This is a genomic window from Pseudomonas sp. rhizo25, from assembly GCF_031931935.1.
GTDB classification, from domain to species: domain Bacteria; phylum Pseudomonadota; class Gammaproteobacteria; order Pseudomonadales; family Pseudomonadaceae; genus Aquipseudomonas; species Aquipseudomonas synxantha.
Window position 1 is genome coordinate 283,036 of record NZ_JAUJXA010000005.1, and the last position, 57,671, is coordinate 340,706.

Here is a 57,671-nt window from a genome sequence, read left to right on the forward strand (position 1 = left end):
CTGGATCTCGACATGCCGCGGCTTGAGCAGGTATTTCTCCACCAGCATCTGCCCATTGCCGAAGGATGACAGCGCTTCACGCTGGGCAGAGGCCAGGGCTTCGGCCAATTGGCTGACATCCTCGACCACCTTCATGCCCTTGCCGCCGCCGCCGGCCGTGGCCTTGAGCAGCACCGGGTAGCCGATCCGCTCACAGGCGGCGCGGAAGGTTTCCAGGTCCTGGGCCTCGCCGTGGTAACCCGGCACCAGCGGTACGCCAGCGGTTTCCATCAGGGCCTTGGCCGCCGATTTGCTGCCCATGGCGTCGATGGCCGAGGCGGGCGGGCCGAGGAAGATCAACCCGGCGTCTTCGATGGCGCGGGCGAAGCCAGCGTTTTCCGAGAGGAAACCGTAGCCTGGGTGAATCGCCTGGGCGCCGCTGGCGTGGGCGGCGGCGATCAGTTTGTCGATTTGCAGGTAGCTGTCGGTGGCTTTGCTGCCACCCAGGTCGACGCGGATGTCTGCCTCGCGACTATGGCGTGCATCGCGGTCGATGGCGCTGTGCACGGCCACGGTGGTCAGGCCCATGGCCTTGGCGGTGCGCATGACCCGGCAGGCGATCTCGCCACGGTTGGCCACCAGTACGGTGGTGAGTGTGCTCATGAACGCGGCTCCTGGGCTTGCCAGCTCGGTGCACGTTTTTGCAGGAACGCACGCAAACCTTCCTGGCCCTCGGCGCTCACCCGAATGCGCGCGATGGCGTTTTCACAATAACGTCGCAGCGCAGGCGTGAGGGCACCGTTGCCCACTTCGCGCAGTAAATCTTTACTGGCGCGCATCGCCGCCGGGCTGTTTTGCAGCAGGTTTTCGACCCATTGGTCTACCTGCTGATCCAGGGTTTCGGCCGGATAACTCTCGGCCAGCAAGCCGATTTCCCGTGCTCGCTGGCCGCCGAACCGCTCGGCCGTGAGGGCATAACGACGGGCAGCGCGTTGGCCGATGGCCTGCACCACGAAGGGGCTGATCACCGCTGGCGCCAGGCCGATGCGCACTTCCGACAAACAGAACTGCGCGTCGTCGGTGCCAATGGCCATGTCACAGCAACTGATCAGGCCCAACGCGCCACCGTAGGCCGCGCCTTGCACCACGGCCAGCGTGGGGATTTTCAGCTTGGACAGGTTGTACATCAGCTCCGCCAGTTCACGGGCGTCGTCCAGGTTGGTGTGGTAGTCCAGCTCGGCCGATTGCTGCATCCAGGCCAGGTCGGCGCCGGCGCTGAAATGCTTGCCGCGCCCGCGCAATATCAAAAAACGCACGGAAGGGTCGCCTTGCACCCGGTCCAGGGCAATGATCAGTTCGCGGATCATCTCGGCGTTGAACGCGTTGTTCTTGGCTTCACGACTGAGCCACAGCGTGGCAAAGCCACGGCTGTCAGTGATCAGTTCGAGGGTGTTGAAGTCGTTCATGCAAGGAGCTCCATGATAATGAGAGGCCTCCTGTAGGAGCGAGCTTGCTCGCGAAGCTCGTCAACGATAACGCGGGTATTCTGGAGGTTCGCGTTGCCCTGACGTTCTTCGCGAGCAAGCTCGCTCCTGCAGGTTACATGCGGAACACGCCGAAGCGGCTCGGCTCGATGGGGGCGTTCAGCGAAGCGGACAAGGCCAGGGCCAGCACGTCGCGGGTCTGCAACGGGTCAATGACGCCGTCATCCCACAAGCGCGCGCTGGAGTAGTAGGGGTGGCCCTGGGTTTCATACTGGTCGAGTATCGGTTGCTTGATTGCCGCTTCCTCATCGGCGCTGAACGCGTCGCCTGCGCGCTCGGCCTGCTCCCGCTTGACCTGCACCAGCACCCCGGCGGCCTGTTCGGCACCCATCACGCCGATGCGTGCGTTGGGCCACATCCACAAGAAGCGTGGGTCGTAGGCGCGGCCGCACATGCCATAGTTACCGGCACCAAAGCTGCCACCGATGATCACGGTAAACTTCGGCACCTTCGCGCACGCTACGGCGGTCACCAGCTTGGCGCCATGCTTGGCAATGCCGCCGGCTTCGTACTTCTGGCCGACCATGAAGCCGGTGATGTTTTGCAGGAACAGCAGGGGAATCCCGCGCTGGCAGGCCAGTTCGATAAAGTGCGCGCCTTTCTGCGCGGCTTCGGCGAACAGGATGCCGTTGTTGGCCAGGATCGCAATCGGGTAACCATGCAAATGCGCGAAGCCGCAGACCAGGGTGGTACCGAACAACGCCTTGAACTCATCGAACACCGAGCCGTCCACCAGCCGTGCGATCACTTCACGTACATCGAAGGGCTGCTTGGCATCCGCCGGGATCACACCGTACAGCTCTTCGCTGCTGTACAGCGGCGCCACTGGCGGCCGTTGCACCAATTGGCCTTGCTTGCGCCAATTGAGGTTGGCCACGCTGCGCCGAGCCAGGGCCAGGGCATGTTCATCGCTGTCGGCATAGTGGTCGGCCACGCCGGAGATCTTGCAGTGCACATCGGCGCCGCCGAGGTCTTCGGCGCTGACCACCGCACCGGTGGCGGCCTTCACCAGCGGTGGCCCGGCCAGGAAGATCGTGGCTTGCTGGCGCACCATGATCGCTTCGTCGGCCATGGCCGGCACGTAGGCGCCGCCGGCGGTGCATGAACCCATCACCACGGCGATCTGCGGGATGCCCTGGGCGCTCATGTTGGCCTGGTTGAAGAAGATCCGCCCGAAGTGCTCGCGGTCCGGGAACACCTCGTCCTGGCGCGGCAGGTTGGCGCCGCCGGAGTCCACCAGGTAGATGCACGGCAGGCGGTTCTGCTCGGCGATGGTCTGGGCGCGCAGGTGTTTTTTCACGGTCAGCGGGTAGTAGGAGCCGCCTTTGACCGTGGCATCGTTGGCGACGATCATGCATTCGACGCCTTCCACGCGACCGATGCCGGCAATGACTCCGGCCGCCGGCACGTCTTCGCCATACACCTGATAAGCCGCCAACTGGCTGAGTTCGAGAAACGGCGAGCCCGGGTCGAGCAGGCGATTGATACGCTCACGGGGCAGCAACTTGCCCCGCGAGGTGTGGCGCTCCTGGGCCTTGGTGCCGCCGCCTTGTTGCACATGGGCGAGCAGGCTGTGCAGGGCGTCGACCTGTTCGCGCATCGCCATACTGTTGGCGGCGAACTCCGCCGAGCGTGGGTTGAGCTGGGTATGCAGGGTGGCCATGACGCGCTCCTTCAGCGGGTTTCGTTGAAGAGTTCGCGGCCAATCAACATCCGCCGAATCTCACTGGTACCGGCGCCGATTTCATACAGCTTGGCGTCGCGCAGCAGGCGGCCGGCGGGGAATTCGTTGATATAGCCATTGCCGCCGAGAATCTGGATCGCATCGAGGGCCATCTGCGTGGCGCGCTCGGCGCTGTAGAGGATCACCCCGGCGGCGTCCTTGCGCGTGGTCTCGCCGCGCTCGCAAGCCTGGGCCACCGCGTAGAGATAGGCGCGGCTGGCGTTGAGCTGGGTGTACATGTCGGCGACCTTGCCCTGGATCAGCTGGAATTCACCGATGCTCTGGCCGAACTGCTTGCGGTCGTGGATGTAGGGCACGATCAGATCCATGCACGCCTGCATGATCCCGGTGGGGCCGCCGGACAGCACCACGCGTTCGTAGTCCAGGCCGCTCATCAGCACTTTCACGCCGCCATTGAGCACGCCGAGAATGTTCTCTTCGGGCACTTCTACGTCATCGAAAAACAACTCGCAGGTGTTGGAGCCACGCATGCCCAGCTTGTCGAACTTGTTGCTGCGGCTGAAGCCTTTCCAGTCGCGCTCGACGATAAAGGCGGTGATGCCGTGGGCGCCTTTTTCCAGGTCGGTCTTGGCATAGATCACGTAGGTGTTGGCGTCGGGGCCGTTAGTGATCCAGGTCTTGCTGCCATTGAGGACGTAGCAGTCGCCGCGTTTATCGGCGCGCAGTTTCATCGAGACCACGTCAGAGCCGGCATTCGGCTCGCTCATGGCCAGGGCGCCGACGTGCTCGCCGCTGATCAGCTTGGGCAGGTACTTGAGTTTTTGCTCGTGGTTACCGTTGCGGTTGATCTGGTTCACGCACAGGTTGGAGTGCGCGCCGTAGGACAGCGCCACCGAAGCCGAACCGCGACTGATTTCTTCCATGCTCACCACGTGGGCCAGGTAACCCAGGCCGGCACCGCCGTATTCTTCTGGCACGGTGATGCCCAGCAGGCCCATGTCCCCGAACTTGCGCCACAGGTCGGCGGGGAACAGGTTGTCGATGTCGATCTGGGCCGCGCGCGGTGCGATCTCCTTGGCCACGAAGGCCTGCACCTGGTCGCGCAGCATGTCGATGGTCTCGCCGAGGGCGAAGTTCAGGGACGGGTAATTCATGGACAGGCACCTTAATGTGAGCTTTGTTGTTGTGTAGGTTGGGCACCAGGGGAGGGCGCTCACCTTTACGTTAACGTAAGCTTGCGTTACGGCGCTGTCAATCGTAGTTTACGTATACGTCAACCTACAAAAAAGACAACAGGGGTCGTTATGGATCAACCGAATCAGAGCTACAGCCGTGGCTCCCAGGACAAGGCCTTGCTGGCCATGACCATTGGCCAGGCCTTTGATCGCACCGCCGCGCAATATCCCGATGGCGAAGCCTTGGTGGTCCGCCACCAACAGCAGCGCTTCACCTGGCGGCAACTGGCCGAGACGGTTGATCTGCATGCGCGGGCATTCCTGGCCTTGGGCATGCAAACCGGCGACCGCCTGGGCATCTGGGCACCCAATTGCGCCGAGTGGCTGATCTGTCAGGTGGCTAGCGCGAAGCTCGGGGTGATCCTGGTCAATATCAACCCGGCGTACCGCAGCAGTGAGTTGGACTATGTGCTCAAGCAATCCGGCTGCCAGTGGCTGGTGTGCGCCGGAGCGTTCAAGACCTCCGATTACCACGCCATGCTCCAGGCGCTGAAGCCCGATTTGCGTGGCCTCATCAGCCTCGATCCCAGCCCGCCGCCGGGCTTCATGCCCTGGTCGCAGCTGTCGGGCCTGGGCGCCGGTGTCCCGCCCGAGCAACTGCACCACCACCAGGCCAGCCTGCACTTTGACCAACCCGTGAATATCCAGTACACCTCCGGCACCACCGGCTTCCCCAAGGGCGCCACCCTCAGTCACCACAACATCCTCAATAACGGCTACATGGTCGGCGAAAGCCTTGGCCTGACTGCGCAGGACCGTCTGGTGGTCCCGGTGCCGCTGTATCACTGCTTTGGCATGGTGATGGGCAACCTCGGCTGCATCACCCACGGCACCACCCTGATCTATCCCAATGATGGCTTCGACCCACTGCTGACGTTGAGTGCCGTCGCCGAAGAAAAAGCCACCGGCTTATATGGTGTGCCGACCATGTTCATCGCCATGCTCGATCACCCACGCCGCGCCGAGTTCGACTTGTCCAGCCTGCGTACCGGGATCATGGCCGGGGCGACATGCCCTATCGAAGTGATGCGCCGAGTCATCAACGAAATGCACATGAGTGAAGTGCAGATTGCCTACGGCATGACGGAAACCAGCCCGGTCTCACTGCAAACTGGCGCGGATGACGATATAGAGCGGCGCGTCACCACGGTGGGCCGCACCCAACCGCAACTGGAAACCAAGATTATCGATGAGGCCGGCAACACCGCCGCGCGCGGCGTGATAGGCGAACTGTGCACCCGTGGCTACAGTGTAATGCTCGGTTACTGGAACAACCCCGAAGGCACCCGCGAGGCCATCGATGACGCCGGCTGGATGCACACCGGCGACCTGGCGACCATGGATGAGCACGGCTATGTGTGCATCGCCGGGCGTAATAAGGACATGATCATCCGCGGTGGCGAAAACGTGTACCCACGGGAGTTGGAAGAGTTCTTCTTCACCCATCCGGCGGTCGCCGACGTGCAGATCATCGGCATCCCCGATGAGCGTTATGGCGAAGAAATCGTCGCGTGGATCAAGTTCCATCCGGGTCATGTCGCCAACGAGCTTGAACTGTTGAGCTGGTGCAAGGACCGTATCGCCCATTTCAAGACGCCCAGGCACTTCAAGTTTGTGGACGAGTTTCCGATGACGGTGACGGGCAAGATCCAGAAATTTCGCATGCGTGAGATCAGTATCCAGGAGTTGGAGGCTGCCCGCGACGACCTGGGGTAGGTGAATACCGCTGTTTGAAGGGCAAATGATCGCAGATTGATCTTTTGTTCTATCAAATGGATGCGGTAAATGAGTGAGCTTAATCAACCTTCCAGCCAACAATCAGTAGCGCCGCAGAGCGTGCATGCGCGGGTTATACAGGACCGGCAGCCCTCCTGGTATGACGCCGCCGCCCTGAAACGCAAGAAGGCCTTTTCACAGACGCAGTTCGAAATGCCGCCATGGTACGCAGCGCTTTCGCCGGACAGACAACCGGCACTGAGTGCCGCTTATGCACGCAGCTTTAATTCGCTGAACAGGCTCGATGTTATTTTCAACGGGTTACAAGGCGTGGTCGCGTTTGCCGAGCCGCTCCTGGTGGCGGCGATGAAGGCGAAGTTTGCCGCAGACTATGACGTAAAACGGCTGTTTTATGCCCGTGAGGCGTTCATGCCCGCCGATCGTTCAAAGGTCGGGGGCTTGGAAGCTTCCGGGTATTGCTACTACCAGGGAGAGAGCCTGCTCGAAGCGGCGCTGGGTAACTTTGCCTTGGAAGACACGATTGAGACCGACGACCAGAACGCCAGCCTCGTCACGCGCTACGATTTCCACCAGCAGCCGCCTGGCAGCCCATTCAATCAGTCGCAAGTGCTTAGCCGTAAAGTCACCATAGCGCCTCATGCATTCGCCAGCCTGTGTCGGGAGTTGGACCTGGGTGCGCAGTACCTGGCCCATGTCGAGTCGTTCATCAGTCCACTGGACCCCCCTCGAACCCCCACGGGGAGCAGGGCCAGGGCCGTGCGTAATCTTATGGTCAGTGCGACCCGGCATCAGCTGCAATTCGCCGCCGAAGTCGCGGTGGCGCGTGGGGATATCCAGCCGGATGCGTATCAACTGATACAACAGTTGATGAGCAATCAGCAGGATCTGGAATGGCGCGATAAAACAGTTACCTTTTCGAGTTTGAACGTCCTTGGGCAGTCGCTTAAACAAATTATCGTCATCGGGCATGTGAGTATTCACTACCCCATACGTGGCAATGTGGTGTTCTTGAGCGAGCCCTGCCTGGCGTTTATACCCGGCGACCCTGTTTGCATGTTGAAGGAATACGCCAACCTGGAGGCGCTCAAGTTTGATTTGGTCGAGCGACTGTGCGTGGCCAGCTACCGGCAGTTTTTCAGCCAGTTCATCCCCTATGAGCGGCAAGGGGCGTTTTTTTCCAGGCTCAAGCAGCATCTCGACCCCGCTGAGCAGTCGACAGAGTCTCAAGACTTTGACTCAAGCAAGAAAAATATCAGGACCCTCACCGCAAGTTACGGAACGCGCTACGCCTTGTTGTGGCAGGACCATACCCGGCAAAACATCGACCTGATGCGCAGCAACGCCCGGGCCATGGCCGTCTCCACCGACGCGGCGGATGCACGTGCGCGTAACGCCTGGCTGGTCAAGCTGGGCAGCACGGCGCTGAATGTCCTGAATGCGGCTGTGCTGGTCTTTCCAGAGCTGGCGCCGGTCATGTTGATGATTGGCGCGGCGCAAATACTGAAGGAGGTCGCATCGGGTATTGAGGCGTGGGAGGCGGGGGATAAGCAAGCGGTGTGGGCTCACGTTTCAGCCGTTGCTTTCAATGCGGCGACGGCCGTTGTAGGCGCCAGGTTATTGCCCTTGGTCAAGAGCGCCTTTGTCGAGAGCCTGGCCCATGTGCGTTGCCCCGATGGCAACATACGCCTGCATGCTCCTGACCTGAGGCCATACCAGCAATCCGTGTCGATGCCCGCGCAGCTTACGGTGAATGTTGACGGGCTGATTGAACATGAAGGGGGCCTGTACCTGCGCGAAGACAATGCCTATTACCGGGTGGAGCAAGTTGGGGCGGGCAATGACTACAAGATCCTGCATCCGCATGATCCTTTGGCCTTCACCCCAAGGGTAAGCCGCACGCGCACCGGGGCCTGGGCTCATGAGCACGAGATCCCGCTGACCCTGACCGAGTCACAGTTGATGCGCCGCTTGGGGCCGATGGCAGAGGGGTTTTCAGACCAGCCGCTCAAGCTCAAACGCATCATGCAAATGTCTGGCGTTGAGGTGGATGCGCTGCGCCGGATACATGTGCATCAGGCAGCACTGCCGGGGCTATTGGCCGATACCTTGAAGCGGTTCGAGATTGACCGTGTGGTGGCTGAAGAAGGCTCCAGCGTACGCCCCTCATTGCGTGCTGCGGATCAACTCGAACGCTTTACCCAGCGCTATGCCGCTGCCGAGCGCGCAGAAAGCGCGGCCGCATGGCCGATCAGGCGCTTATTCCCGTCATTACCCAAGGCGATTGTCGAAGAGCTGTTGGACGAAACCAGCGCCGCCGAAATGCAGGTGCTCACCGAGCAGGATCGCGTGCCACTGCGCCTGGCTGAAGAGGCCCGCCATTATCAACAGCAGGTGCGCCTGGCGCGGGCGTATGAGGGCTTGTACCGCAATACCCTGGGCAATGACGACACGCAACACTTGGTGCTGCACAGCCTGGACAAGCTGCCCGGCTGGCCATCGGGCTTGCGCATCGACGTCATCGAACGGTTGCCTGCGGGGGAGCGCCTGCTGGACTCATCGGGGCCGGAGGACGCGGCGATCAAGCGGCGTCTTATCAAGTTTGGTCCCATGAACCTTTATGAAGTACAGGATAACAAGCTGGCGGTATTCAATGCCCAGGCGGATATCTATGGGGCGGTACAGTCAGCGGTCCCGCCTGAGGACTGGACTGCAATGAAACTGACCGCGCTGGATGGAGGCGCGAGCCTGAAACAGGCGCTGGAGCAGATGCCTTTGATGCCTCGTGAACAATTGCGCAGGTTGTTGCGCATGCAGCCGATCAAGCCTGGGTATAAACCGCCCATGCGCCTTGCGGAGGGACGTATCGGCTATCCGTTGAGTCCTGTGGGCATTCGATCCGCTCCCTGCGAACAGGCAGCCTCAGCGCTCTATCCGTCACAATCCATCGAAGAGGTGGAGTGGACGCTGAAGCTGCAAGACGCCAGCGATGATGTGTTTTTGGCCCGCATGGACCAACTCGAAGAGGAGTTCACGCAACTGAAGGCGACACTGGACGCCTGGCATGACGAAGACACGACTTATCGCCGATCAAGGGGCCGGGTCGTCAATACTCTCAAGAATGCCTGGCAGCGTTCACCTCCACACTTGCCCATGAGTCCTGAGCAAATGCGCTCTGAGCTACGAGAAGAGGAGGGTGGGCTGTATGTCGTGCGCTTGGCCGACGAGCAAGTCGGTGATTTGCCGCCGATCACCGCGAACATGAGCCATGTGGAATGTCTGGATTTAGCGAGAATGTCACTTTCGGACGCCTCTTTACCTTTCTTGCAGTCATTCAGCGGCTTGCGTTGGCTGGATATCAGCCACAGTAACCTCACGCGCTTGCCGGAGTTCGTCGATGGGGGCGCGCAAATCACCTGGCTCGACCTGAGCAGCAATGACATTCGTCTGACCGCGCCGAGTCGTGAACGCCTGCAGAATATGCAGGGCCTCAAGACCCTCAACCTCTCCCATAACCGGCAGTTGGGTTGGGCCGCCGACCTGAGCAACCTGCGTGATCTGCAGCGGCTCTATCTGGAAAATACCGGCACCAGGGTATTCCCGGCAGGTGTCGAGGTGCCTGGCAACCTGGCCTGGATCGATCTGCGTACGAATGGGATCACGACCTTGCCCGGCTATGCCATACAGCACCCGGATCGAGTCAATCTACAGGGCAATCCCGTCGCGCCGCTTTGAGGGTACGGGTAACAAACCGCACGTGCAGACAGCACAAAGGGGACCCGAAGGTCCCCTTTTAATTTGTCGTTGCCTGCTCTTTTCTTATTATTGAGGGGCGGCCTGTTGTTGTTTTTGGTAGCCGTGGCCCGTACCGCTGTTTTTGGCGACCCCCATCCGGGGTCAAGAGCAAACGTATTTTTTTGAACGCTGACCTGCTTCTTCGTAAACGATCCAACCAGTGGGTAGCTACCTGAGGTAGTTTTATTTTTCTCTATCCGGTTGCGGGTTGCGGCATGCCGTACCCTGGGAAGCCATCTTCTCCAAAAAAATCTGTTAGCTGCGTCTCTGCCGTGTTGTTTTTGTTATGTCAGAGTCGTTTCGTCTTATTTTTATTAGGTTTGGTGCTTTTTATTCTTGTTATGCCATAGAGATAGCAGAAGCCGTGCCAACTTTTTAAAAGTCTTTAAAATCAAAAGGTTAGTTTTTTCGTGGGAAATGTCTTTACGTATGTGCGCTAAATTCTGTTCCCGCGTTACCCGCCGAACAGGCGCGCGGTAACACATTGTCACAGCTGTGCTACTTCATCCGGCGCTACGGGCCTTGGCCACACGCGAACCGCTCGGCCGCCCCAGCACTCTGCTGATCTGCTGGCCCGCGCCAATCAAGCGCTCCAGGTCGATACCCGTGTCGATACCCAGGCCGTTGAGCAGGTACAGCACGTCCTCGGTAGCGACGTTACCGCTGGCGCCCTTGGCATAAGGGCAACCACCGAGACCAGCGATAGAGCTGTCGAACACCTGGATGCCTTCCAGCAGACCGGCGTAGACATTGGCGATGGCTTGGCCGTAGGTGTCATGGAAATGCCCGGCCAGTTTGTCCCGCGGTACCTGGGCGCCGACCACTTCGAACAGCCGCCGGGTTGCCCCCGCCGTGCCGGTGCCGATGGTGTCGCCCAGGGACACTTCATAGCAGCCCATGGCATACAGTTCACGCGCGACGGCTGCCACTTGCTCTGGGGCGATAGCGCCTTCGTACGGGCAACCCAACACGCACGACACATACCCCCGCACGCTGATGCCATGCTGCCTGGCCGCGGCCATGATCGGCGCGAACCGCGCCAGGCTCTCGCTGATGGAGCAGTTGATATTGCGCTGGGAAAACGCTTCGGATGCTGCGGCAAATACCGCAACTTCCTTGACCCCGGCCGCCAGCGCATCCTCAAACCCGCGCAGGTTCGGCGCCAGCGCGCCATAGGTTACGCCGGGCTTGCGCTGGATCTGTGCAAACACCTCGGCTGAGCCGGCCATCTGCGGCACCCATTTGGGCGAGACAAAACTGCCGACTTCGATATAGCTCAACCCGGCTTCGCTCAAGGCGTTCACCAGTTGGACCTTATCCGCCACGCTGATGGGCTGGGCTTCATTCTGCAAACCGTCGCGCGGGCCGACTTCCACCAGGCGTACGTGTGAGGGGAGGGACATGGCAGTTACCTTCTGGTCAATGGCCGGCTTGGCTGATGGTATGCGCGAGGGCTTGGGTGCATCGCTCCTCGGCGGTGTCCAGCTCGAGTTTCATTTGTTCGATATCCAGCAACTGTTGCTCAAGCTGTTCACGGCGTTCGGCGATCTTGGCCAGCATGCTGTTGAGTTGGATCTGGTTGCCGCCGGTGGGGTCGTAGAGTTCGATCAGCTCGCGGCATTCGGCCAGGGAAAAGCCGATGCGCTTGCCGCGCAGGATCAGCTTGAGGCTGACTTTGTCCCGCGCCGAGTAGATGCGCTCCTGGCCACGGCGTTCCGGGGCCAGCAGGCCTTGTTCTTCATAGAAGCGAATGGCGCGGGTGGTGATGTCGAGCTCGCGGGCGAGGTCGGAGATGCTGTAGGTGGTGCTCATGGCGGTGCTCAAGAAGGTCTTGGCACTAAGCTAATTGGAGGTTGACGTAAACGTCAAGGGGCGCTGCGCGCCCCATCGGGGGCAAGCCCCCTCCCACAGGGGGACTTCTGCAACTTTAGGCTTGTTGTTTATCGAGTTTCTTTTCATGGGCCGTCACCTGCTGGCATAGCTCGATCATCTGCTCGCGCATCCAGCGGTTCGCCGGGTCCTGGTCAGTGCTTTCATGCCAATACAGGTGGGTTTCTACCAGCGGTACGTCGTTGACCGGCAAATTGAACCAGTGCAGTTCATGGCGGCGGGCGAAGCGTTCGGGCACGGTCATCACCATGTCGGTCTGCTGCAACACCTGGGAGGCCATCAGGTAATGCTGGGAGCGCAGGGCGATCTTGCGCTGGATGCCCATCTTGCCCAGGGCCAGGTCCACATGGCCCAAACCGTTACGGCGGCTGGAGATATGGATATGGGTCAGCGACAGGTAGTCATCCAGGCTGAATTTGTCCTTGCCCGCCATCGGGTGGCCCTTGCGCATGGCGCACACGTAGCGGTCTTCCATCAGCTTGACGTGGCGCACCTGCGGGTCGGTGTTGAGCGGCGCGTCCACGGCAAAATCCAGGCGCCCGGCCGCCAGTTCCTTGGTGGTTTCGCGGCGCTTGGACAGGAAACTCTCGATCACCACGGTCGGCGCCAGGCGGCGCAGGCGCTGGAACAGCTGCGGCAGGATCACCGCCTCGGTGAGGTCGGTCATGCTGATACGGTAGGTCTTGGCCGCCTGCTGCGGGTTGAAGATGCGGCTTTCCTGCACCGACACCCGTAGCAACGACAGCGCATTGCGCACCGGGCCGATGATGTTCTGCGCCATGGGCGTGGGCACCATGCCTTGGGCGGTGCGCACGAACAACGGGTCGTTGAAGGTCTCGCGCAGGCGTGCCAGGGCGTTCGACACCGCCGGTTGGGTGATGCCGACGATTTGCCCGGCGCGGGTCAGGTTGGCTTCGGTGTAGATCGCATCAAAGACGATGAAAAGGTTGAGGTCGACCTTGCTCAGATTCATTTCGTTGCGCTCTTATTGTTAGGTGTCCATACGCCGATCATATATCGGTGATGAATGTTAATACACGCCGAGAATAGGCTAGGTAAATTATCAACGCTGTTCTAGCATCGATTGCATGACCTAAACAACCTCTCAGAGAAGGGAGCTGCCCATGGATTTCGCCTATTCGCCCAAGGTTCAGGAACTGCGTGAACGTGTCACCGCGTTCATGGACGCTTACGTCTACCCGGCCGAGCCGGTGTTCGAGCGCCAGGTCAGCGAAGGTGATCGCTGGCAGCCCACCGCCATCATGGAAGAACTCAAGGCCAAGGCTAAGGCCGAGGGCTTGTGGAACCTGTTCCTGCCCGAATCCGAACTGGGCGCAGGGCTCACCAATCTTGAATACGCACCGCTGGCGGAAATCATGGGCAGGTCCTTGCTCGGCCCGGAGCCGTTCAACTGCTCCGCGCCCGACACCGGCAATATGGAAGTGCTGGTGCGCTACGCCAACGAAGAGCAGAAACAGCGCTGGCTCGAACCGCTGCTGCGCGGTGAGATTCGCTCTGCCTTCGCCATGACCGAACCGGACGTGGCTTCCTCGGACGCCACCAACATGGCTGCCCGCGCCGAACGCCAGGGCGACGAGTGGGTAATCAACGGCAAGAAATGGTGGACTTCAGGTGCTTGCGACCCGCGCTGCAAAATCCTGATCTTCATGGGTCTGAGCAACCCGGATGCACCGCGCCACCAGCAGCACTCGATGATCCTCGTCCCTGTGGACACCCCCGGGGTGAAAATCCTGCGTCCGCTGCCGGTGTTCGGCTACGACGACGCGCCCCACGGCCACGCCGAAGTGCTGTTCGACAACGTGCGCGTGCCCTACGAAAACGTGCTGCTTGGGGAGGGGCGTGGCTTCGAGATTGCCCAGGGCCGCCTTGGCCCGGGCCGTATCCACCACTGCATGCGCTCCGTCGGCATGGCCGAACGCGCCTTGGAATTGATGTGCAAACGTTCGGTCAGCCGCACCGCGTTCGGCAAGCCTTTGGCGCGTCTGGGGGGCAATATCGACAAGATCGCCGACTCGCGCATGGAGATCGACATGGCGCGCCTGCTGACCTTGAAAGCGGCGTACATGATGGACACCGTGGGCAATAAAGTGGCGAAAAGCGAAATCGCCCAGATCAAGGTGGTGGCGCCGAATGTAGCCTTGAAGGTGATCGACCGTGCGATCCAGATCCATGGCGGCGCCGGGGTTTCCAATGATTTCCCGCTGGCCTATATGTACGCCATGCAACGCACCCTGCGCCTGGCCGACGGCCCGGACGAGGTGCATCGTGCGGCGATTGGCAAGTTTGAGATTGGCAAGTATGTGCCTCGGGAATTGATGCGCGGCGGGCAGTAGCACCGCGTCGCCTGCAATCGGGGGCAAGCCCCCTCCCACATTTTGACTGTATTCACGAATCCAAGTGTGGGAGGGGGCTTGCCCCCGATGAGGCCAGTCCAAACACCTCAAACTCCAAGGCTCAGTACACCCAAACCTCCACCCGTCGATTCTTGATCCGCCCCTCATCCGCCGTATTCGCCGCTACCGGCATCTGCGCGCCAAACCCACGGATATCCCTGGGCACCACGCCGCTCTTGACCAGCTCCCGGCGTACTGCCATAGCCCGCAGCTTCGACAGCAACGCCGCACGTTGCGGATCATTCTTGGCATCGCCAAACCCCACCAGGGTTACCTGTTTATCGAGCTTGCCGTGGCTTCTTATATAAGCCACCACCCGCTGCAAATCCTGGCGCGCCTTGTTGTCGAGGCTGGCGCTACCTTCCTCGAAACGAAAATTCACAGTCAAGCGCTGGGCGTCACGGGCGAGGGCCTGGTAGTCGTCGGGCATTGAAGGGCGTGGCGCCACGCCAATCGCCTGCACTTGTTGGGCGATAAAGCCATTGGCGGCGACTATTGCCTGGCCCTTGCTGCCTTGGGTGAAGTCCACCAGCGCCCTGGCCCAGGGGTTGCGGGAGGAGGGCGGCAGGTAAAAGAACAGTCGCCGTGACAGCGGGTAATCCTCGGTGGCAATCAAGCTGGTCAAGGGCAACATCGGTTGTGAGTCGCCGTCGACAATCGCCACTGCCTTGGCCTGGCGTACATAGGGCAAGCCGATAAAACCGATGCCCTGGGGGTCATGACTGACCGCATCGGACAGCGCCTCGCTGGACTCGAAACGCTGTGCGGTCCCGGCAAGCGGTTTGCCGCGTCGGCTCAACACCAATTCCTTGAAGGTGTCGTAGGTGCCGGACTGATCATCCCGGGCGTAGACATGAATGGCCCCGCCAATGCCGCCCAGCGCTTCCCAGGTGCTGACCTCGCCGTTGAAGATCTGCGCCAGTTGCTCGGTGTTCAGCGTATTGAGTGGGTTGCGCGGGTTGAGGATGATTGCCAGGCCATCGATGGCGATCACCTGTTCGGCTTCGGGGCTTTTCAGGTCACCCAGGGATTCGAGGTCTACCAGTTCGCTGTCCTTGATCGGGCGGGACGCCGCGGTGAGGTCGGCGCGGTTGTTTTTCAGCGCGGCAAAACCGGTGCTGGAACCATGGGCAGCCACTGCGATGGTCACGGTCTTGCCTTGGCGCGTCTTGCCAACCACCCGTTGTTCGTTTGCCCCGTCACCCGGTTCGCTGTGTACACCCTGCAGGCCTTGATGCTCCATCAGACCCTTGACCAACGCCGGGCCGAGTGCCGCCCCGATGGTATTGGAACCCTGGATGCGCAGCGCTGGGCCTTGGTCGGGGACGGCAAGGGGTGCGGCCACGGCGGGCAGGGAGATCGCAAAGCACAGGAACAGAACGCGCAGCCTCATGCCGGCACCTTCTCAAGCCAAAGGGAGTGCCGCGAGATTAAGTCAGTTGGATTGCAGCAATGTGACTGACACTCAGCCGGTCAAAATGTGGGAGGGGGCTTGCCCCCGATAGCGGTGTATCAGCGACAGATGAGCTGGCTGACACACTGTCATCGGGGGCAAGTCGAATCGTCGCACCGCCCCTCCCACATTTGACCGAGTACAATCGGGGAGTCAGCTCAGTTCCAACCAGATCGGCGCATGGTCCGACGGCTTCTCCAAGCCACGCAAATCGTAATCCACCCCGGCATCCTTGACCCGCGGTACCAAGCCGGTGGACGCCATGATCACGTCAATGCGCAGCCCACGCTTGGGCTCGTCTTCAAACCCACGGCTGCGGTAGTCGAACCAGCTGAAGCGGTCGGCCACGTCCGGGTTGAGGTGGCGGAAGCTGTCCACCAGGCCCCAGTTCTTCAGGCGTGCCATCCACTCGCGTTCTTCCGGCAGGAAGCTGCACTTGCCGGTTTTCAGCCAGCGCTTGGCGTTGTCGGCGCCGATGCCGATGTCACAGTCCTCCGGGGAAATGTTCACGTCGCCCATCACCACTAGCGCCTGATCATTGCTGAACTGGCTTTCCAGCAGGTGCTGCAAGTCTGCGTAGAAGCGCTGCTTGGCTGGGAACTTGGTCGGATGGTCGCGGCTTTCACCCTGGGGGAAGTAGCCGTTCATGATGGTCACCGGGTGGCCGTTTTCATCGGCGAAGGTGCCCCAGATAAAACGCCGCTGGGCGTCCTCTTCATCGCTGGCAAAACCTTTGTGCACGCTCAGGGCTTCTTTGCGCGAGAGCAGGGCCACACCGTAGTGGCCTTTCTGCCCGTGGTAATACACGTGATACCCCAGGGCCTGCACTTCGGCCAGGGGGAACTGGTCATCGTGGACCTTGGTTTCCTGCAGGCCGATCACGTCCGGTTGATGCTTTTCAATCAGCGCCGCCAGCTGATGAGGGCGAGCACGCAGCCCGTTGATATTGAAGGAGACGATTTTCATGGTCGGCAGTCCAGTCTGGCAAAAGGGCGATGCTAGCCGACAAGTCCGGCGGGGGCCAGCGTGGCGGTCGGGTGAATGCGCTGCTAATGTCTGGGAACGACTGGAGCTGTACAGGTTCGTACCCATAAGAACGCCATGTTTGAGTGGCGCCCAGGAGATTGACTGTTATGCCAGACACTTCGACGGCCATTGCCGACATCCGCCTGCTCAATAGCGGTTACTCCCGCGAGGCGCGATCCCTGCTTTACCAGGCGTATCGCCACGAGCCGACCTTCGCCTACATCTTCGAAGCCGAGCGGCCGGGTTATGAGCAACGGGTACGCGCCACCGTGCGCGAACTGGTCAAGCAGCACTTCTTCCAGAAGCTTCCCGCCATCGGCCTGTTCGTCAACGACCGGCTGATCGGCATCGCCCTGATTGCACCGCCCCAGCGGCGCCTTGGCATTACCGAGAGTTGGGCGTGGCAGATCCGCATGTGGCTGAGTACCGGCGTGCGCGGCACGCGGCGTTACCTGGAATACCATCAGGCGGTCCTGGCATGCCTGCCCAGCGAGTCGGTGCATGTATTGCCGCTGTTGGGTATTCACCCACAGTTCCAGGGCAAGCACTTCGGTGAGCAACTATTGGAAGCCGTACACAATTGGTGCGCCGATGACCCGCATTCCTCAGGGGTGGTGCTCGACACTGGCAACTCCCGCTACCTGGATTTCTACAAGCGCCAAGGCTATGAAGAGATCGGCGAAGTCGCCGTAGGCCCGGTGCTGGAACATGTGTTTTTCCATCCCAATCCCCAGGCGTTACATGCTGCAACGGCTTAGACAGAATTATTCAGACAAATCCGGGTTCAAAGACTCTCCCCAGCTCGTGTAGCATCCGCGCCTATGAAGTTTCCAGGAAGATTTACCAGCGGCTTGATTCTGCTGTTCACAAGCTGCGGCGCATTCGCGCAAAGCGAATTGGACGTGCGGGTCAAACCCTCAAACGACGCGTTGAAAGCCAACATCGAAGGCTATATCGGCGGGGTGGGCGATCGTGATGAAGAAGCCTTGCTGCGGTTCAGCCGCGGCGCCGAGGAGCAGGCGCGTAAAGCGGCCCAGGCCCTGGGCTACTATCAGCCACGGATCGCCAGTGATGTAAGGGGCGGGAAGAACCCGCGCCTGACGCTCACCATCGACTCCGGCGAACCGGTGCATCTGCGCGACGTGACCATTCGGGTCGATGGCCAGGCCGCGAGCCTCAAGGCTTTTCGCGTGCCTGCCAGCGACGACCTCAAATCCGGCGCGGTGCTCAACCACGGCCATTACGAAGACGCCAAGCGCCTGATCCAGAACCAGGCTTCGCGCTACGGTTTTTTCAGCGGGCGCTTTACCAGCCAGAAGCTGGCGGTGGACCCCCAGGCCGGCGTGGCCGATATCGAACTCATTTACGACAGCGGCCCGCGCTACAGCATGGGCAAGGTCAGCTTCAGCGGCGACACGCCTTTTGATGAAGAACTGCTGCAACGCATGGTGCCGTTCAACAGCGGCACGCCGTACGACTCTGAACTGATCGCCGAACTTAACCAGAACCTGCAAGCCAGCGGCTTCTTCGAAGGCGTGAGGGTGGATGCCAGCCCCACCGCCGCGACCAATGATGTAATCCCGGTCGCCGTGCAGCTGGAAACCCGCAAGCCGCGCACCATGGGCCTGGGCCTGGGTTACTCCACCGACGTCGGCCCACGGGGCAAAGCCAACTGGACACGCCATTGGGTCAACCCCCAGGGCCATAGTTATGGTTGGGAAGCCGAGTTGTCGGCGCCCCGGCAGAACGTCGGCCTGTGGTACGACATCCCCCTGGACCCACCGCTCACCGACAAATTGCGCTTTGCCGGCGGCTATCAGAATGAAGAGATCGCCAACACCGACACTTTGAGCAAGCTGCTCACCATCGGCCCGGAATGGCACAGCAAATTGCCCAGCGGTTGGACGCGGGTGATTTCCCTCAAGTACCAGCGCGAAGAATACCGCCTGGGCAACGACTCGGGTTTGAGTAACCTGGTGATGCCGGGGGTCAGTTATTCTTACCTGCGCAGCGACAACCGCATCGACCCGCACCATGGCTACCGGCTGATGTTTGACACCAAGGTCGCGAAGGAGGGCCTGGGGTCCGACACCAACCTGCTTTACGGCACGGCCACGATCAAGGGCCTGACCACCTTGTGGGACAACCATCGTTTCCTGGGGCGTGCGCAATTGGGTGGCAGTGCCACCAACGGCTACAAGTCCGTGCCGCCGTCGTTGCGCTTCTTTGCCGGTGGCGACCAGAGCGTGCGCGGCTACGAGTACCAGACCCTGTCGCCCGAGAACGACCGCGACGACCGCATCGGCGGCCGCTATATGGTGGCCTTGAGCGCCGAGTATCAATATTCCATCACCGACAAATGGCGCATCGCGACCTTTGTCGACCAGGGCAACTCCTTCAATAACCTGGACTTCCCCAGCCTGAAAACCGGTGTGGGCGTTGGCGTGCGCTGGGTCTCGCCGGTCGGGCCGATTCGCCTTGACCTTGCCCATGCCCTCGAAGATCCGGGCGGCGTTCGATTGCACTTTTCCATGGGGCCTGAGCTTTGATGCGTGGTTTGAAAATAGCCGGGCTGGCGCTGGTCGCCATCCTCGCTTTGCTGTTGTTGGCGCTCTGGTCGGTACTGGGTACCCAGTCGGGCAGTCGCTGGGCCATGGGCCAGGTGCCGGGCTTGAGTGTGGAGCATTTCCAGGGCCGCCTGGGCGGGCAGTGGAGCGCCGATCATGTGTTGTGGCAGCAGGACGGCAGCCGCGTCGAGTTGAAGGCGCCGACTTTTGACTGGTCGCCCGGCTGCCTGCTACGCATGACCCTGTGCATCAACAGGCTGGACGTGGAGCAAGTCAGCCTGGAATTTGCATCCAGTGCCGAAGAGAGCAGCAGCGGGCCGATTCAACTGCCCGAACTAACATTACCGGTTGCCGTACAGTTAGGCGACGTTCGCATCGGCAGCCTGGTTTTCAACGGCAGTGAAGAACTCAAGGGCCTGCAACTGGCGGCGCACTGGACTGCCATGGGCCTGCGTATCGACTCGGTGCACTTGCAGCGCGACGACCTGGTGCTGGACCTTGCCGGCCTGCTGCAACCCAGTGGCGATTGGCCGCTGAAGGCCAGCGGCAACCTGAGCCTGCCCTACGCCCCGGGCGGTGCACCCTGGACGGTAGCGCTCAAGATCGACGGCGACCTGCTCAAGACCCTCAAGCTCGACGCTGACAGCAGCGGCTACCTGCCGGCCAAGCTCAGCGGCGAATTGCAACCCCTGGTGGAAAACCTGCCGGCGCAGTTGCACATCACCTCCGAGGCGTTCAAGCCCGACGCGGATCTGCCTGACACTCTGCAACTCAACCAACTGGACCTGAGTGCCAAGGGTGACCTGAAAAGCGGCTACCAATTAGTGGGCAAAGCTGTACTGCCGGCGGAAAAAGGCCCGGTGGACTTGCTGCTGCAAGGCAAGGTCGACGCCAAGGGCGCGCAGATCGCCGGCGTGGACTTGAATGCCGGCGACAAGCAAAGCCTCAAGCTCAGTGCCAACCTCGACTGGCAACAAGGCTTCAGTGCTGACGCAAAAATCGACTGGCTGGACTTCCCCTGGCATCGCCTGTACCCGGTAATCGACGAGCCGCAGGTTGTATTGCGCACCTTCAACGGTGAAATCTCTTATAAGGACGGCAATTACTTTGGCAACCTCAAGGCCGATCTCGACGGCCCGGCGGGTAAATTCAATCTGGTCACGCCTTTCAGTGGCGATCTCAAGCAAGTCTTCTTGCCCGAGTTGAAGCTGACCGCCGGCCAAGGCAAGGCCGAAGGCCACCTGAACCTGCAATTTGCCGACGGTATTGCCTGGGATATGGCGCTGGACCTGTCGGCCCTGAACCCGGCGTACTGGGTCGCCGAGTTACCCGGCACCCTCGCCGGGCCGCTGCGCAGCAAGGGCGAGTTCAAGAATGAACAGCTCAAGCTCAACGCCGACCTCGACCTCAAGGGTCGCCTGCGTGGGCAGACGGCGGTGCTGGCGGCCAAGGCCGAAGGCGCCGGCGAACAATGGACCCTGGCCAACCTGGATATCCGCCTCGGTGACAACCGCATCAACGGCAGCGGCAGCCTGCAACAACGCCTGGCCGGGCAGATCGACATCAAGCTGACGCGCCTGGCCCAGCTCTGGCCGCAACTGCGCGGGCAAATCAATGGCCGCGTCGATGTGGCCGGCACCTTGAAAGCCCCCCAAGGCAAGCTCGACCTCAAGGGCCAGCAGTTGGCATTTGCCGACAACCGCCTGCAAACCCTCAACCTCGACGCCAACCTCGATAACGCCCAGCGCGCCAGGCTCGACCTCAAGGCCAGTGGCATTCAGGCCGGCGAAACCCAGGTCGGCAACCTCATTGCCAGCGCCCAGGGCGATATCAAGAACCAGAAGGTCCAGTTGGGCCTCGCCGGCCCACTGCTCAAGCTGGCCCTGGCGTTGGATGGCAACCTCGACAAAGACAACTGGCGCGGACGTCTGGCCAGCGGTGATGTACAAGCCGGCGGCCAGGACTGGCGCCTGCAAGCCCCGGCGAAGATCGAGCGCCTGGCCGATGGCAAGCTGACCTTCGGCGCGCACTGCTGGGTCTCCGGCCCCGCCAGCCTGTGTGGCGAAGACCAGCGCCTGATGCCCGAGCCGAAGCTGCGCTACCACCTCAAGCAATTCCCCATCGACAGCCTCGCGGCATTCTTGCCCAAAGACTTCGCCTGGCAGGGCAAGCTCAACGCTGACGTACAACTCGATTTGCCGCAGAGCGGCCCCAAAGGCGTGGTGTCGGTGGATGCCAGCGGCGGCACCCTGCGCGTGCGCGACAAGGGCCAGTGGTTGGATTTTCCCTACAACACCCTGAAGCTGGAAACCACCCTCAACCCCAAGCGCATCGACACCCAGCTCAACTTCCATGGCGGCAAGCTCGGCGAGTTGCTGTTGCAGGCGCAGATCAACCCGCTGCCGAGCAACAAGCCGATTACCGGCAATTTCAGCCTCACGGGCCTGGACCTCGCCGTGGCGCGGCCCTTTGTGCCGATGGTGGAAACGCTCAACGGCAAGCTCAACGGCAGTGGTCGCATTTCTGGCGGTTTGCTCGCGCCCCTGGTCAACGGCAACCTCACCCTGGTGGGCGGTGAGGTTTCCGGGCCAGAACTGCCCATCAGCCTTGAGGGCCTGAACCTGCAGGCGCAGATCGCCGGCGAAAGCGTGCAGCTCAACGGTGGCTGGCACAGCGGCAAGGCCGGGCAGGGCAGTCTCCAGGGCCAGATCGACTGGGGCCGCGCGCTGGTGGTTGATCTCAACCTCAAGGGCTCGCAACTGCCGGTGACGGTGGAACCCTATGCCAAGCTGGAAGTGGCGCCCGACCTGAAGATCAGCCTCAAGGACGACAAGCTGGCGATTGCCGGCAAGGTCCATATCCCCCGTGGCGATATCACCGTGCGGGAACTGCCGCCGTCGACGGTCAAGGTCTCCGATGACACCGTGATCATCGGCAGCCAGACCGAAGAGGGCAAGCCGCCGATGGCCATGGCCATGGATATCGACGTGGAGGTGGGTGAAGACCAGCTCAACTTCGCCGGCTTCGGCCTCACCGCCAAGGTCCAGGGCCATGTGCATATCGGCGACAACATGGACACCCGTGGCGAACTGTGGCTCAACGACGGTCGCTACCGCGCCTACGGCCAGCGCCTCAACGTGCGCCGTGCGCGGCTGCTGTTCGCCGGGCCGCTGGACCAACCGTTCCTGGATATCGAGGCGGTACGCATTGTCACCGAATCCAGCCGCACGGTCACCGCAGGTATTCGCCTCAGTGGCAGCGCCGAACAACCGACCACGCAGATCTTCTCCGAACCGGCCATGGCCCAGGAAGACGCGCTGTCGTACCTGGTACTGGGGCGCTCGCGCACCAACACCGGCGAAGACAACAACATGCTCGCCGAAGCCGCCCTGGGCCTGGGTTTGATGGGCAGCGCCGGCGTGACCACGGATATTGCCAAAAAACTGGGTATCCAGGACTTCGACCTCGACACCCAGGGCACCGGCAACAGCACCGCCGTGGTAGCCAGCGGCAAGATCAACGAGAAGCTCAGCCTGCGTTATGGGGTCGGGGTGTTTGAACCGGCTAACACCATTGCGTTGCGCTACCTGCTGAGCAAGAAGGTGTACCTGGAAGTCGCTACGGGCGTAGCCAGTTCCCTGGATATCTTTTACAAACGCGATTTCTGATCGGTACGCGGTAAAAAATGTGGGAGGGGGCTTGCTCCCGATAGCGATCGGTCAGCTACAAACAAGTTGACTGACATACCGCTATCGGGAGCGGGCCCCCTCCCACATTGGTTTTCATTTCACTCCAGCCTTCAGCCAACTACCAAGCAACCTAATAATTCCATTTGACATTCGCTGCCTAAGCAGTAACATCTCGTCACACATTCACTGCCTAGGCAGTAATAAGGTGACTTTCGATGCCTCACTTCACCCCTGACAACTTCCACAACTGCCACCTCGGCCTGTTGCTGGGCCGCGCCGCGATTCTCAAGGACCGCATCATCGACACCCATATGGAACCCCACGGCATCACCGCCGCGCAGTTCAAGGTGTTGATCATCATGGCCCAGTTCGGCGTCGACACCCCGGCCGAGCTGTGCCGCAACCTGTCCCTGGACAGCGGCTCGATGACGCGCATGCTCGACCGCCTGGAGCAAAAAGACCTGCTCAGCCGCAAGCGCTCCGAACTGGACCGCCGCCAGGTGCAGTTGGTGCTGACCGCCGGCGGCCAGCGCCTGGCGGACATGCTGCCGCAGATCGGCGCCCAGGCCCTTAACCAGTTGGCCGGCGTACTTGAACCGGGCGAGCTGGAAACCCTGGAGCGGATCCTGAAGAAAATGCTCATCGCTGCGGGTGACCCCATCACTATCCAGCGGGTAGGTAAATCATGAACACACGCGCATTCAGCCTGGTGCTGGCGGCGATGACGTTGGCCGGTTGCGCCAATTACAGCGGTCTCGACACACAAGGCCAGCGCCTCGACGCCAATACCCTGCAAACCGGTAAATCCCTCGGCGGCATGACGTTGTCGAACGCTGCCTGGCCGGCTGCCGACTGGTGGAAAAGCCTTGGCGACCCACAGCTCGACAGCCTGATCGCCGAAGCCCTGCAAAACAGCCCCGACATGCAAGTGGCCGACGCCCGTGCCCATCAGGCCGAAGCCGCTGCCTATGCCGCCAACGCTGCGCGCATGCCAACCCTGGATGCCAGCGCCGGCGTCAGTCGTTCGCGCCTGGCCAAGGACCAGGACCCTCGCGGGCAGGGCGATGCGTACTCGACGGTGCGTAATATCGGCGCCAGCTTCAACTACAACTTTGACCTGTGGGGCGGCCAGCGCGCCGCCTGGGAAGCCGCCTTGGGCGAGGCCCGCGCCGCGGAAGTCGACCAACAGGCCGCACGCCTGACCCTGGCCGCCAACGTGGCCAAGGCCTACAGCGACCTGGGCCAGGCGCATATCGTGCGCGACCTGGCGGTCGACGACCTCAAGCGCACCCGCCAGATGCTCGACCTGAGCAAGCGCCGCCTGAGTTCCGGCATCGACAGCGAATACCAATACCAGCAGACCGAGAGCCTGGAAGCCAGCTCCCAGTCGCAGCTGATCGATGCGGAAAAACAACTGCAAAGCGCCAAGATCGCCCTGGCGGTGTTGCTCGGCAAAGGCCCGGATCGGGGTAGCGAGTTGGCCCGTCCGGCGGTGCTCAAGCCCAGCGCCGTCGCCGTACCTTCGGTATTGCCCGCCGAGCTGCTCGGCCGTCGTCCCGACCTGATCGCAGCACGTTGGCGGGTAGAAGCGGCGAGCAAGAACATCGACGCAAGCAAGACCCGCTTCTACCCCAACCTCAACCTGAGCGCGAGCGCCGGGGCCGAGTCGTTGCTGGGGGACGCGATGTTCGGTTCGGCCAGCCGTTTCTTCAACATTGCACCGACGATTTCGCTGCCGATCTTCGACGGCGGCCGCCTGCGTGCCGACCTCGACGCCCGCGACGCCGATTACGACCTGGCCGTGGCCCAGTACAACAAGACCCTGGTGCAAGCCTTGGGCGATATTGGCACCACCCTCTCGCAACTGCGCGACACCGGGCGGCAGATCCAGGCCCAGCAACATGCCGCCGACATCGCCCAGCAGTCGTACGACACCGGGGTGCAGCGCTACAGCTCGGGCATCGGTAATTACCTGGATGTGCTCAGCATCGAGCAGCAATTGCTGCAGGCCCAGCGTCAGCTGGCGGCCCTGAATGCGGCGCAGATCGACCTGTCGATTCAACTGATGCAGGCCCTGGGTGGCGGATACAACGCCAGCAACGTGGCTGCGACCACCCCAGCTACACGCACGGAATAATTTGAGGTATTTGTCATGGCCACTGCCGACAGCAACAACGCAACTGAACAACCCAAAGACAACAACCCACGCAAACGCAAAGTGATGCTGATCGGCCTGGCGCTGATCGTCATCCTCGGTGCCCTGGGTGTGTGGGGCTGGTACGAGTTCTACGGGCGCTTTAATGAAAGCACGGACGACGCCTACGTGAACGGCAACGTGGTGGAAATCACCCCGCTGGTCACCGGCACCGTGGTCAGCATCGGCGCCGACGATGGCGACCTGGTGCACGAAGGTCAGGTGCTGATCAACTTCGACCCCAACGATGCTGCCGTCGGCCTGCAAAGTGCCCAGGCCAACCTGGCGCGCACCGTGCGCCAGGTACGTGGCTTGTACAGCAACGTCGATGGCATGAAAGCCCAGGTCAATGCACAGAAGGCCGACGTGCAAACTGCCCAGGACAACTACAACCGGCGCAAGACCCTGGCCCAGGGCGGCGCGATCTCCCAGGAAGAACTGTCCCACGCCCGCGACAGCCTGACCGCCGCCAAGAACGCCTTGACCAACCTCGAGCAACAACTGAAAACCACCAATGCCCTGGTGGATGACACGGTGATTTCGTCGCACCCCGACGTGCAAGCTGCCGCCGCGCAATTACGCCAGGCGTACCTGGCCAATGCGCGCAGCACCTTGATCGCGCCGGTCACCGGTTATGTAGCCAAGCGCACCGTGCAACTGGGCCAGCGCGTGCAGCCGGGTACCGCGCTGATGGCGGTGATCCCGTTGGACCAGCTGTGGATTGATGCCAACTTCAAGGAAACCCAACTGCGTGACATGCGCATCGGCCAGCCGGTGGATATCGAGTCGGATATCTATGGCAGCGACGTCAAGTACAGCGGCACCGTCGATAGCCTCGGCGCCGGCACCGGCAGTGCATTCGCCCTGTTGCCGGCGCAGAACGCCACCGGTAACTGGATCAAGATCGTGCAACGGGTGCCGGTGCGCATCCATATCAACGCCGAAGAGTTGGCCAAGCACCCGCTGCGGGTGGGCCTGAGTACCGTGGTGAATGTGGACCTGCACGACCAGAGCGGCCCGGTGCTGGCGCAACAGGCGCCGCAAAAGGCGTCGTTCACCACCAACGTGTATGAGCGCCAGTTGGCCGAGGCCGATGCCATGATCAATCAGTTGATCCATGACAACAGCGTCGCCGCTCCCAAGGCTGCGCAACGCTGATGAGCAATAACGCCTCGTTCACGCCACCCAGCCTGTTGATGGCCACTATTGGCCTGTCGCTGGCGACCTTCATGCAGGTGCTCGACACCACCATCGCCAACGTGGCGTTGCCGACCATCTCCGGCAACCTGGGCGTGAGTTCAGAGCAGGGCACCTGGGTCATTACTTCGTTCGCGGTGAGCAACGCCATTGCCTTGCCGCTCACCGGCTGGTTGAGCCGACGCTTCGGCGAGGTGAAGCTGTTCCTGTGGGCGACCATCCTGTTTGTGCTGGCGTCGTTCCTCTGCGGCATCTCCACCTCGATGCCCGAGCTGATTGGCTTTCGGGTGCTGCAAGGCTTGGTCGCAGGGCCGTTGTACCCAATGACGCAGACGCTGTTGATCGCCGTCTACCCACCCGCCAAGCGCGGCATGGCCCTGGCGTTATTGGCGATGGTCACGGTGGTGGCGCCGATTGCCGGGCCGATCCTCGGCGGCTGGATCACGGACAGCTACAGCTGGCCGTGGATCTTCTTTATCAACGTGCCCATCGGTATCTTTGCGGTGATGGTAGTGCGTGCGCAGTTGAAGAAACGCCCGGTGGTCACCAGTTACCAGCCAATGGACTACGTTGGGCTGCTGAGCCTGATCGTCGGGGTCGGCGCCTTGCAGATCATTCTCGACAAGGGCAATGACCTGGACTGGTTCGAATCCAACTTCATCATCATCGGTGCAGTGATCTCGGTGATTGCCCTGGCGGTGTTCGTCATCTGGGAAATGACCGACAAGCACCCGGTGGTAAACCTGCGATTGTTCGCGCACCGTAACTTTCGCATTGGCACCATCGTGTTGATCCTCGGCTACGCGGGCTTCTTTGGTATCAACCTGATCCTGCCGCAGTGGCTGCAGACCCAGATGGGCTACACCGCCACCTGGGCCGGGCTGGCGGTGGCACCGATCGGTATCCTGCCGGTGCTGATGTCGCCGTTCGTAGGCAAGTACGCGCACAAGTTCGACCTGCGCCTGCTGGCGGGCCTGGCATTCTTGGCGATTGGCTTGAGCTGCTTCATGCGCGCAGGCTTCACCAACGAAGTGGACTTCACCCACATCGCCCTGGTGCAGCTGTTCATGGGCATTGGCGTGGCGCTGTTCTTCATGCCGACCTTGAGCATCCTGATGTCCGACCTGCCGCCGCACCAGATTGCCGACGGCGCCGGGCTCGCGACCTTCCTGCGCACCTTGGGCGGCAGCTTCGCGGCCTCGCTGACCACCTGGATCTGGATCCGCCGTGCAGACCAGCACCATGCCTACATGAGCGAGAGCATGACCCCCTACGACTCGGCGACCCGCGATGCCATCCAGGCGCTCGGTGGAGCAGGGCAGAAGGCGTACGCGCAACTGGACCAAGTCCTCACCAGCCAGGCGTACATGATGTCCACCGTGGATTACTTCACGTTGCTGGGGTGGATGTTCATGGGCTTGATGTTGCTGGTGTGGCTGGCCAAACCGCCATTTACCGCAAAGGCAGGGCCAGCAGCCTCGGGCCACTGATAGCCAAGGCTGAAATGCAATCAAACTGTGGGAGGGGGCTTGCCCCCTCCCACAGTTTAATCTCTGTTCACATTGACCAGTGGTGTTTGAGAGTCAGGCGCCAGGCAATGCCAACTGCGGGTTGACGAAGTCAAACGCCGCCAGTTGAAACCCTTGTTCATCCACCTGCAACGCCCAGCCTTGCTTGTCCCAGTCCCCCAGTACAATACGCTTGGCCGCCTGGTCGCCAATCTGCAACTTGTGGATCGCCGGGCGGTGGGTGTGGCCGTGGACCAGGGTGTGCACGCCGAACTGCTGCATCACCCGGGGCACTTCTTCAGGCGTGACGTCGACAATGTCATTGGCCTTCATGCGCACCTGGGCGCTGCTCTCACTGCGCAACTTGCGCGCCAGTTTGTGACGTGTGCCCAAAGGCAGGTGACGCAGGATAAACAACACAATCGGGTTACGCAGGATGCGCCGCAGCCTCATATAGCCAAGGTCGCGGGTGCAGAGGCTGTCGCCGTGCATCAGCAGCACAGGCTCGCCATACAATTGCACGACACTCGGGTCCTTGAGCAAGGTGGCGCCTGCCGCTTTGCAGAACGCCTTGCCGATCAGGAAATCGCGGTTGCCATGCATGATGAAAATCGGGGTGCCGCTGTCGCTCAGTTCACGCAACGCCGCACAGATGGAACGCTGGAAGGGGGTCATGCCATCGTCGCCGATCCAGGCTTCAAAGAAGTCCCCCAGAATGTACAACGCCTGGGCGCCACGGGCGCGGCCGTGGAGCAGATCCAGAAACGCCCGGGTAATATCCGGGCGTTCCTCTTCCAGATGCAAGTCTGAAATCAGCAATATCACGCTTCGATGATCTCGGCTTTCTCGATGATCACGTCTTCTGCTGGAACGTCCTGGTGACCGGCCTTGGACGTCGTGGACACGCCTTTGATCTTGTCGACAACGTCGGTGCCTTGGGTGACTTTACCGAACACCGCATAACCCCAGCCCTGCACATTCTTGCCGCTGTGGTTGAGGAAGCTATTGTCGGCGACGTTGATGAAGAACTGCGCGGAGGCCGAATGCGGCTCCATGGTGCGGGCCATGGCGACGGTGTACTTGTCGTTGGAAAGGCCGTTGTCCGCCTCGTTCTGGATGCTTGGGCGCTTGTCTTTCTTCTCTTTCATGCCAGGCTCGAAACCGCCGCCCTGGATCATGAAGTTACCGATGACACGGTGGAAAACGGTGTTTTCGTAGTGGCCGGTTTTCACGTATTCGATGAAGTTGGCGACGGTGATCGGCGCTTTCTCGGCGTTCAGCTCGATGACGATGTCACCGTGGTTGGTGGTCAGTTTGACTTGAGTCATGTTCACTACTCTTTTCAGGGAATTCGTGGGTTTGGACGCCTGGGCGCCACGACCGGTTTGGCGAAACTTGGGCCAAGACGCGCAGTTTAGCGTGCCTGGCGGGAATTTCGAGGTGGTTTTTTACCGCGTCTGTCATTAAAGCAGCAATTAAAGCAGCAGTTTTCGACCGCGCTCTGTCAGGTGGTTGACAGCTTCGGCTATGATAAGCCCTTTGTTTTATCTGGCCTGACCCGGCCACGAACCTGTCTGTTCAAGGATCCTATGAGCAAGCCCACTGTCGACCCTACCTCGAATTCCAAGGCCGGACCTGCCGTCCCGGTCAACTTCCTGCGCCCGATCATCCAGGCGGACCTGGATTCGGGCAAGCACACGCAGATCGTCACCCGCTTCCCGCCAGAGCCCAACGGCTACCTGCACATCGGCCATGCCAAGTCGATCTGTGTGAACTTCGGCCTGGCCCAGGAGTTCGGTGGCGTCACGCACCTGCGTTTCGACGACACCAACCCGGCCAAGGAAGACCAGGAATACATCGACGCCATCGAAAGCGACATCAAGTGGCTGGGCTTCGAGTGGTCCGGTGAAGTGCGCTACGCCTCCAAGTATTTCGACCAGTTGTTCGACTGGGCCGTCGAGCTGATCAAGGCTGGCAAGGCCTATGTGGACGACCTGACTCCGGAGCAGGCCAAGGAGTACCGTGGCACCCTGACCGAACCGGGCAAGAACAGCCCGTTCCGCGACCGTTCGGTGGAAGAAAACCTGGACTGGTTCAACCGTATGCGCGCCGGTGAGTTCCCGGACGGCGCCCGCGTGCTGCGCGCCAAGATCGACATGGCCTCGCCAAACATGAACCTGCGCGACCCGATCATGTACCGCATTCGCCATGCCCACCACCACCAGACCGGTGACAAGTGGTGCATCTACCCCAACTACGACTTTACCCACGGCCAGTCGGACGCCATCGAAGGCATCACCCACTCCATCTGCACCCTGGAGTTCGAAAGCCATCGCCCGCTGTACGAGTGGTTCCTGGACAGCCTGCCGGTGCCGGCGCACCCGCGCCAGTACGAGTTCAGCCGCCTGAACCTCAACTACACCATCACCAGCAAGCGCAAGCTCAAGCAACTGGTGGATGAAAAGCACGTGCATGGCTGGGACGACCCACGCATGTCGACCTTGTCGGGCTTCCGTCGTCGTGGCTATACCCCGGCGTCGATCCGCAATTTCTGTGAGATGGTCGGCACCAACCGTTCCGACGGCGTGGTCGACTACGGCATGCTCGAGTTCAGCATCCGCCAGGACCTCGACGCCAACGCCCCGCGCGCCATGTGCGTGCTGCGCCCGTTGAAAGTCGTGATCACCAACTACCCGGAAGGCCAGGTCGAGCACCTCGAACTGCCGCGTCACCCACAGAAAGAAGAGCTGGGCCTGCGCAAATTGCCATTCGCCCGCGAAATCTACATCGACCGCGATGACTTCATGGAAGAGCCGCCCAAGGGCTACAAGCGCCTGGAGCCGAACGGCGAAGTGCGCCTGCGCGGCAGCTACGTGATCCGTGCGGACGAAGCGATCAAGGACGCTGACGGCAACATAGTCGAGCTGCGTTGCTCCTACGACCCGGACACCCTGGGCAAGAACCCTGAAGGCCGCAAGGTCAAGGGCGTAGTCCACTGGGTGCCGGCCGCCGCCAGCATCGAGTGCGAAGTGCGTCTGTACGATCGCCTGTTCCGCTCGCCGAACCCCGAGAAGGCTGAAGACAGCGCGAGCTTCCTCGACAACATCAACCCTGACTCCCTGCAAGTGCTCACTGGTTGTCGTGCCGAGCCATCGCTTGGCGACGCACAGCCGGAAGACCGTTTCCAGTTCGAGCGCGAAGGTTACTTCTGCGCGGATATCAAGGACTCGAAACCTGGTGCTCCGGTATTCAACCGTACCGTGACCTTGCGAGATTCGTGGGGCCAGTGATTAAGTCTTAAGGGAAACATCGTGCTAACGATCTACAACACGCTCAGCAAGACCAAAGAAGTCTTCAAGCCCCTGGATGGCAACAAGGTGCGCATGTACGTGTGCGGCATGACCGTGTACGACTACTGCCACATCGGCCACGGCCGCAGCATGGTGGCCTTCGACCTGGTGACCCGCTGGTTGCGTTTCAGCGGTTATGACTTGACCTATGTGCGCAACATCACCGACATCGACGACAAGATCATCAACCGCGCCAACGAAAACGGCGAGGCGTTCGACGCGCTGACCGAGCGTATGATCGCCGCCATGCACGAGGACGAGGCGCGCCTCAACATCCTCAAGCCCGACATGGAGCCGCGTGCCACGGACCACATCCCTGGCATGCACGCGATGATCCAGACCTTGATCGACAAGGGCTACGCCTACGCCCCGGGCAACGGTGACGTGTACTACCGCGTCGCCAAGTTCATGGGCTACGGCAAGCTGTCACGTAAAAAAATCGAAGACCTGCGCATCGGTGCGCGCATCGAAGTCGACGAAGCCAAGCAGGACCCGCTCGACTTCGTGCTGTGGAAAGCCACCAAGCCAGGCGAGCCAAGCTGGGAGTCGCCTTGGGGGGCCGGGCGTCCGGGCTGGCACATCGAGTGCTCGGTGATGTCCACCTGCTGCCTGGGCGAGACCTTCGACATTCATGGCGGCGGCAGCGATCTGGAGTTCCCGCACCACGAAAACGAAATCGCCCAGAGCGAAGCAGCCACCGGCAAGACCTACGCCAACGCCTGGATGCACTGCGGCATGATCCGCATCAATGGCGAGAAGATGTCCAAGTCCTTGAACAACTTCTTCACCATCCGCGACGTGCTGGAAAAGTACCACCCGGAAGTGGTGCGTTACCTGCTGGTGTCCAGCCACTACCGCAGCGCCATCAACTACTCGGAAGACAACCTCAAGGACGCCAAGGGCGCCCTGGAGCGTTTCTACCACGCATTGAAAGGCTTACCTTCCGTGGCTCCGGCCGGCGGCGAGGCGTTCGTGGCGCGGTTTACCGAAGTCATGAACGACGACTTCGGCACGCCGGAAGCCTGCGCGGTGCTGTTCGAGATGGTGCGTGAGATCAACCGCTTGCGTGAGACTGATCTCGACGCGGCAGCGGGCCTGGCGGCGCGCCTGAAGGAACTGGCGAGCGTGCTGGGTGTATTGCAGATGGAGGCCGATGACTTCCTGCAGGCCGGCGCTGAAGGGCGTGTGGATGCGGCTGAGGTGGATGCGCTGATCCAGGCGCGTTTGACGGCTCGTACCAATAAAGACTGGGCGGAGTCTGACCGTATCCGTGACCAACTGACTGCGATGGGTGTGGTGTTGGAAGACGGGAAGGGTGGGACGACGTGGCGGTTGGCTGACTGACAGTTGGTTGCTGTACGCTGAATAAAAAACGCCCCGACTGGTTCGGGGCGTTTTTTGCATATTGCTAAGTTTTTCGAATTAAACCTCTATTCGTGTCCAAGACCTGCATAGTCAGAGCGGAGGTCTCACCGAACACGGCTCTGAAATTTTTCCTGCTTGGTATTGGCAGTCTTCTATCAACGTCCCGTCTCGGCCCCACTGCCGTGATTGTCCGTTTCTCTCGCCGTGTGCGTATTCGGTAGAATAAAGTTGAGTTCCATCCTCAGACCAACCTTGCATCTTTCCATGAAGTTTTCCATCTTTATAGATTGAGTGCTTTCTTTTTTGTCCGTTGTCATACCATTCTATGTCGTCGCCTTGGCGGTTATGATTTTCGTCTTGTTCCCATTGACTGACTTTTATGCCGTCAATGTTCCATTCGTGGCTTATTCTAATGCGCTGATTTTTATAGAGTGTTTGTGATTCGGTCTCGCCGTTTGCGAAATATTTGACGTCCCAGCCATCCAACTGCCCACGGTCATAATCTTGTATATTTTTTAGTGTGCCGTCTTCATAGTAATAATTTGATATTCCTGAGCGACTGCCGTCTAAGTATTTTTCCATGGATTCAGGATTTCCGTTAGCGTACAGTTTGACTCTTGGGCCATTTAGCACTCCATTTACATAATGCTCACGGATCTTGATTTTTCCTGTCAGGTCGTAAGTTATGTACTCGCCGTCAGTGATAATTCCGTTATTGTAATTTATAGATTTTTCAATTTTTCCGTTTTTGTGGCGAACAATGCTTTTTCCTTCACGTTGCCCCTGCGCACTCATTTCAATAGAACTCGAAATCATGCCGTTGCTATGAAAGGTGCGGAATTTATGGATGAATTTGCTCGCAGCATAGTCTTCATTGTCGACGAATCCATCGGCCGCAATCTTCTTAGTTTTTTTATCGTAGATATATACTTTCCAGGCTTTTAGTTTTTGGTCATAAGTTTGGGGTTGCTCTATGAAAAAAAGACTGCGCGCAGCTGGAACGGGTCGGTAATTCTTGTCTAGGTACATTTTTCCATCAATTAGCACATCTGTGAGTGATCTGCATATTTCACCCGTGCAGGTAGCGAATTTGGTTGCCATCGGTATTTTTCGATCACAATCGTGATGTGTGATAAATAGTGCGGCTCCATCATCAGCGTATTTTTTGATTTTCTTAACTTCTGCTAGGAAATTTTCGACAGGAACGCCGATGGAGTCCGGTGTGATATGCAGTTTAGAAGTGCCACAACTGTGTTCTGTCGAAAGCGTCAGGCGAACTGCCGCCATGAGCTTTACGCCGAAAGAGTTAGTGGTTTCTGTATCAATGTCGAGATAGGTTGCATTCATTTTTATATTTAGGATTGTCGATAAGTGAGTCTGTTCGGCTTGAGCGTATATTGCATTCGAGATGAGTGCTAGTGTCACGAAGAATTTCTTATATTCGAATTGCATCCCGATTGTCCATTAATTGACTTGTATAGAGAGGGTAAAGTTTTGGGTGGCGGCTGTGCGTGACTTCGATTTACGTTTGAGTGGAAGGTGTGCCCGCTGGAAACGCTCAATGGAGTATCGGGCACCAAAGAGAAGACTATGGGTCAATCGTTGACTACAAAGAAGCAAGGGTTTCTGGCGCGGACGTAGGATGTTTCTTTGGAAAATATGTCACGGTGCTTTACGTTGTTCGTGCTTGCGGGTGTTCAATAGCTGACGGTAAAAGGGGGGGGCTACTTGTACCAACATAGCGGCATCCCTCATCACTTCTACCTTTGAACACCGTTCAATTTAGGGCTGCTTCTTTAGGTGGACGCTGTGCGTCTAGAGTTTAACCGGGCTGCGAAACCCGGTCGCTGAATTTGCAGCGACCGCCGAAGATTAGGCGGCCATTTTCTGAGCGGCAACCCTAAAGAGCTGTAGGGCGTTTCCTTGCAATGGGCTCCGAAGTGCTGCTGAGTTCATATGCACTACCAGTCGTGTAGTTATGAACAGTCGCGTGGTATTCACCGTTCTTGAAATGCAGGGCAACTCCGTCATCCAGCGCGTAGGCGGGGCGTATGTTTTTAAGTCGAACCAGTTCAACAAACGAAGATTCTCTTCCCGCCTCTGAGCTGAAGTGCGGGCACAGCGCGCCAGGGAGAAAACCCAGCCCGTCGATCAGCGCATATACGCCCCCTGAGTCGGAATGCCCATGGTCGAACCAGCAGATAGCGCCGGCACTGACGCCGCAAAGCACTTTGCCGTGTTCCTGGGCTTGCTTCAAAAGGGCGGTCACGTCAAATTCACGCCAGATGGCCAACAAGGCTCGGGTGTTGCCGCCGGCCACATAGATGATGTCAGCCTGTTCAAACAGCGCGGCAACATGATCCAGGGCTGGAAAAGGCGGAATGAAAAACGTCAATGGCACAACGGTGCAGCCGGCGCTTTGGTATTTGAGCGTGAAGTCGGCAATCTTCGTACGGTCATCGCCATTGGCGGTGGAGATATAGAGCACCGTGGGCCGGGGTTTGCCCGACGAAGCGACGATATATTCGTCGATGCGGGTCATGCGCGTCATGTCTTCGCTGGACTCGCCGCCGATGACAATGATGTTTTTATCCATGGTGAACTCCTGTCTCAGCACAGCGGGCATACCCAGGTCTTAGGACATTTCCCAAAATGCCCGTAGGGTTTGACGCTCATTCCATCCTAGCTTTAGATGGTTGCCACGACCAAACCCAAGACGAAACTGGCGGTGATTCAAATGGATTGTATTTTCTGCAGCATCGTTCAAAAGACTTCCCCGGCGCACATCCTGTGGGAAGACGACCACCATATGGCGTTCCTTTCGATCTTCCCCAACACGCCGGGTTTCAGTGTGGTGATCCCCAAGCAGCACTACGGCAGTTATGCGTTCGCGCAGTCGGATTCGGTGCTGGCTGATCTGGCTGTGGCGGCCAAAAAGACTGCGTTGCAGATTGACCGGGCGTTTCCCGATGTGGCGCGCACGGGGATGATTCTGGAAGGGTATGGCGTGGATCATCTGCATGCGAAGCTGTTTCCCATGCACGGAACGGGGCAGGACAGTGCGTTCAAACCTCGCAGCTCGAAGGTGGATAAGTACTTTGAGACGTATGAGGGGTATATATCGTCTCACGATTCGGTACGGGCTGATGATCAGGGGCTGGCTGAACTCGCTGCGCATATCAGGTCATTTAGCTAACCTTTTGGAGGGCTCATGCAGCAGTCATCGGGCATTCTTTTGCGGGGCGTGGATCTTGCGGTACTCATTGGGGCTAATGCCTAGGCGACGCACGAACGCACGCCTGAAACCATCCACATTGGCGTACCCAACCTGATTGGCCAGACGCTTGAGGGATACATCGGCGCTGTCGAGCAGTTGGCGGGCTCCGTCGATGCGCGCCCGTTCAACGAATTCGGCTGGGGTCTGGCCGGCGTCAGCCTTGAATACCCTGGCGAAATTGCGTTCGCTCATGCCCATGTGTCGGGCCAGTAGTGGCACGCTGAGGTCGGTCGCCAAGTGTTCGATGATGTAATGCTGTATATCGCGAATCGCGTTGCGCTCGGCGCTCTGGGCTGCCAATTGGGCACTGAACTGCGATTGGCCGCCGGGGCGCTTGAGGTACATCACCATTTCCCTGGCCACGCTCAGTGCCAGGTCCCGACCGTGATCCTCTTCCACCAGGGCCAATGCCAGGTCCATCCCCGCCGTGATGCCCGCTGAGGTATACAGGTTGCCATCGCGGATGAAGATGCTATCGGCGTCCACCTGGATGTTCGGGTACTGGCGGGCCAGGGCCGCACTGGAGTTCCAGTGGGTGGTGGCCCTACGGCCTGCCAGCAGCCCGGCTGCAGCCAGTACGAAGGCACCGCTGCACACCGAGCCGACACGACGCGCCTTGCCCGCCTGCCGACGCACCCAGTGCAATACGCGAAGATTATCGGTGATATCGCCGATTGCCGGGCTGCCGGCGATGAGCAGGGTATCGATGTGGGCGTCGAAGGTTTCAATGCAGTCATCCGTTTCCACGCGCAAGCCACTGGTACCCTTGATAGGGCCGGGTCGGACCCCGATCACCGCTATTCGGTAGGTACGAGGTTTACCCAGTTGGCGTGCGGCTTCAGCGAATACATCGGTCGGTCCGACGAGGTCGAGCATTTGGATACGTGGGGGTGCAAGAAGAGCGATTTTCATCGAGTTGCCCGTCTAGGCTGTGAATTTGGCTGAAAACGTCGTTAGTTGATGATTGTTGCCATATTTCGATTGGCTGAAAATAGCGTCTACGTCATTTTCAGTCAATTGAGTACATCATGAGTCATAGCAATCTGTCGGTGGCCAAGCCTGCCGAGTCGAGCCAAGGTACACATTCGATCAAGAACCTCCCCATCAACTTGTTTGGCAGTGTCATGGGGCTTGCCGGCTTGAGCTTGGCGTGGCGGTTAGCCAGCCCTGGCCTGAGTGAGGCCAGTATCTTCGGCGAAATTCTTGCCGAGTTCATCGGCATGCTTTCGGCTCTGGTGTTTGTCTTATTAGCGGTGGGTTACACGAGCAAATGGATCAAACACCCTGAGGCGGTAAAAGCAGAGTTTTCTCATCCGGTAACCGGCAACTTTTTTGGTACCGTGACTATTGCGTTACTGCTGCTTTCGGCCATAGCGATGTCATACAGCACGCTGTTGGGCCAGGTGTTATGGGCGGTCGGTAGTGGGCTGACTGTGTTGCTGGCGGCGGTCGTGGTTTTTCGTTTGCTCAGCGGCGGCCGGGAGGCCCAGTTGGCCGTGCCTGCCTGGTTGATTCCAGGCGTTGCGGCATTGGATATTGCGGTGACTGGGGCCCATATGCCCATGGCCTGGGCTCACGAACTCAACCTCTTCGCCATCGCAATGGGCAGCACATTGGCAGTGGTGCTGTTCAATCGAATTTTCGCCCGGCTGATTCATGAACCGGCGATGGCCAAGGGCATGACGCCTTCACTTATGGTGATGGTGGCGCCTTTTGCCGTAGGATTTCTGGCTTATGTGAACGTTTTCGGTGCTGTTGACCGTTTTGCCAGCGTTCTTTTTTACTTTGGCCTGTTCCTGTTTGTAGTGTTGGCGTTCAAAGTGTTTCGAAACGCAGCGCCTTTCTCGCCAGTGTGGTGGTCGATCAGTTTTCCCATTGCGGCATTGAGCAATGCCGCGTTGAAGTACGCTGATGCGCAACAGAGCTTGTTTTTAAGCCTGGTAGCTTATGGGTTGTTGGTGTTCCTGACGCTTGCATTGGCTGTGATGCTCGTCAAAACGGTGAAAATGGCACTCGACGGGCGCTTGTTGGCAAGCTGACGGGCGCTCTGGCAAGCATTTCCAGGCGCACGCTGGCTCGCTCTTACCTGCTTTTTTCTGTGCGGCTACTGACTTCGGTGGGCACATCATTGCCCGCCATGCGCTTTCTAAACAGCGCAGTACGCGCCAGCAGCAGGGTAGTCACCGGCACGGTGATCGACAGCAAAATCGGGATCAACCAGCCATGCAATACCGGCCCGGACTTGAGCGTCGAAAAGTAGATGATCGACGCCAACGCCACACTCCATGCGCCCAATGTCGAGGCGAGCGCGGGTGGGTGCATGCGCTGGAAAAAGCTCTTCATCCGCAGCAAGCCGATTGCACCGATCAGTGCAAACACGCTGCTCACTATCAGCAGCACCGCCACGCTCACTTCAACCCATAACGGCATCATTCAATCACCTCCCCACGCAACAGGAATTTGGCCAGGGCAAACGAGCCGACGAAGCCGAACAGCGCAATCAACAACGCCGCTTCAAAGTAGGTATCACTGGCATAGCGAATGCCCAGCACCAGCATCATCAGCATCGCCAGGATGTACAGGTAGTCCAGCGCCAGTACCCGGTCCTGGGCCGAGGGGCCTCTGAACAGGCGGATCAGTGTCAGCACCATGGCCAGGGAAAACAGGAACAGGCTGGCGAGGATCGCATTGGAGAGCAGGGCGCTCATTCGAAGATCTCCATCAGGGGCCGTTCATAGGCGTGCTTGAAGTGCTGGATAAACTGCGCTTCGTCATCCAGGTCGAAAACGTGCAGCAGCAGGATGCTACGGTCCAGGGCCAGTTCCGACCAGACAGTGCCTGGCGTCACGCTGGTGATCATCGCCAGTACGGCCAGGCCATTGGCGTCGCGCAGGTCCAGGGGGATTTTGATAAAGCGCGAACGCGGCGCTCGTGTGCCGCAGGTCAGGACGCCCCAGGCCACATTGAGGTTGGAGAGGATCACGTCGCGACCCACCAGGAAAAACAGGCGCACGATCACCCCGGGGCGGCGGATGCGGATCGGCAACGGCCGCAACGGCGCCATCAGCAACGGTGCAAGAAAGCCCAGCAGCGCGCCCAGCAGCAGGTTGCCGGGGCTGATCGACAGATTCAGCACCAGCCACAACACCCACAACGCCAATGACAGCCACGGAGCAGGGAACAAACGCTTCATGGCTGCACCTCCAGCGCGGCGGCCTGGGCTTCGGGGCTGGGTACCGGGCGTGTCGCCAGCACTGCCATCACGTAGCGCTCCGGGTTGTTCAGGCTGTCGGCGGCGGCCTGGGTGTAACGCATCAGTGGCTCGGCCTTGAAGGTCAGCAGGATGCTGAGGCCGAGCAAAAAGAAGATCGGCAGGCACTCGTTACGACGCAACAGCGGCGATGGGCGTTCTTCCGGGGTCCAGAAGCGCTGGATACCCAGGCGCGCAAAGGCGATCAGCGAGGCCAGCCCGGACAGGATCAGCAATGCCACCAGGCCCCAGGCCGCAGGGCGAATCGGTTCATCGATGGCATTGCCCAGGCCCAACGGATTGATCAGCGCACTCAACAGGCTGAGCTTGCCGATAAACCCGGACAGCGGCGGCATGCCGATGATCAACAAGGCGCAGGCGATAAAGCTCAGGCCCAGGAAGGCCATGGTCCAGGGGATTACCTGGCCGACCACGGCTTTCTGCTCATCATCCAGGTTCACCCCAGGACGCGGATGCAGTGACTCCATGGCCTTGGGCAACGCATCGATTTCTTCATCCAGCGGCAGGTCGTTGGCCGAACGCGAACGCTCGATCAACTCCGCCAGCAGGAACAACGCACTCAACGCCAGGGTAGAGCTGACCAGATAGAACAACGCCCCCGCCGTCAGGCTCGGCTGGGCGAACCCCACTGCCGACAGCAGGATCCCGGCCGAGACCAGGATGCTCAGGCTGGCCATGCGCTCCAGGCGCTGCGCCGCCACCATCGCCAGTGCCGCGCAAATGATGGTCGCCATGCCGCCATACACCAGCCAATCGCCGCCAAACAGTGCCGAAGCCCCGGCCTGGCCGGAAAACAGCAGGGTCCATAGGCGCAGCACGGTGTACACGCCGACCTTGGTCATGATCGCAAACATCGCCGCCACCGGCGCACTGGCCGACGAGTAGGCGGGCGCCAGCCAGAAGTTCAGCGGCCACATGCCGGCCTTGGCCAGGAACGCCGTGGCGAGGATCGCCGCGCCGGCATGCAGCAGGCCACGATCAGCCTCCGGCACCAACGGGATTTTCAACGCCAGGTCGGCAAAATTCAGCGTGCCGGTGACGCCGTAGATCATTGCCGCGCCGATCAGGAACAGCGACGACGCCAGCAGGTTGATCGCAATGTAATGCAGGCCTGACGACACCCGAGCACGACCGGAACCATGCAACATCAAGCCGTAGGACGCCGCCAGCAGCACCTCGAAGAACACGAACAAGTTGAACAGGTCGGCGGTGAGGAACGCGCCATACAAACCCATCAACTGGATCTGGAACAGCGCGTGGAAACTGGTGCCCGCCCGGTCCCAGCGGGCCATGGCGAACAGCAGCGCGCTCACGCCGATGATCCCTGTCAGCACCAGCATCATTGCCGACAGTTGGTCCACCACCAACACGATGCCGAACGGCACCTGCCAGTTGCCCGGCAGGTACACGCCAATCGAGCCGGGGCCGCCTTGTTGCGTCCAGTACAGCAGCAGGATCGCGATGCCCAGGCCGATCACACTGGAGAACAGATTGATCTGGGCCTTAAGTGGGCGGCGCTTTTCGCCCAGCATCAGCATCAACCCGGCCGTGAGCAGTGGCAGCAGGATCGGCGCGACAATCAGTTGGTTCATCCACGTCATTCCTTGGGCTCCCGGCCGTCCACATGGTCAGTGCCGGTCAGGCCCCGGGATGCCAGCAGCACCACCAGGAACAGCGCGGTCATGGCGAAACTGATCACGATGGCCGTCAGCACCAGGGCCTGGGGCAGCGGGTCGGTGTAGTTGAGCAGGTCTTGCGGCACGCCGTCCTTGATGATCGGCTCCTTGCCGATAAACAGGCTGCCCATGCTGAAAATGAACAGGTTGACGCCGTAGGACAACAGGCACAAACCCATCACCACCTGGAACGTCCGTGGCCGCAGGATCAACCAGACGCCGGAGGCCGCCAGGACCCCAATGGCTATTGCGATGACTTCTTCCATCAGGCGGCTCCTTCGGTTGTGGCAACTACTTTGGCCTGGTTGCTCGGTTTGTGTGCCCGCACCGATTGATGGCCGAGGGCAGTGAGCATCAGCAGCGTGGAACCCACGACCATCGCGTACACGCCGACGTCAAAGAACAGCGCACTGGCGATATGAATGTCGCCCAGCAGTGGCAGGCTGAAATGCCAGGTATGGGTGGTGAGGAACGGGTAGCCAACGAACAGCGCGCCCAAGCCAGTCAGGGTCGCCGACAGCAGGCCAAAGCCCATCCAGCGCATCGGCCGCAGGCTCATTTGCGCCTCGACCCATTGGGTGCCCGCCACCATGTATTGCAGGATAAACGCTACCGACATCACAAGACCGGCGACAAAACCGCCACCCGGTTGGTTGTGGCCGCGCATGAACAGGTAGAACGAGACCACCAGCGCAATCGGCAGCAGCAAGCGCACCAGCACTGCCGGCACCATCATGAAGCCCAGGGCGGTGTCGCTGGCCTGGCGTGGGTTGACCAGGTCGGTGGCCACGTCCGGTGCCAGTTGGCGCTGTTGTGGCGGCAACTCCATGCTTTCCTTGGACGGGCGGAAGCGTCGCAGCAGGGCATAGACGGTCAATGCCACGGCTCCAAGCACGGTGATCTCGCCCAGGGTGTCGAAACCGCGGAAGTCCACGAGCATCACGTTCACCACATTGCTGCCGCCGCCTTCGGGCAGGGCGCGGCTGAGGTAGAACGAGGAGATATCGTTGGGCGTCTGGCGGGTCAGCATCGCGTAGGACAACAGCGCCATGCCGCCACCGACCACGGTAGAGAGCAGGAAGTCGCGCACCCGGCGGATACGCGCCTTGCGCAGGGTGTTGGGCAGTGGCCACACCTCTTCGATTCGCCGCGGCAGCCAGCGCAGGCCGAGCAGAATCAGCACGGTGGTCACTACTTCCACCACCAGTTGGGTCAGGGCCAGGTCCGGCGCCGAGAACCATACGAAGGTGACGCAGGTCATCAGGCCGCACACGCTGACCATGGTCAGGGCCGCCAGCCGGTGGTACTTGGCTTGCCAAGCGGCGCCGAGGGCGCAGGCAATTGCCAGCAACCACAGGGTGACGAACACGATGGAGCCCGGGATCTTCGGCCGGTCGCCCCAACTGAGGCCACTGTTGAGCATGGGGATCATCGCGCCGACCACCGCCAGCAGCACCAACAGGAACAACTGGGTTTGCAGGCGCTTGGTGCTGATGCGTTTCTCGATCCGGCGCACGCCGCGCATCATCACCACCAGGCTGCGCTCGAAACCGCGCTTGCCGTTGAAGTAGCTGATCAGCGGCGGGTACTTGAAGCGCCCGCGCTTGAGTTGCTTGCGCAGCAGCAGATACAGCACCACGCCGCCGCACATGGCCACCAGGCTCATGATCATCGGCGCGTTCCAGCCGTGCCAGATCGCCAGGCTGTATTCGGGCAGCACGCCACCGACCACCGGCAGCGCCGCAGCGGCAAGGATCGAACCCACCACCTGGGCCGGGAAAATCCCTACCAGCAGGCAGGTGAATACCAGCAGTTCGACCGGCGCACGCATCCAGCGCGGGGGTTCATGGGGCGTGTGCGGCAAATCGGTGGCGGGCGGGCCGAAGAATACATCCACGGTGAAGCGCAGGGCGTAAGCCACGCTGAACGTACCAGCGATGGTCGCGATCAGCGGCAGGGCGATTTCCACCCATTGGGTCGAGGAGATAAACACGGTCTCGGCGAAGAACATCTCTTTGGACAGGAAGCCGTTGAGCAGCGGCACCCCGGCCATGGACGCGCTGGCGACCATGGCCAGGGTCGCGGTAAACGGGATCAGACGCACCAGGCCACTGAGCTTGCGGATATCCCGCGTGCCGCTTTCGTGATCGATGATGCCCGCCGCCATGAACAGCGACGCCTTGAAGGTGGCGTGGTTGAGGATATGGAACACCGCGGCGACGGCGGCCAGCGGGCTGTTAAGGCCCAGTAGCAGGGTGATCAGCCCGAGGTGGCTGATAGTGGAATAGGCCAGTAGGCCCTTGAGATCGTTTTGAAACATGGCGCAGTACGCGCCGAGGAGGAGGGTGAGGGCGCCGGCACCGCCGACGATCCAGAACCATTCTTCGCTGCCGGACAGCGACGGCCACAGGCGGGCCAGCAGGAACACGCCGGCCTTCACCATCGTCGCCGAGTGCAGATAGGCCGAAACCGGCGTCGGCGCCGCCATGGCATGGGGCAGCCAGAAGTGGAAGGGGAACTGCGCGCTTTTGCTCAAGGCGCCAATCAGCACCAGGGCGAGCATGACCGGGTACAGCGAATGCGCGCGTATCTGATCGCCCGCTGCCAGCACCTGGTCCAGGTCATAGCTGCCGACAATATGCCCCAGCAGCATCACCCCGGCCAGCAGGCACAAGCCGCCGGCACCGGTGACCATCAGCGCCATATACGCACCACGCCGCGCATCGGCGCGGTGGTGCCAATAGCCGATCAGCAGGAACGAGAACAGGCTGGTCAGTTCCCAGAAGAACACGATCTGGATCAGGTTGCCGGAGATCACCAGGCCGAGCATGGCGCCCATGAACGCCAGGAAAAACGCAAAGAAGCGCGGCACCGGATCATCCGGCGACATGTAGTAACGCGCATACAGCGACACCAGCGTGCCGATGCCGAGCACCAGCATCGAGAACAGCCAGGCAAACCCATCCATGCGCAGCACGAAGTTCAGCCCCAGGCTGGGCAACCACATGAATTCTTCGCGGATCACACCACCGTGGGCGATCTGGGGGTAGAGCAGGGCGACTTGAATAGTGCCGACCAGCGCCACAAGGCCAGCCAACAGGGATTCGGTGTTACGTGCATTGTGCGGCAGCAAGGCCGCCAGACAGCTGCCGATAAAAGGCAGAAGCAGTAGAACTATCAGGGACATAGGCTTCTAATCTGCGGGAGTTTGGGATGCATCATACGTGCCGCTTTCGCGATCACCAAACGGCAAGATGTGGCAGGATCCTACAAGATAGGCCGAAGGCTCTCATTTGGCATTGTTTCAGGTGGCCGCTTTGCAACCAACAACACCGCTCAATGTGGCAGCCGGGCTTGCCCGCGATGGCTATCCGTTGGACGCCGCTGGAGTTCGGACCTCAACCCTGGCGTTCCTGTTCCATCTCATCGGCCAATTCAACGGCCTTCTGCCCCCGCGTCTTCAACTCACTCACAATCACCGCCACCACAATCAACACTGCCCCCAGCATCGCAATCGGCGGGAACCGCTCCCCGGCTATGCGCCCGACCACCCCGGCCCACACCGGCTCGCCGGCATAAATCAAGGTGGCCCGGGTGGGTGACACGCTCTGCTGCGCCCAGTTCATCGCCACCTGGATCACCGCACTGGTCAGGCCCAGGCCCACCGCGCTGAACAGCAGCAACCACGAAAAGCCCGGCAACGTCTCGCCCATCGGCACCACCAGCATGAACGACAATACCGACGCCGTCGCCAGCTGCACCACCGTCACACGGCGCACGTCCACCTGCCCGGCAAATGCGCTGATCAGAATGATCTCGGCCGCAATCGCCACCGCGCCGATCAAGGTGGCGATTTCCCCGGCGCTGAAATCCAGCGAAGCGCCCGCAGGGCCTGTCAGCAGCATCAACCCGGCAAACGCCAGCATGATGCCGATGCTTGGCATCAAGCCTGGTCGCCTGCCCAGTACCAGCCACTGCAGTAACGGCACGAAGGGCACATACAGCGCAGTGATAAACGCCGACTGGCTGCTCAGGATCGTCTGCAAGCCAATGGTCTGCAAACCGTAGCCAAACATGATCGCCACGCCGATAAACACTCCGGCTTTCAACTCAAACAGCGTCAGATCGCGCAGGGTGCGCAAGGAAAAACAGCCCACCACGATGGCGGCCGCAGCAAAGCGCAGGCCGACGAAAAACATCGGCCCGCTGACGGTCATGGCGTGCTGCACCAGCAAAAAGGTGCCGCCCCAAAACATGGTGATCACCACCAGGATGCATTCGGCCTTGCTGAAACGGTTGAAACGCGAAGGGGAGTTCGGGGCGGTCATGGCGGCTCGGTCTTGCAAGGGAAAAGCACGGACCGCACAATGCGCCGCACTGCTGGGCAGTATACTGCGCACACCCACCGATTGAGCAATATAGTGCACAAAGAAAATCCACAACGGGCCTCGGTCCTGCAACACGTCAGCCAGAACGTCCGTCGCCTGCGTCACGCCGCCGACCTGAGCCAGACTGCGCTCTCGGAAAAGTCCGGGGTCAGCCGGCGCATGCTGGTAGCGATTGAAGCGGGGGAGAAGAACGTCAGCCTGTCCACCCTCGACCGTGTGGCCGAAGCGCTGGAGGTGGCATTCAGCGACTTGATCCAGGCTCCGGATGCGCCTGACCATAGTCGTATCAATGAGCTGGCCTGGGCCGGTGAGATCCCCGGCAGCAAGGCGGTGTTGCTGGCCAAGGCCAACGCCCGCCGCGAAGTGGAATTATGGGAGATGCGCCTTGAGCCGGGGGATCGCTACAGCCCCGAGCCGGACCCGGAGGGTTGGAGTGTGCAATTGTTCGTGTATGAAGGTGCATTGACCCTGATTCTCGACGATCAAGAAAAAATCGTCGCGGCTGGTGAGTTCTATATGTTCGCCAGCCGCCAATCCCACGGCTATCGCAATGAGGGTGATGTGGCGGTGCGATTTGTTCGAAATGTCGTGATCTAACCGGGCCATCAAATGGTTTATATCTGTTAGTTTTCACCGCAGGGCAAACCTGAAAGCGCATGTTACTCCATTCGCCAGCCAGTAAGTCTTGAATTGCTTACGAGGTGCAATCCCCTGTCGCAAAGTATGAAGTCAGACCCTGAATCGCTTTCTGAACAGTTAAAACCGTAGGCGCTCACCAGCGCCGACGGTTTGTGCGTCACGAGTCTAACTACTTAAACTTACGGGGCTGGAAACAACAGTGGGTCTATTTTTCGATGTTGAGTTTCCCATTTTTGACTTCTATCCGTAGTTTAGTGCCATCTGTAAGTGTTGCTGTACCGGTAAAGTGGTAGACCCCTGACAGCGGGCCCTCTAATGTTTCAAAGTTAGGCATTGAGGTCAGCGTAATCGTACCGCTGTCGCTTGGCCAGGCGACGTTTCGATTGAGGTCGAATACAAATGCACGCACCTGTCTGTTATCCGGACTGAAGTTATAAGTGCCCGGTACAAGTGCCTCTGCAAAGTTGAAGACTACTCGGTAGTCAAACGGATTCGGATCAGGCGCTGGGACAAACTCTCGTGACCATACGCTGATATGGGCTGGAAAACTACCTGACGCAGGCTGGGTAGTGAGCGCAGTCTCCATCGACCGATAGTTGCGGTTGATGGCATCACTGATATCGCAGGTCACTGAACCTGTTGCGTTGGTCATGCGGCGTTTCGTTGTGCCTTTAACTTTCATATCACCCTTTGTAAGGGTGACGACTCGTGTACCATGTTCCGCTTTAAAGTTGAAAATGAGGTGTACTGTCTCCTTGGCGGGATCCAAAGTAACCTTCACACTTCCGCCAGAGGCAGTATAAGGTTGGAAGGTATGAGAAGTCCTTTTCACCCATGAAGCATTGGCTTTTCCTTGCGCGCCCCATTCTTTGACGATCTCATAAGTTTTTTCTATGACATGGCCCTCGTTGGGTAAAATCAGCTCGATTTGTTGGTGATATTCAAACGGCACGGGCTCGGTGAGGGCTGATATGAACCATCGGTTGCGATCTTCATCCAGGTAGAAGTGAATCGGAGGGCCTTCAAAGCGTTTCAAGTCGGCATCGCCCTCCACGACGGCGGTGCAGGTTCCCGAAATAAGTTTGGCTTTGGAGTGATTGGGCTTATTCATTTGATGTTTCCTTTGGAAGGAGGGGCACGATGAATAGGCTATGGGTTGAATTGGGCTGCGTATACTGTCAAAAGTAACAGGTATAACTCATGGGGTTTTGACAGTGGGAGTCACTATGGCCTGGGCGCAACAAAGTGAGATGCAAGTCCACAACGCCGATGTGCTGATCATCGGCGGCGGCCTGAGCGGTACGATGCTCGCCGTGCAACTGCTGCGCCTGGCGGGCACGCGGCGCATCCTGGTGATTGAACCGCGTGCTGAGCTGGGGCGCGGCGAGGCCTATAGCGCAGTCGAGCTGGGTCATACCTTGAACGGTAATGCGGCGCGCATGAGCGTCGACCCGGACAATGCCGACGACCTGACTCAATGGCTCACCGACTACATCGCTGGCGGTGGGTGGCCGGAGTCGGACCAGCAGCACGTGCCGGTCAGCGAACTGTTCCCGCCGCGGGGCATTTTCGGACTGTATGTGCAACAGCGCCTGGCCGAGGCCAAGGCGCTATCCACTTCGACAGTCGAGCATATCCGTGCTGAAGGGGTCGACCTGCAAGTCGAGGCAACGTCGACGCGGGTTACCCTCGATACTGGCGAGCAACTGCATGGGGCTTTTGCGGTATTGGCCACCGGCATGTTCCCGGCTGCGCGCACCCCACAGACCGAGTCCACGGGGCTGAACGCTGCCGCATTGGACCCATGGGACGTGCAAGCGATGACCCAACTCGACCCACAATCAACGGTGCTGATCATCGGCTCCGGGTTGACCATGGTCGACGCCGTGGTGTCCCTGGAACAGGCCGGGCATCGCGGGCCCGTCGAGATTTTTTCGCGCCACGGCCTGTTGCCCCATGTGCGCCGGCAACCGCCGGGTTGGGACGACTTCCTGGCCGCCGACCACCGCCTGCGTAGCCCGCGGCAATTGCTGCGGGAGGTGCGCCGCCAATGCCGCATCGCACTCGACCAAGGCATCGATTGGCAGGCGCCGCTGGACACCGTACGTGTGCATATCGCACGTTTATGGAGCCAGGCCAGTGAGCGCGAGAAACGCCAGTTCGTGCGGCATGTGCGGCCATGGTGGGAAAGCCATCACCACCGCTCGCCACCGTTGAGTGCGCAGTTGGTGGCCCGTTTGCAGGAAGAAGGACGGTTGCGGATTCGCGCAGCGTCGTTCAAGGGTTTAGTGCCGTCGGATGAGGGCGTCGCCATTGCGGTGCGCCATCGTGGCGAGCAAGGGCTCACCCGGGTTTCGGGCGCGGCGCTGATCAACTCCAGCGGCATCGAATACGACTGGCGCCGCGTGGCCCGGCCGTTGCCACAACAACTGCTCAAGCGCGGGCTGGTCCAGCCCGGGCCATTGGCCTTGGGGATTGCGGCGGATGCGGCCGGCGCGGTGCTGGATGCCCAGGGCCAGGCCAGCCAGCGACTGTTTGCCATGGGCCCGCCGTTGCGGGGCATGTGGTGGGAGAGTACGGCGGTGACCGACGTGGCGCTCCAGGCCAAGGCACTGGCAACCAAGCTCGCACATTTAGATCTGCGTTTAGTTTGAGGTTTTCACAAAACCTGGCTTCAACCCAAACACCTCAACCCCCTGCGGCGTCGATTGCCCGGTGGTGACCTTCACCCGCTCCACCGGTTTGTCCATCGCTGGTCGGTACTCCACCGTCATATCTGCCTGGATCGCCTGGCTGGGAATCACGATCGCATGGTCATTGTTGTAGGTGACGATGGTCAGCCGCGCACTCATGCCCAGACGCACCCGTTGCAACTGCTGTGGTGTCAGCTTCGGGATCGACAGGGTCACCGGAAACTGCGCGCTGCCCTGGTTGTCGCTGGCGATGGCCAAGCCACTGACCACGCTGACCGAGCCGGTCAGCCGTTCGCCGTCGAAGCCATCGCCCATCACTTCCACCGCCTGGCCCTGGTGCAACTGGTTGATGTCCAGTTCGGATACCTTAGCGACGATTTTCAGCCGTTCGATATTGGCCAGCCCGAACAGCACCTGACCCTGGCTGACCTTGCTCCCCGCCTGTACCGGCGCGTTGTTGCTGGCGCCTCCTTGGGCGGTGCTGGTGCTGCCGGGTGCGGGCACCACGATGCCGGAGAACGGCGCCTTGACCTCCTTGCCTTCAAGGAGTTTTTGCAGGGCTTGGTACTTCACCGTGGCATTAGTCAGCTCCATCTCGGCGATCTGTCGGTATTCGCCTCTGCCTTGGTCCTGGGCCTGTTGCAGTTCACTGCGCGCCGCTGCCAGGTCGAGTTGCTGCTGTTGGGTTTGCTGCTTGAGATCGTCCAGTTCGTTGCGCGGAATAATCCCGCGCTTGAACAGGTTTTCGCTCTCGGTGAGTTTGCGCTGGGTATTGCCGGCGGTCATTTCAGCGGTGCGCAAACTGCGGCGAGCGCGGCTCACCGCGGGGCTGCTGTCCCAGTCCTGCATTTCCTGTACCGCGCGCCGGGCCTTGAGTTGGGCGGAGAGGGCGTCGCGCAGTTGCACTTCAAGGGTGGCCGGGTCCATGCGCAACAGCACCTGGCCGGCTTCGACACGTTGGCCTTGCTCGACCAGATTGGCCAGCACATTGCCGTCGAACGGCGCCGTGAGGGTGACGGTGTTGTCGGGCTCGATCTTGCCCACCAGGCCGATCTGGTGCACCAGCGGGTCGGGTTTTACCGTCAGCCATTGCTCGGCGGTGCTGGCCTGCTCGACGCTGCTGCGTTGGTTGAGCAGGCTGACTGCCGCGCCTGCCAGCAGTACGATCAAGACGACGGCCAGCCAGCGTTTTTGATTAGTAGTCATTGAGGGCGATTTCCCAACTTTCCAGCGTCATGCCCAGGGTCAGATCGAGCTGGGTCTGGGCGTTCAGATAAGCGATCAGCGCATTGAGCTGGGCGTTTTCGGCGTTGCGCAGATCGGTCTCGAAGCTCAGTACCTGGAAGTTGGTGGAGCGCCCGGCACTGAGTTTTTCCCGCTCGATCTCGATCTTGCGCCGCGACAACTCCACGGCGCGCTTGGAAATCTCATATTGGCGCCAGCGGGTGCCGAGGTCACGCACCACGTTGTTGACGTTGCGCTCCAGCTCCTGGCGGGCGTCGGTAATGCGGATTTCCTGATCCTCCACATTTACCCGCGCGCGGACTTCGGCCTGGCGTGTGCTGATGTCGCCAATGGGGATCTGCACCTGCACGCCGGCGTAGCTGTCCCAGGTGCGGTTATTGGTGTGGCCGTTGTCGTTGTCGTAGGCGTCACGCACCTGGTTGGCGCCGGCCACCAAGTCCACCTGCCAGCGCCCGGAGTCCTTGGCGATGACCAGGTTGAGATCGGCCTGCTGGCTGCCCAGCAGGGCGGCGAGGTATTCCGGCTGCTGGTTCTGCGCCAGGTTGAAGGCTTGGCGCTTGTCGATTTCCATGGGGTTGGCCTCCAGGGCTTCGGTGGCGCGAATCGGCGTGGACAGGTCCAGGGCCAACAGGCGCAGCAAGGCCAGGCGGTTGGTGTCCAGTTGGTTCTGGGCTTCTTCCACGCCCAATTGCTGGGTGGCGATATCGGCTTCGGTCTGCACGATCTCGAACTCGGCCATGCGCCCTGCGCTGATCAGCGCTTTGTTGACGTCCAGCAAGGTGTTGGAACGCTTGAGGGCTTCCTGGACGATCACCAGTTGCTCTTGGGCGCGGAGGAGTTCGCGGTAGGTGGCAATGATCTGGCTGATGGTCTGCGCCACGGTGGCCTTGAGGTTCAGGCGGTTGGCCTGCTCGGCCAGGCGCGACAGGCGCAGCGGCGCGGTGGTGGCGTCCCAGCCGGCCCCGCGCATCAGCGGTTGGATGATCGCCAGGTCGAGGCCGTCGCTGCGGTAGCGTCCGGCGCGGTTGGCGTTATTCAACTGCTGGGTCCAGGCCATGCTCAGGCGCGTGCCGTATTCGCCGAGCAGGCTGCTGGTCGGCGCCACACTGGCATTGCGGGCGTTGTCCTGGGAGCCCCGGCTGGTGCGGTAATTACTGTTGAGGGTGAGCTTGGGGTTGAACACGTCTTCGGCGACGCGCAAGTCGAACTTCTGCGCCACCCGTTGCAGATAGGCGCTGCGGATCGCCGGGTTGTTGCGCAGGCCCAGGTACACGGCGTCGCCCAGGGTCATGGTGGTGACCTGGGCATTGAGCGACACGCCGCGGTCATAGGCGCTGCGCGTGCTGCTGGGTGCCGATGGCTTGACGACCACCTCGGCGGCCACGCCGGGCAGGCTGATCAGCGCCAGCAACCACAACCATTTACTCATCGCGCAGGGCCTCCACCGGTTGCAACCGCGAGGCCGAGACCGCCGGATAGATGCCGAAGAACAAGCCGACCAGCAAGGTACTGCCCACCCCCAGGGGCAGGGCGGCCACCGCCAGGGCGAATGCCCAGCCCGACAGCCAGGCATACAGCCACGCAGCGGTCATGCCCAATACCGCACCGCAAAGCGCACCCACGGCGGTGAGGGTGACGGCTTCGAGCAGGAACAGGTTACGAATATCTCGCTGGCGCGCGCCCAGGGCCATGCGAATGCCGATCTCGCGGCGGCGCTCCGAGACGTTCATCAGCATCACGTTCATTACCCCGACGCCGCCGCCCACCAGGGAGATCGCGCCGAGGGCCAGCAGCAGATAGGCGAATGTGCGGCTTTGGCGCGTCATGCCGTCGATCATCTGCTGGGGCACGATGATGTCGACGTCATGCTCGGTGAGCTGGGGTTGCAACGCAGCGCTAGCGTCTCGGGCAATACGTTCCATGTCCTGCCCCGGCGTCGCACGGATGATCACATTGCTGATCTGCGGGCTGGCATAGATGCGGCGCATACCCTCGGCGGGAATAAACAGCGATTCGTTGGCTTGCACCGGCATCAGCATGGCCCGGGGCTGGTTGTGCAGAATGCCGACAACCAGGAACAGATAGTCGTTGATGCGCACGCGATCGCCCAGCCTCAGTGGGTCACCCGGTGCTCCGAGGGCCTGGGCGAGTTGGTCACCGATCACGGCGTAGGTTTCGTTGGCGTCGAAGGCTGACAGGAAACGCCCCTCGCGCATGACCAGGCGCATGGCCGCGTAGATATCCGGGGTGCTGCCGACCAGGTTGGCATTGGTGGTGCGGCCATGGAACACGACGGGCCCGCTGAACAGGCTGAGGGCGCCGATATGCGCAATGCCCGGCACCGCCAGGCGCACGCTATCGAGGTCGAGCCGGGTGCGCATCGGCACATTGCTGCTGCCCTTGGGCGGGAACTGGGCGATCAGGGTATCGGTGCCCATGTCCTTGAAAATCATCGCCGCGTCCACCGCCGCGTTGTGGCCGATATTGATCAGCGCCACCACCGAGGAACTGCCGATGACGATGCCCAGCAACGCCAGGATCGAACGCTTACCCAGGGTGCGCAGGCTGATGAACGCTTCATGCAGCAGGTGGCTCAGGCTCTGCTCGACCCGCAGGCTCATCGGCGATCGGCCTCGTGCACCACGCCATTGCGCACCAGGATCTTGCGCTCCAGGCGCTCGGCGATGTGCGCGTCATGGGTGACGATGATCAGCGTGACCTGTTGCTCACGGTTGAGGGTCAGCAGCAGGTCCATGATCTCCTGGGCGGTGGTACTGTCGAGGTTGCCGGTGGGTTCGTCGGCCAAGATCACTGAGGGCTGGCCCACTAGGGCGCGGGCTATGGCGACGCGCTGGCGCTGGCCTCCGGAAAGGTCGGCAGGGCGGTGGTGGGCGCGCTCGGCCAAGCCTACTTGCTCGAGCATGCGCTGGGCTTGCTCCACCGATTCATGCCGCGACACACCGCGATAACTCAAGGGCAGGGCAACGTTGTCCAGGGCGCTGAGGCGCGGCAGCAGGTTGAAGCTCTGGAACACGAAACCGATCTGCCGGTTGCGGATCGCCGCCAGCTCATCGGGGGTGGCAGTGAAAATGTCGTGGCCGGCAAAGTGGTACTGGCCGCAATTCGGCAGGTCCAACAGGCCGAGGATATTGAGCAGGGTGCTTTTGCCGGAGCCGGAGGCACCCAGGATGCCGCAGCTGTCACCGCTTGCGATGGACAGGCACACGTCATTGAGAATGCTCAATTCCTGCCCGGCCAGCTGATAGCGCTTGCCGATGCCTTGCAGGGAGATCAAGCCTGGGTGCGAGGGAGTGTCTGTCATCATGACTACGCCTGCAGTCTCGACGGTGTCGGCGTGCTCCCGGAAAATCCTTGTAACAAGTTCGGGAGCTGTCTGTACGCGTCACGGACTGGTTTTATTTCTTGTTTTTAAAATATTGTTTGAATAGTAACCGCGTTCCTTACGCTTCGCCAGCCGTGGATGTAGAGCGGTTTTACCCTATGAAACGTTTTCTCGACTGAGGGTCTCGGGCTGGCTAAATTCCTTTTGGCATGACTGTACAGCCCGGTTATACAGGCTTTCAGTGATATGGCGGAGTGTCACTACTTGCTTTCAACGGACCACCCCGGTATAAAAAATCAAATTATTTTTTAAAACAATATTTCCGCCGTGGAACCCTTATGGCCGCGAAGAAACTCAGCGCTCCAAACGTTACCAAGACTCGATTGCTGGATGCGACAGAGGCACTCTTCATCAAGTACGGCTACGACGCCGTTTTGTTACGTCAGATTACCGAGCGTGCCCAGGTCAACCTGGCCGCGGTGAACTATCACTTCGGGGACAAGGACTCCCTGATGAAAACCCTGCTGATGCAACGCCTGGAGCCGCTCAACGAGCAGCGCCTGGAATTGCTCGCCCGCTGCGAAGCCGAATCCGACGGCCCGCTGGATTGCGACACCCTGCTCGGCGTGCTGTTCGCCCCGGCCATGGGCCTGGAACGCAGCGACCCGGCCAGTGGGGAAGGGCGCTCGTTCATCCGTTTCCTGGGGCGGGTCTACAGCGACACTTCGCCGTTTATCCAGGAATACCTCAAGGTGCATTACCAGCCGGTGTTCCAGCGCTTCTTCGAAGCCTTCGCCCTGGCCTTGCCGGATCTGCCGCGCAATGAGCTGGGCGTGCGCCTGCAATTTGCGCTCAAGGCAATTTCCGGGGTTATGGCGGGTACCGAATTGCGCCTGCTGATGAACTCCATGAGCCTGGGCCGCCCGGCCACGGATGCGGAGGTGATGGCCAAGTTGATTACCTTGGTGTCAGCGGCGATTCGCGTGCCACAGCAGAGTGCTGAGGCTGAGACGGCGTTGGCCAAGGTGCTGGATACCCAGCGGGCCATTCGCGAGCAAGCGACACGCTGAAGCCAATCCGAAACTCCTTGTAGAAGCGAGCAAGCTCGTTCTTACAAGGAGCTGGCCGTTTTTAGCGCCAAAAAGCAGGCAAAAAAAAGCCCGCTGGGGCGGCGGGCTTGATGTACAACGTTTGTAACGGATGAGGCTTCACCCTACGTCTTGGGATGTGAACAAATCGTGAAAAATATGTAAGAGAAAGTGTGAATGTGTTGATCCTGGTAATCAGATCAACTCCCCATACGTTCAGATCTTCCACCGGCCAGCGCTTTTGGCCAAGCGTTGACGCATTGCATCCACATTCGCGGCCAATTGCAGGGTCAATAACCGATATCCATCCAGTGCGCTGTAGACGGGTGCATCCAATGTGGACTCACCACCGCTGGCCTGGCCGTTGCGTTCCAACCGCTCCGTCACCCCCGACTTCAACGCCCGCGCCATCCCCACCAACTGCACCCTGATTTGCCGATGCTCAGCCTTCAACATTACCTGCATGCGCGCCGTCGCCTGCTCATCGCGAGGATCGGGCCGGGTATTGCCGAGAATCTCCAGGGTGCTGATGCACATGCGCAGGTGGCGCTGGATCGCGTCCAACTCGGTCATGGAAATCCGCACTTCCTTGGACACCGACGGCATCAATGAGCGCAGTTGCAACATTGCTGCATTCAGGCGGTTGAGCAACTTGAGGTGTTCATCATCGGTCACCGATTGACCATTGATGATCCGGCTGTAGATCTGCGCGCAATCACGCAGCGCACTGGCCAGGTTGTAACGCCACGAATACACGGCGTACAGCGGCAGGGCGAAGGAAAACGCCAGGGCCAAGGCGATGCCGATGAGGATGTCTACGGTGCGCCACAGCCCGTCCGACAGCGGATTGTCACCGTGCCCCGCGACGATAAATACGGTAATCGCCGACAGCAGCGCGGTATACCCGCCTTTGCCGATGGCGTGGTAGGAAAAGAATCCGCAAATCGCCGACATCAGCAGGTAGGTCAGCAATGGCTGGCCGACGTAGGCTTCCTGCACCACCAGCAGCAAACCGACACTGGCACCGATCAGCGTGCCGTAGGCGCGCTCCACGGCTTTCTTGCCGATATTGCCGTGGTGCTGCAACCCGCCGATCACCACCAGCATGGTCACCGACGCCCATTCGCCGTGGGGCAGGTTGAGACCGGTGGTCAACAGGATCGTCGCCAGCAAGCCGATGGACACGCGCACGGCGTGGATCAGTTTGGCGTGACGATAGCGGCGGTACGGGTCGAGCAGGGGGCGCAGCAGGCGCCGGGCAAAGAAGGGCAGGTTCATCGGTATTAAAAGAGCCTCAATCGTCAGGGCTGACTCGGTCCATTGTGGGAGGGGGCAAGTCGAATCGTCGCACCGACCCTCTCACATTGTTGAACCGAGGAGTGCTTAGAAAATGTAGTCAGTGGTCAGGAAGCTCGAGTCACGGTTACGCAGGATCTCGCTGACCAACGCCTTATTGCTCTCCTGGAACTTGGTCGCCACCAGGGTGCGGATCGAGAACACGCGCAGGGCGTCATGTACCGACAGCGTGCCCTCGGCCGAGTTCTTGCGCCCATTGAACGGGAAGGTATCCGGCCCGCGTTGGCATTGGGCGTTGATATTGATGCGGCCGACCTGGTTGGCGAAGGTGTCCACCAGGCGCCCGACGGCGACGGGGTCGGTGCCGAAGATACTCAACTGCTGGCCGAAATCCGAGTCCAGCACGTAGTCGATCACGGTTTCCAGGTCGCGGTAGGGCACGATCGGCACCACCGGGCCGAATTGCTCTTCGTGGTACACGCGCATCTGCGGGTTCACCGGGTACAGCACCGCCGGGTAGAAGAACGAACCACGGCTGCTGCCACCTTCGGCATTGACGACCTTGGCACCGTGCCGGGCCGCATCGGCCACCAGTTCATTGAGGTAATCCACCTTGCCCACTTCCGGCAGCGGTGTCAGCGCTACGCCATCGTCCCAAGGCATGCCGGGCTTGAGGGTGGCTAGCTTGGCATTGAACTTCTCGATAAAGCTGTCGACCACATCCGCGTGCACAAACAAAATTTTCAGCGCGGTGCAACGCTGGCCGTTGAACGACAGCGAGCCGGTGACTGCTTCACTCACCGCGTTGTCCAGGTCCACTTCGGGCAGCACGATCCCCGGGTTTTTTGCATCCAGCCCCAGCGCAGCACGCAAACGATGCGGTTTGGGGTGCAGCTTTTTCAAATCGCTGGCGGCCTTGTTGGTGCCGATAAACGCAAAGATATCGATCTTGCCGCTGGCCATCAGCGCGCTTACGGTTTCGCGGCCGCTGCCGTAGATCACGTTGATCACCCCGGCCGGGAAGCTGTCGCGGAATGCCTCCAGCAATGGGCGGATCAGCAACACGCCGAGCTTGGCCGGTTTGAACACCACCGTGTTGCCCATGATCAGCGCCGGGATCAGTGTGGTGAAGGTCTCGTTCAACGGGTAGTTGTAAGGCCCCATGCACAGAGCCACGCCCAGGGGCACTCGACGAATTTGCCCGAGGGTGTCCTGTTCAAGCTCGAAACGGCTGCTGCGGCGGTCGAGTTCCTTGAGGGCGTTGATGGTGTCGGTGATGTAGTCGCAGGTGCGGTCGAATTCTTTCTGCGAGTCCTTGAGGTTCTTGCCGATTTCCCACATCAGCAGCTTGACTACCGCGTCGCGCTGTTCGCGCATGCGCCGCAAGAAGGCTTCGACATGCTGGATGCGCTCTGCCACGCGCATCGTCGGCCATTCACCCTGGCCACGGTCATAGGCGCGCACGGCGGCATCCAGGGCGGTGAGGGCGGTATCGGCATCCAGCAGCGGCGTGCTGCCGATATGCACGCGTTCATCGCCCAGTTGCACGGGGCTTTGCACGCGGGCGAGAGGGCCGTCCCACACCCGCAGTTGGCCATCGACCAGGTAATCACGCTGCTCAATGGGCGCCGCCAGGCGAAATTGCTCGGGAATCTGGGCAACGGACGTGGGAAACAGTTGGGCAAGCAGGTTGCTGGTGGTCATGTCGCTACCCCTGGAATAGTTGCAAAACATGACTAGAGAGTCACCCAACTGGCAGCTCCAAGGCAAGGCTTACGCGCATTCTTGTTCGCAGTGTCGCGTGCGCCGGGTAAACTGCGCGGCTTTTCAGAAGGAGTTCACATGAGTCAGTACCAGCCGGGCATTCTTGCCGCCCCGGTGCCTTTGCAGGCCCGCCATCTGTTTTTTGCCCTCGATTCCCTGCAAGCCGTGCCTGCTGCCCTGGACGCACTGGTGCAGTGGACGGATGCGGCGGCCGTGGTCGGTTTCGGTGAGCCGCTGGTAAAGGCCCTGGGTGCTGAGATTGAAGGCTTGCGTACATTCCCCGTGGTCAGCGGCCCCGGTGCACATAACCCGTCGACCCAGCAGGCGTTGTGGGTATGGTTGCACGGAGTGGATCGCGGCGAGTTGC

Annotated in this window: 46 protein-coding genes (2 of these 46 only partly in view); 18 read left to right on the top strand and 28 right to left on the bottom strand. The window is 60.4% G+C overall.

Going from position 1 to position 57,671, the window contains the following annotated elements:
• The 4 genes from QZR30_RS13675 to QZR30_RS13695 all read right to left on the bottom strand — a co-directional run.
• Positions 1-642 carry the start of an acetyl/propionyl/methylcrotonyl-CoA carboxylase subunit alpha gene (locus QZR30_RS13675; protein WP_059397918.1) on the bottom strand. The gene continues 1,284 nt to the left of window position 1, outside the view, so only the first 642 of its 1,926 coding nucleotides appear in the window; it begins with the start codon at positions 640-642; its stop codon lies beyond the left edge, outside the window.
• Positions 639-1,445, bottom strand: coding sequence for a gamma-carboxygeranoyl-CoA hydratase (locus QZR30_RS13680; protein ID WP_056846591.1), 807 nt, complete (start codon positions 1,443-1,445; stop codon positions 639-641). The genes QZR30_RS13675 and QZR30_RS13680 overlap by 4 nt, the downstream gene beginning before the upstream one ends.
• A gap of 133 nt (positions 1,446-1,578) precedes the next feature.
• Entirely contained in the window at positions 1,579-3,186 is a 1,608-nt protein-coding gene (locus QZR30_RS13690) for a carboxyl transferase domain-containing protein (protein ID WP_311903429.1), read from the bottom strand.
• Positions 3,187-3,197: 11 nt separating this feature from the next.
• Positions 3,198-4,361, bottom strand: coding sequence for an isovaleryl-CoA dehydrogenase (locus QZR30_RS13695; protein ID WP_046068686.1), 1,164 nt, complete (start codon positions 4,359-4,361; stop codon positions 3,198-3,200).
• Positions 4,362-4,511: 150 nt separating this feature from the next.
• On the opposite strand from QZR30_RS13695, the gene QZR30_RS13700 reads away from it, so the two are divergent.
• Together QZR30_RS13700 and QZR30_RS13705 are read left to right on the top strand one after the other, a co-directional pair.
• Complete coding sequence (locus QZR30_RS13700; RefSeq protein ID WP_311903430.1) at positions 4,512-6,158, top strand: AMP-binding protein; 1,647 nt, start codon at positions 4,512-4,514, stop codon at positions 6,156-6,158.
• Positions 6,159-6,227: 69 nt separating this feature from the next.
• Positions 6,228-9,911, top strand: a complete 3,684-nt coding sequence (locus QZR30_RS13705; RefSeq protein ID WP_311903431.1) for a leucine-rich repeat domain-containing protein — start codon at positions 6,228-6,230, stop codon at positions 9,909-9,911.
• A 563-nt stretch (positions 9,912-10,474) separates the two neighbouring features.
• On the opposite strand, the gene QZR30_RS13710 is transcribed toward QZR30_RS13705, so the two are convergent.
• The 3 genes from QZR30_RS13710 to QZR30_RS13720 form a co-directional block, all read right to left on the bottom strand.
• A complete protein-coding gene (locus tag QZR30_RS13710; protein ID WP_056846587.1) occupies positions 10,475-11,374 on the bottom strand; it encodes a hydroxymethylglutaryl-CoA lyase in 900 nt (299 codons plus the stop codon).
• A 16-nt stretch (positions 11,375-11,390) separates the two neighbouring features.
• Entirely contained in the window at positions 11,391-11,783 is a 393-nt protein-coding gene (locus tag QZR30_RS13715; RefSeq protein WP_043049962.1) for a MerR family transcriptional regulator, read from the bottom strand.
• A 115-nt stretch (positions 11,784-11,898) separates the two neighbouring features.
• A complete protein-coding gene (locus QZR30_RS13720) occupies positions 11,899-12,834 on the bottom strand; it encodes a LysR family transcriptional regulator (protein WP_056846586.1) in 936 nt (311 codons plus the stop codon).
• A 151-nt stretch (positions 12,835-12,985) separates the two neighbouring features.
• Here QZR30_RS13720 and QZR30_RS13725 point away from each other — a divergent pair, with 151 nt between their 5' ends.
• Positions 12,986-14,215, top strand: coding sequence for an acyl-CoA dehydrogenase (locus QZR30_RS13725; RefSeq protein ID WP_046068682.1), 1,230 nt, complete (start codon positions 12,986-12,988; stop codon positions 14,213-14,215).
• A gap of 121 nt (positions 14,216-14,336) precedes the next feature.
• On the opposite strand, the gene QZR30_RS13730 is transcribed toward QZR30_RS13725, so the two are convergent.
• Positions 14,337-15,668 (bottom strand): phosphate ABC transporter substrate-binding/OmpA family protein, encoded by a 1,332-nt coding sequence (locus QZR30_RS13730; protein ID WP_311903434.1) that lies wholly within the window; start codon positions 15,666-15,668, stop codon positions 14,337-14,339.
• Positions 15,669-15,881: 213 nt separating this feature from the next.
• Entirely contained in the window at positions 15,882-16,694 is an 813-nt protein-coding gene (gene xthA / locus QZR30_RS13735) for an exodeoxyribonuclease III (RefSeq protein ID WP_043049966.1), read from the bottom strand.
• Between the two features lie 167 nt (positions 16,695-16,861).
• On the opposite strand from xthA, the gene QZR30_RS13740 reads away from it, so the two are divergent.
• The 7 genes from QZR30_RS13740 (at position 16,862) to QZR30_RS13770 (ending at position 27,891) form a co-directional block, all read left to right on the top strand.
• Positions 16,862-17,512, top strand: a complete 651-nt coding sequence (locus QZR30_RS13740) for a GNAT family N-acetyltransferase (RefSeq protein ID WP_046068680.1) — start codon at positions 16,862-16,864, stop codon at positions 17,510-17,512.
• A 63-nt stretch (positions 17,513-17,575) separates the two neighbouring features.
• Positions 17,576-19,303 (top strand): autotransporter assembly complex protein TamA, encoded by a 1,728-nt coding sequence (locus tag QZR30_RS13745; protein WP_311903435.1) that lies wholly within the window; start codon positions 17,576-17,578, stop codon positions 19,301-19,303.
• Positions 19,303-22,989: a translocation/assembly module TamB domain-containing protein gene (locus QZR30_RS13750; RefSeq protein WP_311903436.1), complete on the top strand. Its 3,687-nt coding sequence runs from the start codon at positions 19,303-19,305 to the stop codon at positions 22,987-22,989. Before QZR30_RS13745 ends, QZR30_RS13750 begins: the two co-directional genes overlap by 1 nt.
• Positions 22,990-23,225: 236 nt before the next feature.
• A complete protein-coding gene (locus QZR30_RS13755; RefSeq protein WP_046068677.1) occupies positions 23,226-23,699 on the top strand; it encodes a MarR family winged helix-turn-helix transcriptional regulator in 474 nt (157 codons plus the stop codon).
• Positions 23,696-25,147, top strand: a complete 1,452-nt coding sequence (locus QZR30_RS13760; protein WP_056846582.1) for an efflux transporter outer membrane subunit — start codon at positions 23,696-23,698, stop codon at positions 25,145-25,147. Before QZR30_RS13755 ends, QZR30_RS13760 begins: the two co-directional genes overlap by 4 nt.
• 15 nt (positions 25,148-25,162) lie before the next feature.
• Positions 25,163-26,362: an HlyD family secretion protein gene (locus QZR30_RS13765; protein ID WP_046068675.1), complete on the top strand. Its 1,200-nt coding sequence runs from the start codon at positions 25,163-25,165 to the stop codon at positions 26,360-26,362.
• The gene (locus QZR30_RS13770) at positions 26,362-27,891 is read left to right on the top strand and encodes a DHA2 family efflux MFS transporter permease subunit (protein WP_046068674.1); all 1,530 of its coding nucleotides are present in this window, start codon (positions 26,362-26,364) and stop codon (positions 27,889-27,891) included. Before QZR30_RS13765 ends, QZR30_RS13770 begins: the two co-directional genes overlap by 1 nt.
• Positions 27,892-27,984: 93 nt before the next feature.
• Here QZR30_RS13770 and lpxH read toward each other — a convergent pair whose 3' ends face one another.
• Both lpxH and QZR30_RS13780 read right to left on the bottom strand, forming a co-directional pair.
• Positions 27,985-28,734 carry a UDP-2,3-diacylglucosamine diphosphatase gene (gene lpxH / locus QZR30_RS13775; protein ID WP_046068673.1) on the bottom strand — a complete coding sequence of 250 codons (750 nt, stop codon included), beginning with the start codon at positions 28,732-28,734 and terminating at the stop codon, positions 27,985-27,987.
• Entirely contained in the window at positions 28,731-29,237 is a 507-nt protein-coding gene (locus tag QZR30_RS13780; RefSeq protein WP_046068672.1) for a peptidylprolyl isomerase, read from the bottom strand. Before QZR30_RS13780 ends, lpxH begins: the two co-directional genes overlap by 4 nt.
• Positions 29,238-29,498: 261 nt before the next feature.
• Between QZR30_RS13780 and QZR30_RS13785 the strand changes: the two genes are divergently transcribed.
• Together QZR30_RS13785 and cysS are read left to right on the top strand one after the other, a co-directional pair.
• On the top strand, positions 29,499-31,199 hold the full coding sequence (locus QZR30_RS13785; RefSeq protein ID WP_046068671.1) for a glutamine--tRNA ligase/YqeY domain fusion protein: 1,701 nt from the start codon (positions 29,499-29,501) through the stop codon (positions 31,197-31,199).
• Positions 31,200-31,220: 21 nt separating this feature from the next.
• Positions 31,221-32,603, top strand: coding sequence for a cysteine--tRNA ligase (gene cysS, locus QZR30_RS13790; protein WP_059397925.1), 1,383 nt, complete (start codon positions 31,221-31,223; stop codon positions 32,601-32,603).
• 111 nt (positions 32,604-32,714) lie between these two features.
• Here the strand turns inward: cysS and QZR30_RS13795 are convergent, their stop codons facing one another.
• Positions 32,715-34,076, bottom strand: coding sequence for a toxin-antitoxin system YwqK family antitoxin (locus QZR30_RS13795; RefSeq protein ID WP_046068669.1), 1,362 nt, complete (start codon positions 34,074-34,076; stop codon positions 32,715-32,717).
• Between the two features lie 448 nt (positions 34,077-34,524).
• Positions 34,525-35,220 carry a peptidase E gene (locus QZR30_RS13800; protein ID WP_056846577.1) on the bottom strand — a complete coding sequence of 232 codons (696 nt, stop codon included), beginning with the start codon at positions 35,218-35,220 and terminating at the stop codon, positions 34,525-34,527.
• Positions 35,221-35,361: 141 nt separating this feature from the next.
• Here QZR30_RS13800 and QZR30_RS13805 point away from each other — a divergent pair, with 141 nt between their 5' ends.
• Complete coding sequence (locus tag QZR30_RS13805; RefSeq protein ID WP_046072497.1) at positions 35,362-35,820, top strand: HIT family protein; 459 nt, start codon at positions 35,362-35,364, stop codon at positions 35,818-35,820.
• A gap of 24 nt (positions 35,821-35,844) precedes the next feature.
• Here QZR30_RS13805 and QZR30_RS13810 read toward each other — a convergent pair whose 3' ends face one another.
• The gene (locus QZR30_RS13810) at positions 35,845-36,813 is read right to left on the bottom strand and encodes a GlxA family transcriptional regulator (protein WP_046068667.1); all 969 of its coding nucleotides are present in this window, start codon (positions 36,811-36,813) and stop codon (positions 35,845-35,847) included.
• A gap of 116 nt (positions 36,814-36,929) precedes the next feature.
• On the opposite strand from QZR30_RS13810, the gene QZR30_RS13815 reads away from it, so the two are divergent.
• On the top strand, positions 36,930-37,940 hold the full coding sequence (locus QZR30_RS13815) for an SLAC1 anion channel family protein (protein ID WP_056846576.1): 1,011 nt from the start codon (positions 36,930-36,932) through the stop codon (positions 37,938-37,940).
• Positions 37,941-37,983: 43 nt separating this feature from the next.
• On the opposite strand, the gene QZR30_RS13820 is transcribed toward QZR30_RS13815, so the two are convergent.
• From QZR30_RS13820 to QZR30_RS13850, 7 genes are all read right to left on the bottom strand, one after another.
• Positions 37,984-38,334, bottom strand: coding sequence for a Na+/H+ antiporter subunit G (locus QZR30_RS13820; protein WP_056846575.1), 351 nt, complete (start codon positions 38,332-38,334; stop codon positions 37,984-37,986).
• Positions 38,331-38,609 carry a K+/H+ antiporter subunit F gene (locus QZR30_RS13825; protein ID WP_043046539.1) on the bottom strand — a complete coding sequence of 93 codons (279 nt, stop codon included), beginning with the start codon at positions 38,607-38,609 and terminating at the stop codon, positions 38,331-38,333. Before QZR30_RS13825 ends, QZR30_RS13820 begins: the two co-directional genes overlap by 4 nt.
• Positions 38,606-39,094, bottom strand: a complete 489-nt coding sequence (locus QZR30_RS13830) for a Na+/H+ antiporter subunit E (RefSeq protein WP_046068664.1) — start codon at positions 39,092-39,094, stop codon at positions 38,606-38,608. The genes QZR30_RS13825 and QZR30_RS13830 overlap by 4 nt, the downstream gene beginning before the upstream one ends.
• Positions 39,091-40,773 carry a monovalent cation/H+ antiporter subunit D gene (locus QZR30_RS13835; protein WP_043046541.1) on the bottom strand — a complete coding sequence of 561 codons (1,683 nt, stop codon included), beginning with the start codon at positions 40,771-40,773 and terminating at the stop codon, positions 39,091-39,093. The genes QZR30_RS13830 and QZR30_RS13835 overlap by 4 nt, the downstream gene beginning before the upstream one ends.
• Entirely contained in the window at positions 40,770-41,114 is a 345-nt protein-coding gene (locus tag QZR30_RS13840; RefSeq protein ID WP_003192163.1) for a Na+/H+ antiporter subunit C, read from the bottom strand. Before QZR30_RS13840 ends, QZR30_RS13835 begins: the two co-directional genes overlap by 4 nt.
• Positions 41,114-44,035: a monovalent cation/H+ antiporter subunit A gene (locus QZR30_RS13845; protein WP_046068663.1), complete on the bottom strand. Its 2,922-nt coding sequence runs from the start codon at positions 44,033-44,035 to the stop codon at positions 41,114-41,116. The genes QZR30_RS13840 and QZR30_RS13845 overlap by 1 nt, the downstream gene beginning before the upstream one ends.
• Positions 44,036-44,246: 211 nt before the next feature.
• Entirely contained in the window at positions 44,247-45,176 is a 930-nt protein-coding gene (locus QZR30_RS13850) for a DMT family transporter (RefSeq protein WP_059397929.1), read from the bottom strand.
• Between the two features lie 93 nt (positions 45,177-45,269).
• On the opposite strand from QZR30_RS13850, the gene QZR30_RS13855 reads away from it, so the two are divergent.
• On the top strand, positions 45,270-45,833 hold the full coding sequence (locus QZR30_RS13855) for a helix-turn-helix domain-containing protein (protein ID WP_046068661.1): 564 nt from the start codon (positions 45,270-45,272) through the stop codon (positions 45,831-45,833).
• 247 nt (positions 45,834-46,080) lie between these two features.
• Here the strand turns inward: QZR30_RS13855 and QZR30_RS13860 are convergent, their stop codons facing one another.
• The gene (locus QZR30_RS13860; protein ID WP_046068660.1) at positions 46,081-46,986 is read right to left on the bottom strand and encodes a hypothetical protein; all 906 of its coding nucleotides are present in this window, start codon (positions 46,984-46,986) and stop codon (positions 46,081-46,083) included.
• A 115-nt stretch (positions 46,987-47,101) separates the two neighbouring features.
• Between QZR30_RS13860 and QZR30_RS13865 the strand changes: the two genes are divergently transcribed.
• Positions 47,102-48,529, top strand: coding sequence for an FAD/NAD(P)-binding protein (locus tag QZR30_RS13865; RefSeq protein WP_274354892.1), 1,428 nt, complete (start codon positions 47,102-47,104; stop codon positions 48,527-48,529).
• On the opposite strand, the gene QZR30_RS13870 is transcribed toward QZR30_RS13865, so the two are convergent.
• Genes QZR30_RS13870 through QZR30_RS13885 form a run of 4 tightly spaced genes read right to left on the bottom strand, consistent with a single transcriptional unit; the run spans position 48,521 to position 53,138 of the window.
• Positions 48,521-49,774, bottom strand: a complete 1,254-nt coding sequence (locus QZR30_RS13870) for an efflux RND transporter periplasmic adaptor subunit (RefSeq protein WP_311903439.1) — start codon at positions 49,772-49,774, stop codon at positions 48,521-48,523. The genes QZR30_RS13865 and QZR30_RS13870 overlap by 9 nt on opposite strands.
• On the bottom strand, positions 49,764-51,242 hold the full coding sequence (locus tag QZR30_RS13875) for a TolC family protein (RefSeq protein ID WP_046068657.1): 1,479 nt from the start codon (positions 51,240-51,242) through the stop codon (positions 49,764-49,766). Before QZR30_RS13875 ends, QZR30_RS13870 begins: the two co-directional genes overlap by 11 nt.
• Positions 51,235-52,434: an ABC transporter permease gene (locus tag QZR30_RS13880; protein WP_059397931.1), complete on the bottom strand. Its 1,200-nt coding sequence runs from the start codon at positions 52,432-52,434 to the stop codon at positions 51,235-51,237. The genes QZR30_RS13875 and QZR30_RS13880 overlap by 8 nt, the downstream gene beginning before the upstream one ends.
• Positions 52,431-53,138 carry an ABC transporter ATP-binding protein gene (locus QZR30_RS13885; RefSeq protein WP_068967406.1) on the bottom strand — a complete coding sequence of 236 codons (708 nt, stop codon included), beginning with the start codon at positions 53,136-53,138 and terminating at the stop codon, positions 52,431-52,433. Before QZR30_RS13885 ends, QZR30_RS13880 begins: the two co-directional genes overlap by 4 nt.
• Positions 53,139-53,494: 356 nt before the next feature.
• On the opposite strand from QZR30_RS13885, the gene QZR30_RS13890 reads away from it, so the two are divergent.
• Entirely contained in the window at positions 53,495-54,226 is a 732-nt protein-coding gene (locus QZR30_RS13890) for a TetR/AcrR family transcriptional regulator (RefSeq protein ID WP_046068654.1), read from the top strand.
• A 234-nt stretch (positions 54,227-54,460) separates the two neighbouring features.
• Here QZR30_RS13890 and QZR30_RS13895 read toward each other — a convergent pair whose 3' ends face one another.
• Positions 54,461-55,522 carry an FUSC family protein gene (locus tag QZR30_RS13895; protein WP_059397933.1) on the bottom strand — a complete coding sequence of 354 codons (1,062 nt, stop codon included), beginning with the start codon at positions 55,520-55,522 and terminating at the stop codon, positions 54,461-54,463.
• A gap of 105 nt (positions 55,523-55,627) precedes the next feature.
• Complete coding sequence (locus QZR30_RS13900; RefSeq protein WP_046068652.1) at positions 55,628-57,244, bottom strand: NADP-dependent glyceraldehyde-3-phosphate dehydrogenase; 1,617 nt, start codon at positions 57,242-57,244, stop codon at positions 55,628-55,630.
• 138 nt (positions 57,245-57,382) lie between these two features.
• On the opposite strand from QZR30_RS13900, the gene QZR30_RS13905 reads away from it, so the two are divergent.
• Positions 57,383-57,671: the 5' end (the start) of a Dyp-type peroxidase gene (locus QZR30_RS13905; protein WP_311903442.1), read on the top strand. It continues 572 nt past the right edge of the window; only the first 289 of its 861 coding nucleotides appear in the window; its start codon is at positions 57,383-57,385; its stop codon lies beyond the right edge, outside the window.

What these genes read in the sequence shown, in the direction of transcription:
- QZR30_RS13890 (WP_046068654.1), top strand. Translation starts at nt 53,495, where the DNA reads ATGGCCGCGAAGAAACTCAGCGCTCCAAACGTTACCAAGACTCGATTG.
- QZR30_RS13845 (WP_046068663.1), bottom strand. Translation starts at nt 44,035, where the DNA reads ATGTCCCTGATAGTTCTACTGCTTCTGCCTTTTATCGGCAGCTGTCTG.
- xthA (WP_043049966.1), bottom strand. Translation starts at nt 16,694, where the DNA reads ATGAAAATCGTCTCCTTCAATATCAACGGGCTGCGTGCTCGCCCTCAT.
- QZR30_RS13680 (WP_056846591.1), bottom strand. Translation starts at nt 1,445, where the DNA reads ATGAACGACTTCAACACCCTCGAACTGATCACTGACAGCCGTGGCTTT.
- QZR30_RS13750 (WP_311903436.1), top strand. Translation starts at nt 19,303, where the DNA reads ATGCGTGGTTTGAAAATAGCCGGGCTGGCGCTGGTCGCCATCCTCGCT.
- QZR30_RS13755 (WP_046068677.1), top strand. Translation starts at nt 23,226, where the DNA reads ATGCCTCACTTCACCCCTGACAACTTCCACAACTGCCACCTCGGCCTG.
- QZR30_RS13720 (WP_056846586.1), bottom strand. Translation starts at nt 12,834, where the DNA reads ATGAATCTGAGCAAGGTCGACCTCAACCTTTTCATCGTCTTTGATGCG.
- QZR30_RS13705 (WP_311903431.1), top strand. Translation starts at nt 6,228, where the DNA reads ATGAGTGAGCTTAATCAACCTTCCAGCCAACAATCAGTAGCGCCGCAG.
- QZR30_RS13900 (WP_046068652.1), bottom strand. Translation starts at nt 57,244, where the DNA reads ATGACCACCAGCAACCTGCTTGCCCAACTGTTTCCCACGTCCGTTGCC.
- QZR30_RS13850 (WP_059397929.1), bottom strand. Translation starts at nt 45,176, where the DNA reads ATGACCGCCCCGAACTCCCCTTCGCGTTTCAACCGTTTCAGCAAGGCC.
- QZR30_RS13800 (WP_056846577.1), bottom strand. Translation starts at nt 35,220, where the DNA reads ATGGATAAAAACATCATTGTCATCGGCGGCGAGTCCAGCGAAGACATG.
- QZR30_RS13715 (WP_043049962.1), bottom strand. Translation starts at nt 11,783, where the DNA reads ATGAGCACCACCTACAGCATCTCCGACCTCGCCCGCGAGCTCGACATC.
- QZR30_RS13695 (WP_046068686.1), bottom strand. Translation starts at nt 4,361, where the DNA reads ATGAATTACCCGTCCCTGAACTTCGCCCTCGGCGAGACCATCGACATG.
- QZR30_RS13860 (WP_046068660.1), bottom strand. Translation starts at nt 46,986, where the DNA reads ATGAATAAGCCCAATCACTCCAAAGCCAAACTTATTTCGGGAACCTGC.
- QZR30_RS13830 (WP_046068664.1), bottom strand. Translation starts at nt 39,094, where the DNA reads ATGAAGCGTTTGTTCCCTGCTCCGTGGCTGTCATTGGCGTTGTGGGTG.
- QZR30_RS13765 (WP_046068675.1), top strand. Translation starts at nt 25,163, where the DNA reads ATGGCCACTGCCGACAGCAACAACGCAACTGAACAACCCAAAGACAAC.
- QZR30_RS13730 (WP_311903434.1), bottom strand. Translation starts at nt 15,668, where the DNA reads ATGAGGCTGCGCGTTCTGTTCCTGTGCTTTGCGATCTCCCTGCCCGCC.
- QZR30_RS13690 (WP_311903429.1), bottom strand. Translation starts at nt 3,186, where the DNA reads ATGGCCACCCTGCATACCCAGCTCAACCCACGCTCGGCGGAGTTCGCC.
- QZR30_RS13700 (WP_311903430.1), top strand. Translation starts at nt 4,512, where the DNA reads ATGGATCAACCGAATCAGAGCTACAGCCGTGGCTCCCAGGACAAGGCC.
- QZR30_RS13865 (WP_274354892.1), top strand. Translation starts at nt 47,102, where the DNA reads ATGGCCTGGGCGCAACAAAGTGAGATGCAAGTCCACAACGCCGATGTG.
- QZR30_RS13710 (WP_056846587.1), bottom strand. Translation starts at nt 11,374, where the DNA reads ATGTCCCTCCCCTCACACGTACGCCTGGTGGAAGTCGGCCCGCGCGAC.
- QZR30_RS13740 (WP_046068680.1), top strand. Translation starts at nt 16,862, where the DNA reads ATGCCAGACACTTCGACGGCCATTGCCGACATCCGCCTGCTCAATAGC.
- QZR30_RS13745 (WP_311903435.1), top strand. Translation starts at nt 17,576, where the DNA reads ATGAAGTTTCCAGGAAGATTTACCAGCGGCTTGATTCTGCTGTTCACA.
- QZR30_RS13815 (WP_056846576.1), top strand. Translation starts at nt 36,930, where the DNA reads ATGAGTCATAGCAATCTGTCGGTGGCCAAGCCTGCCGAGTCGAGCCAA.
- QZR30_RS13885 (WP_068967406.1), bottom strand. Translation starts at nt 53,138, where the DNA reads ATGATGACAGACACTCCCTCGCACCCAGGCTTGATCTCCCTGCAAGGC.
- QZR30_RS13875 (WP_046068657.1), bottom strand. Translation starts at nt 51,242, where the DNA reads ATGAGTAAATGGTTGTGGTTGCTGGCGCTGATCAGCCTGCCCGGCGTG.
- QZR30_RS13895 (WP_059397933.1), bottom strand. Translation starts at nt 55,522, where the DNA reads ATGAACCTGCCCTTCTTTGCCCGGCGCCTGCTGCGCCCCCTGCTCGAC.
- QZR30_RS13785 (WP_046068671.1), top strand. Translation starts at nt 29,499, where the DNA reads ATGAGCAAGCCCACTGTCGACCCTACCTCGAATTCCAAGGCCGGACCT.
- QZR30_RS13835 (WP_043046541.1), bottom strand. Translation starts at nt 40,773, where the DNA reads ATGACGTGGATGAACCAACTGATTGTCGCGCCGATCCTGCTGCCACTG.
- QZR30_RS13805 (WP_046072497.1), top strand. Translation starts at nt 35,362, where the DNA reads ATGGATTGTATTTTCTGCAGCATCGTTCAAAAGACTTCCCCGGCGCAC.
- QZR30_RS13725 (WP_046068682.1), top strand. Translation starts at nt 12,986, where the DNA reads ATGGATTTCGCCTATTCGCCCAAGGTTCAGGAACTGCGTGAACGTGTC.
- QZR30_RS13760 (WP_056846582.1), top strand. Translation starts at nt 23,696, where the DNA reads ATGAACACACGCGCATTCAGCCTGGTGCTGGCGGCGATGACGTTGGCC.
- QZR30_RS13840 (WP_003192163.1), bottom strand. Translation starts at nt 41,114, where the DNA reads ATGGAAGAAGTCATCGCAATAGCCATTGGGGTCCTGGCGGCCTCCGGC.
- QZR30_RS13880 (WP_059397931.1), bottom strand. Translation starts at nt 52,434, where the DNA reads ATGAGCCTGCGGGTCGAGCAGAGCCTGAGCCACCTGCTGCATGAAGCG.
- QZR30_RS13825 (WP_043046539.1), bottom strand. Translation starts at nt 38,609, where the DNA reads ATGAGCGCCCTGCTCTCCAATGCGATCCTCGCCAGCCTGTTCCTGTTT.
- QZR30_RS13795 (WP_046068669.1), bottom strand. Translation starts at nt 34,076, where the DNA reads ATGCAATTCGAATATAAGAAATTCTTCGTGACACTAGCACTCATCTCG.
- QZR30_RS13770 (WP_046068674.1), top strand. Translation starts at nt 26,362, where the DNA reads ATGAGCAATAACGCCTCGTTCACGCCACCCAGCCTGTTGATGGCCACT.
- QZR30_RS13810 (WP_046068667.1), bottom strand. Translation starts at nt 36,813, where the DNA reads ATGAAAATCGCTCTTCTTGCACCCCCACGTATCCAAATGCTCGACCTC.
- QZR30_RS13820 (WP_056846575.1), bottom strand. Translation starts at nt 38,334, where the DNA reads ATGATGCCGTTATGGGTTGAAGTGAGCGTGGCGGTGCTGCTGATAGTG.
- QZR30_RS13780 (WP_046068672.1), bottom strand. Translation starts at nt 29,237, where the DNA reads ATGACTCAAGTCAAACTGACCACCAACCACGGTGACATCGTCATCGAG.
- QZR30_RS13870 (WP_311903439.1), bottom strand. Translation starts at nt 49,774, where the DNA reads ATGACTACTAATCAAAAACGCTGGCTGGCCGTCGTCTTGATCGTACTG.